The sequence below is a fragment of the Pararhizobium sp. genome, assembly GCF_035497515.1.
Lineage (GTDB): Bacteria > Pseudomonadota > Alphaproteobacteria > Rhizobiales > Rhizobiaceae > Pararhizobium.
The window spans coordinates 1-57,671 of record NZ_DATJDJ010000218.1 but is presented as its reverse complement, the minus strand read 5'-3'; the positions used below and the strand labels follow the sequence as shown (position 1 = coordinate 57,671).

The 57,671-nt window shown below is 61.0% G+C and carries 46 protein-coding genes, 1 tRNA gene and 1 pseudogene (1 of these 48 running past the window's edge); 36 read left to right on the top strand and 12 right to left on the bottom strand.

The genetic code is table 11. The features are described 5' to 3' along the window. Nucleotides 1-1,091: the 5' portion of a 4-hydroxyphenylpyruvate dioxygenase gene (gene hppD / locus VL202_RS23095; protein WP_325466397.1), read on the bottom strand. It extends 25 nt beyond the left edge of the window; 1,091 of the gene's 1,116 nt are visible here — the first part of the coding sequence; the start codon lies at nt 1,089-1,091; its stop codon lies off the left edge, out of view. A gap of 131 nt (nt 1,092-1,222) precedes the next feature. Between hppD and VL202_RS23090 the strand changes: the two genes are divergently transcribed. Continuing rightward, nucleotides 1,223-1,702: an Lrp/AsnC family transcriptional regulator gene (locus VL202_RS23090; protein ID WP_325466396.1), complete on the top strand. Its 480-nt coding sequence runs from the start codon at nt 1,223-1,225 to the stop codon at nt 1,700-1,702. Nucleotides 1,703-1,710: 8 nt separating this feature from the next. Here the strand turns inward: VL202_RS23090 and VL202_RS23085 are convergent, their stop codons facing one another. Further along, nucleotides 1,711-2,160: a MarR family winged helix-turn-helix transcriptional regulator gene (locus tag VL202_RS23085; RefSeq protein ID WP_325466395.1), complete on the bottom strand. Its 450-nt coding sequence runs from the start codon at nt 2,158-2,160 to the stop codon at nt 1,711-1,713. Between the two features lie 76 nt (nt 2,161-2,236). On the opposite strand from VL202_RS23085, the gene hmgA reads away from it, so the two are divergent. The 11 genes and pseudogenes from hmgA to VL202_RS23030 all read left to right on the top strand — a co-directional run bounded on the left by hmgA (nt 2,237) and on the right by VL202_RS23030 (nt 14,859). After that, complete coding sequence (hmgA, locus tag VL202_RS23080; protein WP_325466394.1) at nt 2,237-3,586, top strand: homogentisate 1,2-dioxygenase; 1,350 nt, start codon at nt 2,237-2,239, stop codon at nt 3,584-3,586. 90 nt (nt 3,587-3,676) lie between these two features. Further along, nucleotides 3,677-4,693 carry a fumarylacetoacetate hydrolase family protein gene (locus VL202_RS23075; protein ID WP_325466393.1) on the top strand — a complete coding sequence of 339 codons (1,017 nt, stop codon included), beginning with the start codon at nt 3,677-3,679 and terminating at the stop codon, nt 4,691-4,693. Nucleotides 4,694-4,703: 10 nt separating this feature from the next. Beyond that, a pseudogene (gene maiA, locus VL202_RS23070) lies at nt 4,704-5,324 on the top strand (maleylacetoacetate isomerase); the annotation flags it as partial. A 106-nt stretch (nt 5,325-5,430) separates the two neighbouring features. Then, nucleotides 5,431-6,078 carry an alpha/beta family hydrolase gene (locus VL202_RS23065; RefSeq protein ID WP_325466392.1) on the top strand — a complete coding sequence of 216 codons (648 nt, stop codon included), beginning with the start codon at nt 5,431-5,433 and terminating at the stop codon, nt 6,076-6,078. Between the two features lie 174 nt (nt 6,079-6,252). Beyond that, entirely contained in the window at nt 6,253-7,704 is a 1,452-nt protein-coding gene (locus VL202_RS23060; RefSeq protein ID WP_325466391.1) for a homospermidine synthase, read from the top strand. A 275-nt stretch (nt 7,705-7,979) separates the two neighbouring features. Further along, entirely contained in the window at nt 7,980-8,351 is a 372-nt protein-coding gene (omp10, locus tag VL202_RS23055; protein WP_325466390.1) for an outer membrane lipoprotein Omp10, read from the top strand. A gap of 220 nt (nt 8,352-8,571) precedes the next feature. Then, nucleotides 8,572-10,521: a 5'-nucleotidase C-terminal domain-containing protein gene (locus VL202_RS23050; protein ID WP_325466389.1), complete on the top strand. Its 1,950-nt coding sequence runs from the start codon at nt 8,572-8,574 to the stop codon at nt 10,519-10,521. 127 nt (nt 10,522-10,648) lie between these two features. Beyond that, entirely contained in the window at nt 10,649-11,680 is a 1,032-nt protein-coding gene (gene hemH / locus VL202_RS23045) for a ferrochelatase (protein WP_414692934.1), read from the top strand. 142 nt (nt 11,681-11,822) lie between these two features. After that, on the top strand, nt 11,823-12,833 hold the full coding sequence (locus VL202_RS23040; RefSeq protein WP_325466388.1) for an SPFH domain-containing protein: 1,011 nt from the start codon (nt 11,823-11,825) through the stop codon (nt 12,831-12,833). Nucleotides 12,834-12,836: 3 nt separating this feature from the next. Then, a complete protein-coding gene (locus tag VL202_RS23035) occupies nt 12,837-13,295 on the top strand; it encodes an NfeD family protein (protein ID WP_325466387.1) in 459 nt (152 codons plus the stop codon). 103 nt (nt 13,296-13,398) lie between these two features. Then, entirely contained in the window at nt 13,399-14,859 is a 1,461-nt protein-coding gene (locus VL202_RS23030) for an outer membrane beta-barrel protein (RefSeq protein WP_325466386.1), read from the top strand. A 73-nt stretch (nt 14,860-14,932) separates the two neighbouring features. Here the strand turns inward: VL202_RS23030 and galU are convergent, their stop codons facing one another. Beyond that, nucleotides 14,933-15,820, bottom strand: a complete 888-nt coding sequence (galU, locus tag VL202_RS23025; RefSeq protein WP_325466385.1) for a UTP--glucose-1-phosphate uridylyltransferase GalU — start codon at nt 15,818-15,820, stop codon at nt 14,933-14,935. A 306-nt stretch (nt 15,821-16,126) separates the two neighbouring features. Here galU and VL202_RS23020 point away from each other — a divergent pair, with 306 nt between their 5' ends. Together VL202_RS23020 and VL202_RS23015 are read left to right on the top strand one after the other, a co-directional pair. After that, nucleotides 16,127-17,347, top strand: a complete 1,221-nt coding sequence (locus VL202_RS23020; RefSeq protein WP_325466384.1) for a lytic murein transglycosylase — start codon at nt 16,127-16,129, stop codon at nt 17,345-17,347. A gap of 132 nt (nt 17,348-17,479) precedes the next feature. After that, nucleotides 17,480-18,703 (top strand): DUF459 domain-containing protein, encoded by a 1,224-nt coding sequence (locus VL202_RS23015; RefSeq protein ID WP_325466383.1) that lies wholly within the window; start codon nt 17,480-17,482, stop codon nt 18,701-18,703. A 35-nt stretch (nt 18,704-18,738) separates the two neighbouring features. On the opposite strand, the gene VL202_RS23010 is transcribed toward VL202_RS23015, so the two are convergent. After that, nucleotides 18,739-19,329 (bottom strand): TetR/AcrR family transcriptional regulator, encoded by a 591-nt coding sequence (locus VL202_RS23010; RefSeq protein ID WP_325466382.1) that lies wholly within the window; start codon nt 19,327-19,329, stop codon nt 18,739-18,741. Nucleotides 19,330-19,472: 143 nt separating this feature from the next. Here VL202_RS23010 and VL202_RS23005 point away from each other — a divergent pair, with 143 nt between their 5' ends. Continuing rightward, complete coding sequence (locus VL202_RS23005; protein WP_325466381.1) at nt 19,473-19,871, top strand: RidA family protein; 399 nt, start codon at nt 19,473-19,475, stop codon at nt 19,869-19,871. 145 nt (nt 19,872-20,016) lie between these two features. Here VL202_RS23005 and VL202_RS23000 read toward each other — a convergent pair whose 3' ends face one another. Together VL202_RS23000 and gltB are read right to left on the bottom strand one after the other, a co-directional pair. Further along, entirely contained in the window at nt 20,017-21,471 is a 1,455-nt protein-coding gene (locus VL202_RS23000) for a glutamate synthase subunit beta (RefSeq protein WP_325466380.1), read from the bottom strand. Nucleotides 21,472-21,573: 102 nt separating this feature from the next. Next, a complete protein-coding gene (gene gltB / locus VL202_RS22995) occupies nt 21,574-26,295 on the bottom strand; it encodes a glutamate synthase large subunit (RefSeq protein ID WP_325466379.1) in 4,722 nt (1,573 codons plus the stop codon). 561 nt (nt 26,296-26,856) lie between these two features. On the opposite strand from gltB, the gene VL202_RS22990 reads away from it, so the two are divergent. Together VL202_RS22990 and VL202_RS22985 are read left to right on the top strand one after the other, a co-directional pair. Beyond that, nucleotides 26,857-27,900 carry a low specificity L-threonine aldolase gene (locus VL202_RS22990; RefSeq protein WP_325466378.1) on the top strand — a complete coding sequence of 348 codons (1,044 nt, stop codon included), beginning with the start codon at nt 26,857-26,859 and terminating at the stop codon, nt 27,898-27,900. A 53-nt stretch (nt 27,901-27,953) separates the two neighbouring features. Beyond that, nucleotides 27,954-28,946, top strand: coding sequence for a bile acid:sodium symporter family protein (locus VL202_RS22985; protein ID WP_325466377.1), 993 nt, complete (start codon nt 27,954-27,956; stop codon nt 28,944-28,946). Nucleotides 28,947-28,999: 53 nt separating this feature from the next. Here VL202_RS22985 and VL202_RS22980 read toward each other — a convergent pair whose 3' ends face one another. Then, the gene (locus VL202_RS22980) at nt 29,000-29,476 is read right to left on the bottom strand and encodes an Hsp20 family protein (RefSeq protein ID WP_325466376.1); all 477 of its coding nucleotides are present in this window, start codon (nt 29,474-29,476) and stop codon (nt 29,000-29,002) included. A 518-nt stretch (nt 29,477-29,994) separates the two neighbouring features. Here VL202_RS22980 and VL202_RS22975 point away from each other — a divergent pair. Then, entirely contained in the window at nt 29,995-30,975 is a 981-nt protein-coding gene (locus tag VL202_RS22975) for an alpha/beta hydrolase (RefSeq protein WP_325466375.1), read from the top strand. A gap of 9 nt (nt 30,976-30,984) precedes the next feature. On the opposite strand, the gene hisN is transcribed toward VL202_RS22975, so the two are convergent. Together hisN and VL202_RS22965 are read right to left on the bottom strand one after the other, a co-directional pair. Further along, a complete protein-coding gene (gene hisN, locus VL202_RS22970; protein ID WP_325466374.1) occupies nt 30,985-31,758 on the bottom strand; it encodes a histidinol-phosphatase in 774 nt (257 codons plus the stop codon). A gap of 392 nt (nt 31,759-32,150) precedes the next feature. Next, on the bottom strand, nt 32,151-33,038 hold the full coding sequence (locus VL202_RS22965) for an N-formylglutamate amidohydrolase (RefSeq protein WP_325466373.1): 888 nt from the start codon (nt 33,036-33,038) through the stop codon (nt 32,151-32,153). 213 nt (nt 33,039-33,251) lie between these two features. Here VL202_RS22965 and cpdR1 point away from each other — a divergent pair, with 213 nt between their 5' ends. The 5 genes from cpdR1 to VL202_RS22940 all read left to right on the top strand — a co-directional run bounded on the left by cpdR1 (nt 33,252) and on the right by VL202_RS22940 (nt 36,784). After that, nucleotides 33,252-33,614 carry a response regulator CpdR1 gene (gene cpdR1 / locus VL202_RS22960; RefSeq protein WP_018327941.1) on the top strand — a complete coding sequence of 121 codons (363 nt, stop codon included), beginning with the start codon at nt 33,252-33,254 and terminating at the stop codon, nt 33,612-33,614. A gap of 95 nt (nt 33,615-33,709) precedes the next feature. Next, nucleotides 33,710-33,784 (top strand) — tRNA-Val (locus VL202_RS22955). Between the two features lie 256 nt (nt 33,785-34,040). Then, nucleotides 34,041-34,229 carry a hypothetical protein gene (locus VL202_RS22950; RefSeq protein ID WP_325466372.1) on the top strand — a complete coding sequence of 63 codons (189 nt, stop codon included), beginning with the start codon at nt 34,041-34,043 and terminating at the stop codon, nt 34,227-34,229. 362 nt (nt 34,230-34,591) lie between these two features. Further along, a complete protein-coding gene (gene ilvD / locus VL202_RS22945; RefSeq protein ID WP_325466371.1) occupies nt 34,592-36,430 on the top strand; it encodes a dihydroxy-acid dehydratase in 1,839 nt (612 codons plus the stop codon). Nucleotides 36,431-36,520: 90 nt separating this feature from the next. After that, a complete protein-coding gene (locus VL202_RS22940) occupies nt 36,521-36,784 on the top strand; it encodes a hypothetical protein (RefSeq protein WP_325466370.1) in 264 nt (87 codons plus the stop codon). Between the two features lie 15 nt (nt 36,785-36,799). Here VL202_RS22940 and VL202_RS22935 read toward each other — a convergent pair whose 3' ends face one another. The 3 genes from VL202_RS22935 to VL202_RS22925 all read right to left on the bottom strand — a co-directional run bounded on the left by VL202_RS22935 (nt 36,800) and on the right by VL202_RS22925 (nt 38,177). After that, nucleotides 36,800-37,204 (bottom strand): GFA family protein, encoded by a 405-nt coding sequence (locus VL202_RS22935; protein ID WP_325466369.1) that lies wholly within the window; start codon nt 37,202-37,204, stop codon nt 36,800-36,802. 66 nt (nt 37,205-37,270) lie between these two features. Next, nucleotides 37,271-37,669, bottom strand: coding sequence for a VOC family protein (locus VL202_RS22930; protein ID WP_325466368.1), 399 nt, complete (start codon nt 37,667-37,669; stop codon nt 37,271-37,273). Between the two features lie 61 nt (nt 37,670-37,730). Then, the gene (locus VL202_RS22925; protein ID WP_325466367.1) at nt 37,731-38,177 is read right to left on the bottom strand and encodes a MarR family winged helix-turn-helix transcriptional regulator; all 447 of its coding nucleotides are present in this window, start codon (nt 38,175-38,177) and stop codon (nt 37,731-37,733) included. A gap of 75 nt (nt 38,178-38,252) precedes the next feature. Between VL202_RS22925 and VL202_RS22920 the strand changes: the two genes are divergently transcribed. The 13 genes from VL202_RS22920 to glgC all read left to right on the top strand — a co-directional run. Beyond that, nucleotides 38,253-38,981: a thioredoxin family protein gene (locus VL202_RS22920; RefSeq protein ID WP_325466413.1), complete on the top strand. Its 729-nt coding sequence runs from the start codon at nt 38,253-38,255 to the stop codon at nt 38,979-38,981. Nucleotides 38,982-39,022: 41 nt separating this feature from the next. Then, a complete protein-coding gene (locus VL202_RS22915; protein WP_325466366.1) occupies nt 39,023-39,511 on the top strand; it encodes a DUF1579 domain-containing protein in 489 nt (162 codons plus the stop codon). A gap of 67 nt (nt 39,512-39,578) precedes the next feature. Beyond that, complete coding sequence (locus VL202_RS22910; RefSeq protein ID WP_325466365.1) at nt 39,579-40,355, top strand: VOC family protein; 777 nt, start codon at nt 39,579-39,581, stop codon at nt 40,353-40,355. Between the two features lie 202 nt (nt 40,356-40,557). Next, on the top strand, nt 40,558-42,564 hold the full coding sequence (locus tag VL202_RS22905; RefSeq protein WP_325466364.1) for a GAF domain-containing protein: 2,007 nt from the start codon (nt 40,558-40,560) through the stop codon (nt 42,562-42,564). Between the two features lie 3 nt (nt 42,565-42,567). Further along, on the top strand, nt 42,568-42,948 hold the full coding sequence (locus tag VL202_RS22900) for a response regulator (protein WP_325466363.1): 381 nt from the start codon (nt 42,568-42,570) through the stop codon (nt 42,946-42,948). Between the two features lie 22 nt (nt 42,949-42,970). Beyond that, nucleotides 42,971-43,360: a VOC family protein gene (locus VL202_RS22895; protein WP_325466362.1), complete on the top strand. Its 390-nt coding sequence runs from the start codon at nt 42,971-42,973 to the stop codon at nt 43,358-43,360. Nucleotides 43,361-43,513: 153 nt separating this feature from the next. After that, nucleotides 43,514-46,843, top strand: coding sequence for a transglutaminase family protein (locus VL202_RS22890; protein WP_325466361.1), 3,330 nt, complete (start codon nt 43,514-43,516; stop codon nt 46,841-46,843). 8 nt (nt 46,844-46,851) lie between these two features. Beyond that, complete coding sequence (locus VL202_RS22885; protein ID WP_325466360.1) at nt 46,852-49,266, top strand: circularly permuted type 2 ATP-grasp protein; 2,415 nt, start codon at nt 46,852-46,854, stop codon at nt 49,264-49,266. 36 nt (nt 49,267-49,302) lie between these two features. After that, nucleotides 49,303-50,181 carry a transglutaminase family protein gene (locus VL202_RS22880; protein WP_325466359.1) on the top strand — a complete coding sequence of 293 codons (879 nt, stop codon included), beginning with the start codon at nt 49,303-49,305 and terminating at the stop codon, nt 50,179-50,181. 174 nt (nt 50,182-50,355) lie between these two features. Next, nucleotides 50,356-51,633 (top strand): TadE/TadG family type IV pilus assembly protein, encoded by a 1,278-nt coding sequence (locus tag VL202_RS22875; protein WP_325466358.1) that lies wholly within the window; start codon nt 50,356-50,358, stop codon nt 51,631-51,633. Nucleotides 51,634-51,863: 230 nt separating this feature from the next. Then, nucleotides 51,864-54,329, top strand: a complete 2,466-nt coding sequence (locus VL202_RS22870) for a glycogen/starch/alpha-glucan phosphorylase (RefSeq protein ID WP_325466357.1) — start codon at nt 51,864-51,866, stop codon at nt 54,327-54,329. Next, a complete protein-coding gene (gene glgB, locus VL202_RS22865; RefSeq protein ID WP_325466356.1) occupies nt 54,326-56,536 on the top strand; it encodes a 1,4-alpha-glucan branching protein GlgB in 2,211 nt (736 codons plus the stop codon). The genes VL202_RS22870 and glgB overlap by 4 nt, the downstream gene beginning before the upstream one ends. 123 nt (nt 56,537-56,659) lie before the next feature. Next, nucleotides 56,660-57,671 (top strand): glucose-1-phosphate adenylyltransferase (glgC, locus tag VL202_RS22860; RefSeq protein ID WP_325466355.1); only part of this gene is annotated, 1,012 nt, incomplete at its 3' end.

Genomic DNA, 57,671 nt, shown 5'->3' with positions numbered 1-57,671 from the left:
AATACACCGCGCCGGATCTGGTCGGCCTCGATCGATTCGAACAGGGCGCGGAAGTTGCCTTCGCCAAAACCCTCGTCGCCCTTGCGCTGGATAAATTCGAAGAAGATCGGCCCGATCACCGTTTTCGAGAATATCTGCAACAGGATGCGGGTCATGCCGCCATCCACCACGCCTTCGCCGTCGATCAGGATGCCGTGCTGCTTCATCCGTTCGATCGGCTCGTCATGGCCGTTCACCCGGTCGTGCGACAGGTCGTAATAGGTCTCCGGCGGACCCGGCATGAACTTCAGGCCATTGTCAGCCAGTTTGTCGGTCGCCTCGTAAATACCATCCGTGCCGACGGCGATGTGCTGGATGCCCTCGCCCTTGTACTTGCGCAGATATTCCTCGATCTGGCTGGTGTCGTCCTTGGATTCGTTCAGCGGAATGCGGATCTTGCCGCAGGGCGAGGTGATCGCCCGGCTCGTCAGGCCGGTGATGCGGCCGTCGATATTGAAGAAATGGATCTGCTTGAAGCCGAACAACTCGCGATAGAAGTCCCACCACGTGTCCATATTGCCGCGATAAACATTGTGGGTGAGGTGGTCGAGATAATAGAAACCGACGCCTTCCGGCTTCGGGTCGCGCTCCCCCAGCCATTCGAATTCCGCTTCATAGGCGGATCCCTTGGCGCCATAGGTCTCGATGAAATAGAGCAGCGAACCACCGATGCCGACGATGGCCGGGACATCGAGCGCCTTGTCCTTGCCCTCATAGGGCGTCGCACCCTTCGATACTGCGTGCTTGAATGCATGCTGCGCATCGACCACCCGCCAGGCCATGGAAGGCGCGCAGGGGCCGTGATCAGCGACGAAACGCATGGCATGGCTTTCCGGCTCGGCATTGAGGAGATAGTTGATATCGCCTTGGCGCCAGACGGTGATGTCCTTGCTGCGATGGCGCGCGACCGGCTGGTATCCCATGCGCGTAAAAAGCTCGGCCAGCTTTTCCGGCTCCGTATGCGCGAACTCGACAAACTCGAAACCGTCCGTACCGGCCGGATTGTCGGCGGTGATACCGGTTGGCGCTGCATCATGCGGGAACGGGCCCATCGTCTTCTCCTCGGAAAATCCTAACTCCGAGACCGATGATGCCGCAAAACCCATGCATTGGGCTTGCATTCTCGCGGGATTTCCCGAAATTAATGCACACTTCATGCACAATTGGACGAGATCATGCACACATGGAACAGATGGACGGATATGACATCAAGATTCTTGCGGAATTGCAGAATGACGGGCGGCTGACAAACAACGAATTGTCGGAACGGATCGCCCTTTCCCCGTCGCAATGCTCACGGCGCCGTGCGCGGCTGGAAGCGGAGGGATTCATCCAGACCTACCGCGCCATTCTCGATCGTGGCCGGCTGGGGCTTGATCTGCTGATTGTCATCGCCGTGACGCTGGCGACCCACAATCGCGACAACGCCAAGCGCTTCGCCGCGTTGATCGCCGACCTGCCGGAAGTGCTGGAATGCTACGCGCTGACGGGAGAGATGGATTATCACCTCAAGGTCGTCACCCCCGACCTTGCCGGCCTTGCCCATTTCGTCAACGAGGTTCTCCTGCCGCATGACAGCGTCCAGCACGTCAAGACATCGATCGTCCTGTCGACGCTGAAGGACTTTCAGGGCTTGCCGGTGCGCCAGCGCGGCCGGGCGTAGTCCGACTCTTACCGCCGCCGTCGAGCCATTGCCGCCTCGACGGCATTCAGCCCGACCGACAGCGCTTGCAGCCCATCCTCGCCGATCAGGCGTGCCAGTTCGGCAGAATAGTCGGCTGCCAGCCGGGTGAGTTCGCGATAGGCGTTGTGACCCGCGGCGGTCAGTTCCAGATGTTCGACGCGGCGGTCGTCCTCGTCCTGCGTCCGTTTCAGCCAGCGACGCTCCTCCAGCGTAAAGACCGCCCGGCTGACCTTGGTCTTGTGCATGGTCGAATGTGCCCCGACCGCCGTCGCGGTCATGCGGCCGGAACTCCCCAGCGCAGCCAGCGTTCGCCATTCCGGCCGCGTCAGGCCATATTCCGCCTTGTAGGCGGCGGCGAACCGCAGGGCGATGAACTCGGCGGCGCGATTGAGGCGAAACGGCAGGAAGGTTTCGAGATCGAATTCAACGGCGTCCATGCTCTCCTGATGCTTCCTTGATAGTTACAAAATCGACGGTTACTTTTGAAACCATAGTCAAGCAGGAGGTCAAGCCATGCCCGACGCAGGCGGGAATGCCGATACCGTCGCCAACAGCCCGCGATACATGCCGGGCTTCGGCAACGACTTCGAGACGGAATCCCTGCCAGGCGCCCTGCCGCAGGGGCAGAACAGCCCGCAGAAATGCAATTACGGCCTCTATGCGGAACAGCTTTCCGGCTCGCCCTTCACCGCGCCACGCGGCACAAACGAGCGCTCCTGGCTCTACCGCATCCGGCCGAGTGTCCGGCACACGCGCCGCTTCTCGCATGGCAGCTATCCGCTGTGGAAATCCGCGCCCTGCATCGATGATCATTCGCTGCCACTCGGCCAGCTTCGCTGGAACCCCATGCCCTCGCCGAAGGAAAAACTGAATTTACTCGCCGGCATTCGCACCATGACCGCCGCTGGCGACGTCATGACCCAGGTCGGCATGGCGGCGCATGCCTATGTCTTCAACGAAGATATGGTCGATGATTATTTCTTCAATGCGGACGGTGAACTGCTGGTCGTGCCGCAGCTCGGCGCGATCCGGGTCTTTACCGAAATGGGTATCATGGATGTGGAGCCGTCCGAAATCTGCCTGATCCCGCGCGGTATGATGTTCAAGGTTTCAAGGCTTGGCGACGGGTCGGACTGGCGCGGCTATATCTGCGAGAATTACGGCGCCAAGTTCACGCTGCCGGATCGCGGCCCGATCGGCGCCAACTGCCTTGCCAATCCGCGTGACTTCAAGACACCGGTCGCGGCCTACGAAGACAAGGAGACGCCGTGTCGCGTCCATGTGAAATGGTGCGGCAAGTTCTATGTCACCGAAATCGGCCACTCGCCGCTCGACGTTGTCGCCTGGCATGGAAATTACGCGCCGTTCAAATATGATCTGCGCACCTTCGCGCCGGTCGGCGCCATCCTGTTCGACCATCCGGACCCGTCGATCTTCACCGTGCTGACGGCACCGACCGAGGAATCGGGAACCGCGAACGTCGATTTCGTCATCTTCCCGCCCCGCTGGCTGGTGGCCGAACACACATTCCGCCCACCCTGGTACCACCGCAACATCATGAGCGAGTTCATGGGCCTGATCCACGGCCAGTACGACGCCAAGGAGGAAGGCTTCGTACCGGGCGGCATGAGCCTGCACAACATGATGCTGCCGCACGGACCGGATGCCACCGGCTTCGAGAAGGCCTCGAATGCCGAACTGCAGCCCGTGAAACTCGACCACACCATGGCCTTCATGTTCGAGACCCGCTACCCGCAGCAATTGACCCGCTACGCGGCGGAACTGGAAACGCTGCAGGACAATTATCTCGAATGCTGGGATGGGCTGGAGCGCCGGTTCGATGGGACGCCGGGGGTGAAGTGAGGCAAGCGATGAGCCAGAGCCCCGCCACCCTGACGGACAAAAGCCCAACAAAGATTCGACTTCTTGTTTTGAACAGCGAAAGCCAAACCCATGAAACTTGCCACCCTCAAGGACTCCACGCGCGACGGTCGCCTCGTCGTCGTCTCGAAAGATCTCACCCGCTGCTCCGAGGTCGGCCATATCGCCCACACGCTACAGGCGGCGCTGGACGACTGGGAACATGTCGCGCCGCGCCTTGCCGCCGTCGCCGAAGGGCTGGAGACGGGGTCGCAACCGTCGATCCGCTTCCACGAGCATGATGCGGCCTCGCCGCTGCCGCGCGCCTTCCAGTGGGCGGATGGTTCCGCCTATGTCAATCATGTCGAACTGGTGCGCAAGGCGCGAAACGCCGAGATGCCGGCCACCTTCTGGACCGAGCCGCTGATGTATCAGGGCGGCTCGGATTCCTTCCTTGCGCCCCGCGATCCCATCGTCATGGCCGACGAGACCTATGGCATCGACATGGAAGCCGAAATCGCCGTTATCGTCGATGACGTACCGATGGCCGCGACGGCTGACGAGGCACGTAACGCCATCCGGCTCATCATGCTTGTCAACGACGTCTCGCTCCGCGGCCTGATCCCCGGCGAACTGGCCAAGGGCTTCGGCTTCTTCCAGTCGAAACCGTCCTCCGCCTTTTCGCCGGTAACGGTGACGTCGGACGAACTCGGAGAGGCCTGGATTGGCGGCCGCCTGCATCTTCCGCTGCTCGTCGATCTCAACGGCAAGCCGTTCGGGCGCGCCGAGGCCGGTATCGACATGACCTTCGATTTCGGCCAACTCGTCGCGCATGCTGCAAGGACCCGGCCGCTCTGCGCGGGCACGGTCATCGGCTCAGGCACCGTGTCGAACAAGAAGGACGGCGGGCCGGGCAAGCCGGTTTCCAAGGGCGGCGTCGGCTATTCCTGCATTGCCGAAATCCGCATGATCGAGACTATCGAAACCGGCGCCGCTACCACGCCCTTCATGCGGTTCGGCGATACCGTCCGCATCGAGATGAAGGACCGGGCCGGTCACTCAATCTTCGGCGCCATCGAACAGACCGTCACGCAATATGAAAACCGCTGAGGCTATTCCGATGAGCGATACGGTTCTGTTCGACTACTGGCGTTCCTCGGCCAGCTATCGGGTGCGGATTGCCCTCAATCTCCTGGGGCTCCCCTATCAGTCTGTTCCCGTCGACCTCCTTTCCGGCCAGCACAGGCAGCCGGAACATCTGGCCCGCAATCCGCAAGGCCTGCTACCGGTGCTCGACCTTGACGGTCATATGCTGACGCAATCGTTGGCAATCATCGAGTATCTCTCCGAAATGCATCCGCAATCCAGCCTGCTGCCGACCGATCCGCTGGGCCGTCACCGGGTCCGTGCGCTCTCCCATGCCATCGCCATGGATATCCATCCGGTCTGCAATCTCGGGGTCGTCTTCTACGTCATGCAGCAATCCCGCGACCCCGAGGCGGCGCGGTTTGCCTGGATGCGCAAGTTCATCGGCGAAGGGCTGGCCGCGCTCGAAAAGATGCTGGACAACCCGCAGACCGGCGCGTTTTGCCATCGCAACCAGCCGACCATGGCGGATATCTGCCTCGTACCGCAGGTCTACAACGCCGAGCGGTGGGGCGCCGATCTCTCAGCCTGTCCTCGTCTCGTCGCGGTCGCCGACACCTGCCGCAAGCTCCCGGCCTTCGCCGCCGCGCAGCCGGTCGCGCCCACAGGATCGCCGGCTGGTCGCGCGTCCGCCATGGCTTTTCCAGCCGATCGCTGTAAAACAGCGGACACAGTCCCGACCCCAGCCGCGTGGCCAGATGATGAATCCAGACTTTCTGATCGATGGCGCAGATAACGCCGAGATGACCATCCTGCTCGCGCATGGCGCCGGCGCGCCGATGGATTCCACCTCGATGACATCAGCCGCGAAAGCGCTTGCCGCGGTCGGATTTCGCGTCGCACGCTTCGAATTTGGCTATATGGCCGCCCGGCGAACCTCCGACACGCGAAAGCCGCCGCCGCGCGCCGAAACGCTGATCCCGGAATATCAGGCCGCCGTGCAAGCGCTCGGCGCAACCGGTCCCCTGATCATTGGCGGCAAGTCGATGGGCGGCCGTGTCGCCAGCATGGCCGCCGACGAACTCTCTTCCAAAGGCTTGATCCGCGGCCTCCTCTGCCTCGGCTACCCCTTCCACCCGCCGGGTAAGCCGGAAAACCTGCGTACACGGCATCTGACCGACCTGAAAACGCCAACCCTGATCTGCCAGGGCACGCGCGACGAATTCGGCGGGATCGACGAGGTCGGCGCCTACGGCCTGTCGGATCGGATCAATATCCTGTGGCTGGAAGACGGCGATCACGACCTGAGGCCTCGCAAGAAAGTTTCCGGACTTTCGGCGGCCGATCATCTTGCGACCATGGCGGATTCAGCCAGAACCTGGGCCAGCCGGATTCCATCCAGGACTTGAAAAAGCGTCGGGACAGAAGGTCGCAAGAGCGGAATGACTTGTCGCAGCGCCCTTTATTGTGACAGGAATCTATGATCTAGGGCCTTCCAAGCCAGAAATTGGCAGGCTATGGCTCAATAATAGCCAAAAGAATTCCAAATAGCCAAAGACCCCGTCCGCAGGAGAAAAAGCAAAATGGCAGAAACAACCCATCCGGTTCACGGCGAAATCACCGGTCCGATCGTGATGATCGGCTTTGGCTCCATCGGTCGCGGCGCCCTGCCGCTGATCGAGCGCCATTTCAAATTCGACAAGAGCCGCCTGGTTGTCATCGAACCCCGCGAAGATGCGGGCGATATGGAAATCATGGCCCGCCATGGCGCCCGCCATATCAAGGCGCATATCACCAAGGATAACTACAAGGAAATCCTGAAGCCGCTTCTCACCGAGGGCGACGGCCAGGGCTTCTGCGTCAACCTGTCGGTCGATACCGGCTCGGTCGACCTGATGCGCTTCTGCCGCAAGATCGATACGCTCTATATCGACACGGTCATCGAGCCCTGGCTCGGCTTCTATTTCGACAAGAGCATGAAGAATGCCGACCGCACCAATTATGCGCTGCGCGAAACGCTCCGCAAGGAAAAGGCAAAGAACCCCGGCGGCACCACCGCCGTTTCCACCTGCGGCGCCAATCCGGGCATGGTCTCCTGGTTCGTCAAGCAGGCGCTGGTCAACCTTTCCAGGGATCTCGGGTTGAAATTCGACGAGCCGGCGCAGGACGACCGCGAAGGCTGGGCCAAGCTGATGAAGAAGGCCGGCGTCAAGGGCATCCATATTGCCGAGCGCGACACGCAGCTGACCAAGAACCCGAAGCCGCTCAACGTCTTCTGGAACACCTGGTCGGTCGAAGGTTTCATCTCGGAAGGCCTGCAGCCCGCCGAACTCGGCTGGGGTACGCATGAGAACTGGATGCCGAAGAACGGCAAGAAACACAAGAAGGGCTGCCAGGCAGGCATCTATCTGGAGCAGCCGGGCGCCAATACCCGCGTGCGCACCTGGTGCCCGACGCCGGGACCGCAATATGGTTTCCTCGTCACCCACAACGAGGCGATTTCGATCGCCGATTTCTTCACCGTCCGCGACAAGGACGGCGAAGTGACCTTCCGCCCGACCTGCCATTACGCCTATCATCCGGCCAATGATGCCGTTCTGTCGATGCACGAAATGTTCGGCAATGGCGGCAATGCGCAGCCGGTCCTGCATGTGCTCGACGAGAACGAGCTTGTGGACGGGATCGACGAGCTTGGCGTCCTGCTCTACGGCCACGACAAGAACGCCTATTGGTATGGCTCGCGCCTGTCGCTGGAAGAGACCCGCCGCATCGCGCCCTACCAGAACGCGACCGGCCTGCAGGTAACCTCCGCCGTGCTCGCCGGCATGGTCTGGCCACTGGAAAACCCGAAGGCCGGCATCGTCGAGGCCGACGAGGTCGATTACAAGCGCTGCCTGGAAGTCCAGCTTCCCTATCTCGGCCCGGTCGAAGGCCATTACACCGACTGGACACCGCTCGAGGGTCGCCCCGGCCTGTTCCCGGAAGACATCGACACGAAGGACCCCTGGCAGTTCAAGAACGTCCTCGTTCGCTGAATCGACTGATTACAGCGCCGCGCGTCAAATATGACGCGCAAAGGCCCTGTAACAGTTTAAATCTGCTGCATAATTTTAGCCTTAAATCGATTCCGATTTGAGGATTATGCAGTGGGCTTGAATTTTTAACGCCCGGGGAACGATCCCCGGGCGTTTTTCGTTGACGATCGAATAATACCCGCCGTGCTCTCGCCCCACTCTTGCATTCAACTCCTGATCACGGCATGGTTTTTCCAACGAAAGACACCTTTCCGCGCAGCATCCGGGAGACATTTATGAAGCCGATCGCCATCCTGACCGTCCTGTCCGCCGCTGCGGCTTTGGCCTCCTGCCAATCCTCGCCGCGCGACGTGCGCCAGCTTCCGCCCCAGCAGATGGCACCGGCCGGCGTCGAAGGTTCCTGGGTCGATCCGAACGGCATCGTCTCGACGTTCTCGGGCGGCACGTTCACGACGCGCACCACCGACACCAACCAGGTTTTGGCATCCGGCAACTATATCAACCTGTCGCCGAAGCTGGTCGAGATCAACATGACCTCGCTGGTGCGCAACACCCAGTCCAAGGTCAATTGCGCGCTGGTTTCGACCTCGCAGCTCAACTGCACCACGGATTCCGCATCGCAGTTCTCGCTGATCCGCAAGAGCTGAGCAGTCCAGGATCGCGGTTCCAAAAGCCTCCGTTCATCATCGCGGAGGCTTTTTTGTTTGAACTGCCGCGCTCGTCGCCGACCACAGTTCGAATTACAGCTTGAAGTCGGCGCCTCCAGATGAAACGATCGGACCGGACACGCTCGTCGTCATAGTTTGAGCGTAACAGAGGTCCACGCCCTTGCAGGCTGACTACACCCGTCAAAAACAGGAGACATCCATGATCAGACATCTGCGAACCGGGCTGATGACAGCCTCGATCCTTGCACTTTCGTCGGGTGCGGCCTTCGCCGATTATGAACTGAACATCCTGCATATCAACGATTTGCATTCCCGCATCGAATCGATCAACAAGTCCGATTCCACCTGCTCGGCCGAGGAAGAAGGCAAGGACGAATGCTTCGGCGGCGTGGCGCGCCTGAAAACCGAAATCGAGCGGAAGCGCGGCGAATGGACCGGCAGGAATGTCGTGCTGCTGAATGCCGGCGACAATTTTCAGGGCTCGCTGTTCTTCACCACCTACAAGGGCGCGGCGGAAGCCGAATTTCTCAACCTGATGAAATTCGACGCCATGACCGTCGGCAATCATGAATTCGACGAGGGCGAGGATGGACTGACGGCCTTTCTCGACAAGGTCACTTTCCCCGTCATCAGTTCCAATGTGCTGCCCGGCTTCAAGTCGAAGCTGAAGGACCGCATCAAGCCCTCGATCGTGCTCGATATCGGCGGCCAGAAGATCGGCGTCGTCGGCGCCGTTGCCAACGACACGCCGGAAATCTCCGCGCCGGGCGACGAGGTCCTGATCGGCCTCGATGTCGATACCATCACCACCGCTGTCCAGGAATTGAAGGCGCAGGGCGTCAACAAGATCATCGCGCTCACCCATGTCGGCTATCCGCGCGATCTCGCCGTCATCGCCAAAATCCCGGATGTCGATATCGTCGTTGGCGGCCATTCGCACAGCCTGTTGTCGAATACGGACGACAAGGCCGAAGGTCCCTATCCGACGATGGTCGACAATCCCGGCGGCTACAAGGTGCCGGTGGTCCAGGCCGGATCCTACAGCAAGTATCTCGGCGATCTCGTCGTCGACTTCGATGACAACGGCGTCGTCAAGTCGGCCAAGGGCGACCCGATCCTGCTCGATTCCAAGGTCAAGCCGGATGAGACGGTGCTTGCCCGCATCAAGGAACTCGGCAAACCGATCGAGGAGGTAAAGACCAAGATCATCGGCAAGACCGAGGCGGCGATCGACGGAACGCGGGAATCCTGCCGCGCCAAGGAATGCGAAATGGGCGATCTCGTCGCCGACGCCATGCTCGACCGTGTCAAGGACCAGGGCGTGACCATCGCCATCACCAATGGCGGCGGTCTGCGCGCCTCGATCGATGCCGGCGATGTCTCGATGGGCGAAGCGATTACCGTCCTGCCGTTCCAGAACACGGTGGCCACGTTCCAACTGAAGGGCGCCGATATCCTCACGGCACTCGAAAACGGCCTGAGCCAGATCGAGGAAGGCGGCGGCCGCTTCCCGCAGGTCGCCGGCATGAAGTTCTCGTTCGACAAGTCGAAGCCGGTCGGCAGCCGTGTGTCTGTCGTCGAGGTCAAGGAAGGCGAAGCCTATGCGCCGCTCGACGCCAACAAGACCTATACGCTGGTCTCCAACAACTACATGCGCAATGGCGGCGACGGCTACAGCATCTTCAAGACCAAGGCCGTGAACGCCTATGATTACGGTCCGGGCCTCGAGACGGTGCTTGCCGATTACCTGACAGCCCATAACCCCTATACGCCGAAGACGGACGGTCGCATCACGGAAATCGCCGCCGCGACACCCGCCGAACCATCGACGCAGACGAGCACGGATCCCGCGGCCAACACTGATACGGCCGCAAAAACCGTGACACCGGATGCCAAGCCCGCCGAGCCGGCAACCACGACCACGGAAACGGCCACCCCGGAAACCAAGCCGGCCACCGAAACACCTGCGACGACAACGTCGGCAGCCAACGAGACCAAACATGTCATCGTCCGCGGCGATACGCTCTGGGATCTCGCCAAGGCGCTTTATGGCGATGCCGAGCTCTGGAAAAAGATTGCCGAAGCCAATGGCAATCCGGTTCCCGAAAGGCTGGAGATCGGCGCCGAACTGACGATTCCCGCCAGATAAGACAATATGTCCCTTTCGAAGCGACCGGTCCGGGGTTCCCCGGACCGGTTTTTCTTTTTATGAACGGCATGAACCATGAGACCGCTTCGCCGTATAACAGGCATGCTCTCAGCCGCAGGATTTTCGAATGATGACCACCGACCTGACCGCCCCGAACCATCCGCCCGTAAAATTCGGCAGGGTGGGCGTGCTGCTGGTCAATCTCGGCACGCCGGATGGGACCGACAAGGTCTCGATGCGCCGATATCTGAAGGAATTCCTGATGGACAGGCGGGTGATCGAATGGTCGCCCTGGTTCTGGTATCCGATCCTGTTCGGCATCGTGCTGAACCGCCGTCCCGCCAAGGTGGGCGAGACCTACAAGACGATCTGGAACAACGAACTCGACGAAAGCTACCTGCGCACCTACACCCGCAACCAGGCCGGGACGATGGCGAAATCCTTCGCCGACCTGCCGAATGTCCGGGTCGACTGGGCGATGCGCTATGGCCAGCCGTCGATCCGCTCGAAGATCGCGGAACTGCAGAAGGACGGCTGCGAGAAGATCCTGCTGTTCCCGCTCTATCCGCAATATGCGGCAGCGACCACGGCGACCGTCAACGACGAGGCCTTCAAGGCGCTTTTGAAGATGCGGTGGCAGCCGGCTTTGCGCACCGTGCCGCCCTACCACGGCGACCCCGTCTATATCGACGCGCTGGCCCATTCGATCACCAGCCATCTGGCGACGCTCGACTGGGAGCCGGAGGTGGTGCTCACCTCGTTCCACGGCATTCCGAAATCCTATTTCGACAAGGGCGATCCCTATTACTGCCAGTGTCAGAAGACCGCCCGCCTGCTGCGTGAAAAACTCGGCTGGTCGAAGGACAGGCTGCAGGTGACCTTCCAGTCCCGCTTCGGACCGGAAGAATGGCTGCAGCCCTATACCGACAAGACCGTGGAAAAACTCGGCAAGGACGGGATCAAGCGCATCGCCGTCATCAATCCCGGTTTCGTCTCGGACTGCCTGGAAACGCTGGAAGAGATCGCCGTCGAAGCAGCCGAAACCTTCCACCATGCCGGCGGCGAGAAATTTGCGCATATTCCCTGCCTGAACGACAGCCCGGACGGGATGCGCGTTCTGGAGCATGTGGTGCGGCGGGAGTTGATGGGGTGGGTTTGATGGGGTGGGCTTGATGCCCTTCCCTCAAGAGCTGGCAAAGAAGCCCAAGGATTTTTCACCGGTCCTTGCAAATAAGGCGCGCAACTGCCACGTCTTCTCCTAGAGTGTCGTTCAACGCAACGCACCAAGTGGGAGGAACCCTATGCCCCTGGCCGGACTGGACATCGTCGTCATTGCCTTCGTAGTGCTCGTCATTCTTGTGCTCTTTGCCGGCATCAAGACCGTGCCGCAGGGCTATCGCTACACCGTCGAGCGGTTCGGGCGCTATACCCGCACGATGGAGCCCGGTCTCAACGTCATCATCCCCTTCATCGACAAGATCGGCGCGAAGATGAACGTGATGGAGCAGGTGCTCGACGTGCCGACGCAGGAGGTCATCACCCGTGACAATGCGAGCTGCGCGGCCGATGCCGTCGCCTTCTATCAGGTGCTGAATGCGGCCGAGGCCGCCTATCAGGTGTCCGACCTGCAGAGCGCCATTCTCAACCTCACCATGACCAACATCCGCTCCGTCATGGGCTCGATGGACCTCGACGAACTCCTGTCAAACCGCGAGATCATCAATGACAAGCTGCTGCGTGTCGTCGATGAAGCCGTCGGTCCCTGGGGCATCAAGGTCACCCGCGTCGAGATCAAGGACATCCAGCCGCCGAAAGACCTCGTCGATGCCATGGCCCGGCAGATGAAGGCCGAACGCGAGAAGCGTGCGCAGGTGCTGGAGGCCGAGGGTTCGCGTAACGCACAGATCCTGCGCGCGGAAGGCGCCAAGCAGTCGGCGATCCTGCAGGCGGAAGGCCAGCGCGAAGCGGCCTTCCGGGATGCCGAAGCGCGGGAGCGCCTGGCGGAAGCCGAAGCCAAGGCGACGAAAATGGTCTCCGAAGCGATCGCCGCCGGCGACGTCCAGGCCATCAACTATTTCGTCGCGCAGAAATATACCGAGGCGATGGCCTCGATCGGCACGGCGCCCAATTCCAAGATCGTCCTGATGCCGATGGAAGCCTCCTCGCTGATCGGCTCGCTCGGCGGCATCGGCGCAATCGCACGGGAAGTGTTCGGCGATGGTGGCGGCAATTCCCCCTCGCCCATCCGGCAGACGACGCCACGCACTGGCGCCACACGGAACCCCTTCGATACCGGCAGGCAGGAAGGCTGATCGATGATCGAGCGCATCGTTCTCGAACTCGGCCCCTGGAGCTGGTGGGTGCTGGGGCTCGTTCTGCTCGCGGCGGAAGTCGTCGCACCGGGCGTCTTTCTTGTCTGGATCGGTATTGCCGCCATTCTGACCGGTGTCGCGTCGCTTCTCCTCTGGGAGACGGGGTTTTGGGTCTGGCAGTTGCAGCTGGTATTTTTCGCCGCTCTCGCCATCGCCGCGGTCTTCGTCGGCCGCCGGCTGCTGGCGCGCTCCGGCAATGTCTCGGACGAACCGCTGCTGAACCAGCGCGGCGCCAGCCTGATCGGCCGCACGGCGATGCTGGAAAAGCCGATCGCCGAGGGCCGGGGACGCATCCGGCTCGACGACACGACCTGGACGGTGGATGGACCGGACCTGCCTGAGGGTACCCGCGTGAAGGTCATCGGCGCCAATGGCGGCCGTCTGACGGTCGAAAGCGCCTGAAACTGCTGAAATCGAAGCCGAAAACCATTTCGGAAAGGAATGGTTAACCACATCCGTTTACGGTTGCTCAACACTCGTAAACGGATTTCCGGGCATTCGGCATATGACGCGATTCCAACCACGCACGAAGAGCACCCGCGTCCTACGTCCGGCGGCATGGCTTCTTGCCGGCTGCGCTCTGATTTCGCCCTCCGCTGCGCTTGCCCAGGCGCTTCTCGCCCCGACCGACGACACAGCCGCCACGGCATCGGCGGCCACGCAGACCGGAACAGCCGCCATTCAGGCCGGCAACGCATCCCCGGAAACCACTGGCTCGATCAGCACAGAGGCGGGCGAACCGCTGCTGACCGATCCCACGGTGGACGAGGATTTCGCCCGGACCAACCTGCGCGAAAACAGTGTCGATGGCCTGAGGCAGCAGCTCGATATCGCGCAGGATGCCGCCTCCGGCATTCGCCTCGGCAGCTTCATCCTCAAGCCGACGCTGGGACAAACGTTCAATTTCGAAAAGACCAAGACCGGCAGCGACACGGAAAGCCGCAGCTTTGTGGAAACCGGCCTGAAAGGCACGTTGACCTCCGACTGGTCGCGCCACGAACTGTCGATCAGCGGCGGGGGGACCTGGCAGCGCAACGTGTCCGGCTCCGGCGAGACCGAGCCGACCGCGGATTTCGAGGCAGCACTTCGTCTCGACATCAGCAATGACACGACCGGCACATTGAAGGCCGGTTACCGTTTCGAACGCGAAGACGCCAGCGACCCGAACGCGATCGCCAATGCAACCTCTCAATCGAACGTGAACCAGTACACGCTCGGGGCTGGCATAGAGCATGACTTCGGCATCCTGCGCGGATCTGCCAAGGTCGATTTCGATCGCTATACCTATGGCGACGTGGATCTCGACAATGGCACGAGCCTGTCCCGGGAAGATCGTGACCGCAACGAGGGTGCGTTGACGCTGCGCGTCGGCTACGAGCTTTCACCGGCGCTGATGCCATTCCTCGAAGCATCCGCCGGACGGTCGATCTACGACCTGCGTCAGGACACGCTGGGCTTCGAACGCTCCTATGACAATTACGGCCTGCGCGCCGGCATCGAGGCGGATCTCGGCGAAAAGCTGACCGGGGAAATCGCGCTCGGTTACGAGACATACCGGTTCGACGACAACCGCCTCGACGAACTGGGCGGCGTTACTATTGATGGCTTGATCAACTGGTCGCCGCAGCGCGGCACCAATATAACCTACGGCATCTCGACGGGGTTGGAACCATCGACCACACCCGGCGAGAGCGGCGCCATGACCTATACGCTGTCCAGCAACGGCACGCATGAACTGCGGTCCAATCTGACGGCACGCTGGTCGAACAGCTTGACCTTCCGCAACTATCCGTCCGGCGGGCCTTCGGAAGACGAGAAGGTCTGGATGACGGGCGCGGGCCTTACCTGGGATGTCAACCGCACGCTGGCGCTGACCGGCGATGTCAGCTACGAGCGCACCACACGGGAAACCGCCCCTTCGACGGACACCGCCCGCGTCGGCGTCGGCCTGACGCTGCGGCGATAGGATCAAACATCCTTCAAAACGAAAACGCCCGCTCGCATTGGTGCAAGCGGGCGTTTTCGGTTCAATCGATTGCTTACTTCAGGTTCTGGAGCAGGCTCTTGAGCGCATCCTCGACACCCGGGCGAATATCGGCGCGCTCCAGAGCGAAGGCGACGTTCGCCAGGATGAAGCCTTCCTTCATGCCGCAGTCATAGGTCGCACCGCGGAAATGGTAACCGGCGAAGTCCTGGGTCTGTGCAAGCTTCAGCATGCCATCGGTCAGCTGGATTTCGTTTCCGGCGCCGCGCCCCTGCGTTTCCAGGATCGAGAAGATTTCCGGCTGCAGGATGTAGCGGCCGTTGATGAAGAAATTCGACGGCGCGGTGCCCTTGGCCGGCTTTTCGACCATCTGGGTGATCTTGAAGCCGCCGCCGACGGGATCACCCTTGCCGACGATGCCGTATTTATGCGCCTGTTCGGGATCGCATTCCTCCACGGCCAGCACGTTTCCGCCGGTCTGTTCGAAGAGTTCGACCATGCCCTTGAGGCAGCCTTTTTCCGAGGACATGATCATGTCGGGAAGCAGGACTGCGAAGGGCTCGTTGCCAACCAGTTCGCGCGCGCACCAGACCGCGTGGCCAAGCCCGAGCGGCGACTGCTGGCGGGTAAAGCTGGTGCTGCCGGCAACCGGCAGGATGCTGTCGAGCAGCGTCAGCTCGGCGTTCTTGTTGCGCTCGCGCAGCGTCTGTTCCAACTCGACCTGGATGTCGAAATAATCCTCGATGACCGCCTTGCTGCGGCCGGTGACGAAGATCAAGTGCTCGATCCCGGCGTCCAGGGCCTCATCGACCACATATTGAATGACTGGCTTGTCGACGACCGTCAACATCTCCTTGGGAACAGCCTTGGTGGCGGGCAGGAATCGCGTTCCAAGGCCGGCGACGGGGAATACGGCCTTACGAACTTTACGCTTGTCAGTCATTGACATCTCCAGGATCACAACACTGTGATTTAAAACGGAACAGTTGGCTATCAATAGGCCTTAGATGGCAAATTGCTATTTTTTTGCAAAGGAGGCCGGCACAAAGCATTCATGGTAAAGATTTTGTTGACTTCATTCTCGTAGGATTTTGATTCTGGCGGTTGCCTTCCCGGCAAACCGGCTCGAAGATGGGACCACGTGCATGTAGTTGATGCATGAAGCTGGCTCTTAGACTGTAAATTTGCGCCTCTCCTATTTAGCCCCGGTTGGCTGCGGAAGGGTGCCGAGCAACGGAAACGACAGCTGATGACAAAGACCTCGAAAAAACTCCTTTGCCGTGCCGCAGCCGCGTTCATGACGGCTGCCGCCCTGTTTGCCGCTTCGCCTGCCTCCGCCGACGAAGGCTTCACCACCTGGATCAACAGCTTCTACGCGACAGCAGCCAAGAGCGGCATCACCAAGGCGACTTATCGACAAGCCTTTGCCGGCGTCAAGACACCCGATCCGGACGTGTTGCAGAAAGCGGCCTATCAGCCCGAGTTCAAGCACAAGATCTGGGAATATATCGACAGCCGCGTGAACCCCTATACGCGCAAGATCGGCCAGGAAATGGCAGCCAAGCATGCGCGCACGCTCGCAGCGCTGGAAAAGCATTTCGGTGTCGACAGGACCATTCTTCTCGCAATCTGGTCGATGGAATCCAACTATGGCGCGGTGCTGGAGAAAGATGATCGTCTTCACTACGTCCCCCGTGCGCTGGCGACGCTTGCCTATGCTGATCCGAAGCGGGCCAAGTTTGCCAAGACCCAGCTGATCGCGGCATTGAAGATCCTGCAGAACGGCGATGTCGGGCCGCGTGACCTCAACGGCTCCTGGGCCGGTGCCATGGGCCATACCCAGTTCATTCCGACCAGCTACCTGCTCTATGCTGTTGATGCCGACGGCAACGGCCACAAGGATATCTGGAACTCCGTGCCGGACGCATTGGCAACGGCCGCCAACCTGCTCAAGAAGAACGGCTGGCAGCCTGGACAAACCTGGGGTTACGAAGTCGCACCGCCGCAGGGTGGAGGCCAGTACGCCGGCCAGACCAAGACGCTTGCCCAATGGGAATCGCTCGGCTTCACCCGGCCGAACGGCAAGGGTTTCCGCAACGGCAGCACGCGTGCCGAGTTGAAGATGCCCGGCGGGGCCGGCAGCCCGGGCTTCCTGATGACCAAGAACTTCTTCGTCATCAAGCGCTACAATGCGTCGGACTCCTACGCGCTCGGCGTTGGTCTTCTGGCCGACGAAATCGCCGGCTACGGCGGCATGCAACAGGCCTGGAGCCGTCCGGACGGGTCGCTCGACATCAAGCAGAAGTTCGAGCTGCAGAACCGCCTGAAGGAACTCGGCTATTACGACGGCGAGGTCGACGGCAATTTCGGCTCAGGTTCCAAGGCCGCGATCCAGGCCTTCCAGAACCGCAACGGCATGGCAGCAGACGGCGAACCGACCCAGCACCTGCTCAAAGTCCTGCGGAAGTAACCGCGGGCAACGCCTTCTCAATTGCGGCGTAATCCGCATGCATCCTGACGACAGCGCCTTTCGCAAGAGAGGCGTTGCTTAGCTGCGGAGAAACGAAATAGACTTCCAGCCAGATCACCGCGGAACGAGTGCATGAGCGGCAGACACAGCAACAAGACCGGCCTTCGATGGCTGCTCAACGCCCTCATCGTCCTTTCGATCGGGCTGACCGCGCTGTTGATCGAACCGCCACGCCAGGCAGGTGCGCAGGAGCGCCGGACCATTCTAGACATGCTGTTCGGCTTTGGTCGCAGGCGTCCGCCACCGGTTTACGATGACGTCCCGATCTACGAACCCCGCCAACGGGAGCCCCAGCAACGCCCGAAGACCAGGAAGGCCAGGCAGAAGGCAAAGCCGACCCCGGCCGAACCGGCGCCTGTTGTCGTCGAGAAACTGCCGGACGCGAAAAAGGTCCTGGTTGTCGGCGATTTCGTGGCGGCAAGCCTCGGCGATGGCTTGCAGACCGCATTCGAGACCACGCCCGGCATCGTCATCGAGACCCGTGCCAACGGCTCATCCGGCTTGGTGCGCGACGATTATTTCAATTGGCCTGAGAGCCTGCCCGCCTATATCGCCGAGGTAAAACCCTCCGTCATCATCGTCAGCCTCGGCGCCAACGAGCGGCAGCAGATGTCGATCGATGGAATCAAGGAAAAATTCCGGACGGATGCCTGGCTTGCCGAATATACCAGGCGTGTCGGTACCTTCGCGGCGTTGGCCCGCAAGGACAAGATTCCGCTTCTCTGGGTCGGCGTGCCGCCGTTCCAGTCCAGCTCGATGTCAGCCGACATGGTGACCTTCAATGGAATCTTCCGCACGGAAGCAGAAAAGGTCGGCGGCAATTTCATCGACATCTGGGATGGATTCGTCGATGAGAGCGGCAAGTTCGTCATGACCGGCTCCGATATCAACGGCCAGCAGGTCCGCCTGCGCGGCTCCGACGGCATCAACCTGACCAAGGCCGGCAAACGCAAACTCGCCTTCTATGTCGAGAAGGATATTCGCAAGCTGCTCGGCGATGCGGCGGCGTCAGGACAGGACGTTCCCGGCGCTGACGGACTGAAAGATCTGGTCGTGACAGCGCCGACTGCCAACGAGGATATCATCCAGACCCAGCCGATCAGCCTCGACGATCCCGATCTCGACGGCGGGACCGCTTTGCTCGGCGGCGCCGTCGCGCTGACAGGCAATGGCAAGAGCCCGCGTGACAAGCTGGTCGAAAAAGGCGAAGTCGCAGCAGCCCCTACCGGCCGGGTCGACGATTTCCGGCTGGCAAAACCGGAAACTGTCATCAGCAATCCGGTGATCCGAAATTAGCGAAAGCTGGGATACCACGACGTCAAGGCGGCGCTTTACCGAACTTTGGCGAGAAACCCTGAAGCCAAAATATGGAAGGCTTCAATGGCCTTCGGCAACACCTCCTGCGGTTTGTCGCTCGCTGCGATCCACAGGGCGGCATTAAGGGCCGCACCACTGAGCAGCCGCGCCGCCGCCTCGGCATCGACAGGTTTGACGATACCGTCCGCGATCAGCTTTTCAACGGTTCGCCTGGTCACCTGCAGGCAACTGTTCTGGCTAGGCCATTGCGAGGGATCGCCCAACACGGCGGGACCGTCCAGCAGGACGATACGCTCCACTTCCGGAACAAGTGCCATTTCTATATAGGCAACACCTTCCGCGAGCAGGCCTTGCCAGGCATCTCCCGCATCGGCGCCGATTTCCTGGGCGCGCAATGCCATTTCCGTATCGATCTGGTCGACGACGGCGGCCAGAAGCCCACGCTTGTCTCCGAAATTGTGATAGAGCGCGCCCCGGGTCAGTCCCACCTCGGCCGTAAGGTCGTCCATCGAGGCGGCGGAGTACCCCTTCTCTGCAAAGGCCTTGCGTCCCGCGGCAACCAGCTTGGCCCGGTTCTGCTCCATCGTCTCGGCACGCTTCGACATCTTCAATTCCACATACGCAACGTATAAAAGTTTGACATACGCCGCGTATGTCAACATAATGCATACGTACCGTATATGAGATTGAACCATTCGTGAAGCTCGCCACTCGCCTTGTGGTCCGCTCGCAACAGGAAAGAGTAGACATGACTGAACGACAGGTAATCTTCCCAGCCGACCGGCACGCTCTTTATGAAGAACACGGCTATTCGGCCGCTATCCGCTCCGGCGACCTTTTGTTCGTTTCCGGACAGGTTGGCAGTCGCGCCGACGGAACGCCCGAACCCGACTTCGAAAACCAGGTGCGACTTGCCTTCAACAATCTCAAGGCAACGCTGAACGCGGCGGGCTGCACTTTCGACGATCTGGTTGATGTAACGACATTCCACACCGATCCTGAAAAACAGTTCGGAACGATTATGGCCGTCAAGCAATCGATCTTCGAACAGCCACCCTATCCGAACTGGACGGCGATCGGCGTGAACTGGCTTGCGGGCTTCGATTTCGAGATCAAGGTCATCGCCCGGGTACCCTCGAAACATTGATCCGGCTCAAGGGGTTCGCACTCCTGCAAAGCGGCGATTTTCGGAGCTGATCAAAGCAAATGCCGCAAATCGATGGTGTGACCACGGTTTGCGGCATTTCATTTTTCAACGTTGAGCAACGCCCGATCAGATCGGGCATCCTCTATCAGCGCGGCAGCATCGTCGAGCCCATCAGCGATGCGTCGATGGCGTGGGCCGCCTGGCGACCTTCGCGGATGGCCCAGACCACCAGCGACTGGCCGCGGCGAACGTCGCCGGCAGCCCAGACCTTGTCGACCGACGTCCGATAGTCCTTGTCATTGGCGAGAACGAACGAACCGCCGCGCTTGTCTTTTCCGATCGTCAGCTTGTCGCCCATGTCCTTCAGCACGCTGTCGGTGCCGGGGCCACTGAAGCCGATGGCGATGAAGGCGAGGTCTGCCTTGATCACGAATTCCGTGCCGGCGATCGGCTTGCGGCGCTCGTCGACCTGGCAGCATTTGACGCCGGTCAGCACCCCGTCTTCGCCGACGAATTCGAGCGTCGCCACCTGGAATTCGCGCACGGCGCCTTCGGCCTGACTGGACGAGGTGCGCATCTTGGTAGCCCAGAACGGCCAGACGGCAAGCTTGTCTTCCTTTTCCGGTGGCTGCGGACGGATGTCGAGCTGGGTCACCTTGACGGCACCCTGGCGAAACGCCGTACCGACGCAGTCGGAGGCGGTATCGCCACCGCCGACGACGACGATGTGCTTGCCGCCGGCCAGGATCGGATCCGAAGGCCAGCCGACGCTGTCGATGTTTTCGCGGCCGACGCGGCGGTTCTGCTGAACGAGGTAGGGCATCGCGTCATGCACACCGGCAAACTCGACGCCGGGAATGCCGGCATCGCGTGGCGTTTCCGAGCCGCCGCAATAGAGCACCGCGTCATGATCAGCGATCAGGTTATCGACGGTCTGGTCGACGCCGACATTGACGCCGCAGTGGAAGGTGACGCCTTCGCCGCGCATCTGGTCGACGCGACGGTCGATGAAGTTCTTCTCCATCTTGAAATCGGGAATGCCGTATCGCAGCAGGCCGCCCGGCTTGCTCTCGCGCTCGTAGACATGAACTTCGTGGCCGGCCCGGGCCAATTGCTGGGCAGCCGCCATGCCGGCCGGTCCCGAACCGATGATCGCAACCTTCTTGCCGGTCTTGGTAAAGGCCGGCTGCGGCACGATATAGCCCATTTCATAGGCCTTGTCGGCGATCGCCTGCTCGACGGTCTTGATCGCGACCGGCGCGTCTTCCAGGTTCAGCGTGCACGCTTCCTCGCACGGCGCCGGGCAGATGCGGCCGGTGAACTCCGGAAAATTGTTGGTCGAGTGCAGATTGCGGATCGCCTCGTCCCAGTTGCCGTTGTAAACGAGATCGTTCCAGTCGGGGATCTGGTTGTGCACCGGGCAGCCCGTTGGGCCGTGGCAATAGGGGATGCCACAGTCCATGCAGCGCGCCGCCTGTTTCTGCACTTCCGGGTCCGACATCGGGATTGTGAATTCGCGGAAATGCCGAATACGATCCGAGGCCGGCTGATACTTTGCCAGCTGCCGGTCGATTTCCATGAAGCCCGTAACCTTGCCCATCGTAAGTTCCTGATATCTCTAATCCGAGGAAGCGCTCGGCCGAGCGCGCCAGATACACCCCTGCGCCTTTAGCCACAGGGGTGCGTTGTCACAGATCGACGGTTACTCCGCCGCGATGCCCATCCGCATCCGCTCCATCTCCTCCAGCGCACGCCGGTATTCGACCGGCATGACCTTGCGGAATTTCGGCCGGAACTCGACCCAATGGTCGAGGATTTCCTTGGCACGCGGCGAACCCGTGTAGTGCAGGTGGTTCGAGATCAGCTGGTAAAGCCGCTCGTCGTCATGGCGGGTCATATCGCCCGAGACGTCCACCATGCCCTTGTGCATCAGGTCGCCGCCGTGATGGTGCAGCTTCTCCAGCATGTCGTCCTCTTCCGGAACCGGCTCGAGTTCGACCATCGCCATGTTGCACCGCTTGGCGAAATCCTCGCTTTCGTCCAGCACATAGGCGACGCCGCCCGACATGCCAGCCGCGAAATTACGGCCGGTTTCGCCGAGCACCACGACCACGCCGCCGGTCATGTATTCGCAGCCGTGGTCGCCAACGCCCTCGACCACCGCGACGGCGCCGGAATTGCGCACCGCGAAGCGCTCGCCGGCAACGCCGTTGAAGTAGCATTCGCCGCTGATCGCGCCGTAGAGAACCGTGTTGCCGACGATGATCGACTTGGCCGCGACGATCTTCGAGTTTTCCGGCGGGCGAACCACGATACGGCCGCCCGACAGGCCCTTGCCGACATAGTCGTTGCCGTCGCCGATCAACTCGAAGCTGATGCCGCGTGCGAGGAAGGCGCCGAACGATTGGCCGGCCGTGCCGCGCAGCTTGACGGAGATCGTGTCGTCCTTCAGGCCCTTGTGCTTGTAGCGCTTGGCGACTTCACCCGACAGCATGGCGCCGGCCGAACGATCGACATTCCTGATATCGACTTCGATGGCAACTGGCGTCTTCGATTCAAGCGCCGGCTTGGCCGCCTCGATCAGCTTGCGGTCGAGGATATCGTGGATCGGATGGTTCTGCCTCTCGGTCCAGTAGGTCTTTTCCTTCGGCGCATCGACCTTGTGGAAGATACGGCCGAAGTCGAGGCCATTGGCCTTCCAGTGCGAGATCATCGCATCCTTTTCGAGCAATTCGGACAGCCCGATAATGTCATCGAACTTCGCGAAGCCCAGTGACGCCAGGATTTCACGCACTTCCTCGGCAACGAAGAAGAAGTAGTTGACGACGTGCTCGGGCGCACCCTTGAAACGCTTCCGCAGGACCGGATCCTGCGTCGCCACACCCACGGGACAGGTATTGAGGTGGCACTTGCGCATCATGATGCAGCCGGCGGCGATCAGCGGCGCGGTGGCGAAACCGAATTCGTCGGCGCCGAGAAGCGCGCCGATGACGACGTCGCGGCCGGTCTTCAGGCCGCCATCGACCTGCAGCGCGATGCGCGAGCGCAGTCCATTCAGCACCAGCGTCTGGTGGGTCTCGGCAAGGCCGATTTCCCAGGGGCTGCCCGCATGTTTCAGCGAGGTCAGCGGCGAGGCGCCGGTGCCGCCGTCATAGCCGGAAACGGTGATATGGTCGGCGCGCGCCTTGGCAACGCCGGCGGCAACCGTGCCAACGCCGACTTCCGAAACGAGCTTGACAGAGACATCGGCCTCCGGGTTGACGTTCTTCAGATCATAGATCAGCTGTGCCAGATCCTCGATCGAGTAGATGTCGTGGTGCGGCGGCGGCGAGATCAGGCCGACGCCCGGGGTCGAATGGCGGGTCTTGGCGACGGTCGCGTCGACCTTGTGGCCGGGCAGCTGGCCGCCTTCGCCGGGCTTGGCACCCTGCGCCACCTTGATCTGCAGCATGTCGGCATTGACCAGATATTCGGTCGTCACGCCGAAACGGCCGGAGGCGACCTGTTTGATCGCTGATCGTTCGGGGTTCGGCGAACCGTCATACAGCGGGAAGTAGCGGTCGGACTCTTCGCCGCCCTCGCCGGTATTGGATTTTCCGCCGATGCTGTTCATGGCGATGGCCAGCGTCGTATGCGCCTCCCGGCTGATCGAGCCGAAGGACATGGCGCCGGTGGAGAACCGCTTGACGATATCGACGGCCGGCTCGACCTCGTCCAGCGGGATCGGCTTGCGGCCCAGCGCTTCGGCGCCCTTGATCGAGAACAGGCCGCGGATGGTGTTCATGCGCAGCGCGGCACCGTTCACCATCTCGGCAAATTCGCGGTAGCGATCCACGGCATTGCCGCGAACTGCGTGCTGCAGCGAGGCGATCGCGTCGGGCGACCAGGCGTGATCCTCACCGCGCATGCGGTAGGCATATTCCCCGCCGATATCCAGTGTCGTCTTGAGCAGCGGGTCCGCGCCGAAAGCCGACTGATGGCGCTTGAACGTTTCCTCGGCGATTTCCGTCAGGCCGATACCTTCGATCTGCGTCGCGGTGCCGAAGAAATACCGGTCGATCAGTTCCGAGTTCAGGCCGATGGCATCGAAGATCTGGCCGCCGCAATAGGACTGGTAGGTCGAGATACCCATCTTGGACATGACCTTGAGGATGCCCTTGCCGACGGCCTTGATGTAGCGAGAGACGACTTCGCCGCCATCGACTTCCTTCGGGAACTCGCCACGCTTGTGCATGTCGGTGAGTGTGTCGAAGGCGAGATAGGGATTGATCGCCTCGGCGCCATAGCCGGCAAGAAGGCAGAACTGGTGCACTTCGCGGGGCTCGCCGGATTCGACGACGAGGCCGACGGAGGTACGAAGCCCCTTGCGGATCAGGTGGTGGTGGACGGCGGCCGTTGCCAGAAGCGCCGGAATCGCCATGCGGTCCGGACCGATCTGCCGGTCGGACAGAACGATGATATTGTAGCCGCCCTTGACGGCCGCTTCCGCCCGCTCGCAAAGCCGGTCCAGAATTTCCGGCATACCTTCGGCGCCGCGCGCGACGTCGTAGGTGAAGTCGAGCGTCTTGGTGTCGAAACGATCTTCGGTATGGCCGATGGAGCGAATCTTCTCGAGATCCCCGTTCGTCAGGATCGGCTGACGCACCTCGAGTCGCTTGGCGTGCGACGCGCCGATGTGGTCGAGAATGTTGGGGCGCGGACCGATGAACGAGACGAGGCTCATCACCAGTTCCTCGCGGATCGGGTCGATCGGCGGATTGGTGACCTGCGCGAAATTCTGCTTGAAATAGGTATAGAGCAGCTTGGTCTTGTCCGACATGGCTGAAATCGGCGTATCAGTGCCCATTGAGCCGATGGCTTCCTGGCCGGTGGTCGCCATCGGCGACATCAGGATCTTGGTGTCTTCAAGGGTATAGCCGAAGGCCTGCTGGCGATCGAGAAGCGAGACGTCACGACGCAGCGCGCGCGGCTCGACCGGCTTCAGATCCTCCAGGATGAGCTGGGTATTGTCCAGCCACTGGCGATAGGGATGCTGGGTCGCCAGCGAGGACTTCACGTCCTCGTCGGAAATGATGCAGCCCTTTTCCATATCGATCAGCAACATCTTGCCAGGCTGCAGGCGCCATTTCTTGACGATGTTTTCTTCCCTGACCGGCAGCGTGCCGGCTTCGGAAGCAAGAATGATGCGGTCATCATCGGTGACGAGATAGCGGGCAGGACGCAGGCCATTGCGGTCGAGCGTCGCGCCGATCTGCTTGCCGTCGGTGAAGGCAACCGCGGCCGGACCATCCCACGGCTCCATCAGTGCGGCATGGTATTCATAGAATGCCTTGCGCTCTGGGTTCATCAGCTGGTTGCCGGCCCAGGCTTCCGGGATCAGCATCATCACCGCATGAGCGAGCGAGTACCCGCCCTGCACCAGGAATTCGAGCGCATTGTCGAAACAGGCGGTGTCCGACTGCCCTTCATAGGAAATCGGCCAGAGCTTGGAGATATCGCCGCCGAACAGCGGCGAGGAAACCGATGCCTGGCGCGCCGCCATCCAGTTGACGTTGGCGCGCAGCGTGTTGATTTCGCCGTTATGCGCGACCATGCGGTAGGGATGCGCGAGCTTCCACGAGGGGAAGGTGTTGGTCGAGAAACGCTGGTGAACGAGGGCAACGGCGGTTTCGAAACGCGGATCGGCCAGATCCTTGAAATAGGCGGCCACCTGATAAGCCAGGAACATGCCCTTGTAGACGATGGTCTTCGACGACAACGACACCGGGTAGAAGCCGGTCTCGGCACCCTCGAAAGCGTCGTAGATGCGGTTCGAAATCACCTTGCGCAGCGTGAACAGCCGGCGTTCGAATTCCGCGTTCGTCGCGGCGTCGCGACCGGCGCCGATGAAGACCTGGATGTGACGCGGCTCGGTCGCCGCAATATGCGGCGCTTTCGACAGCGACGAATTGTCGACGGGAACATCCCGGAAGCCTAGCAGGCTCTGGCCTTCCTCGGCCACGACGTCGCTGATCACCTGTTTGAAATGGGCGATCTGATCCTCGTCCTGCGGCATGAACATGTAACCGACGGCGTAGTCGCCAGCCTTGGGCAGGGTGACGCCTTGGAGTCCCATTTCCTCGCGGAAGAAGCGGTCGGGAATCTGCACCAGAATGCCCGCACCATCTCCCATCAGGGGATCGGCGCCGACGGCACCGCGATGCGTCAGGTTTTCGAGGATAAAGAGACCGTCCTTGACGATCTGGTGCGACTTCTGGCCCTTCATATGCGCGACGAAGCCGACGCCGCAGGCGTCATGTTCGTTGGCCGGGTCGTAAAGACCCTGTTTTTTCGGCAAGCCCGGAAATGCGGTATTTTTCTCAACCGTCGCCAATTGGCGCGCATCGTTGAGCCCAGTCATGGTGGATGGCGTAAAGTCCGTCATCGTCGTCCCTCCTGTTAACCCGGTTTGGCCGGGTATGTCCGCAGTCCAGACAGGCTTTCGCGGGCAAGAGTCCCGTTGAAGCCGGCACCGGCATTATCGTCGCATGATCCTGATCCGGCCGCAAATGAAGCATTGATTGCATCAGGCAAAGAAGGTCCGCGACCATCGCGACGGCTCCGGCGGCATGGACACGACGTGTCCGGCGCGGCTTGCAGTCGTCCGCCGGGGGCCGCGTTTCGCAGGCTTTCCGGCTCTTTCCGGTCTTGGGACCGAAATAGGACAGCAAGACTGTCCTATTTCAGGGGTTCTATGCCAGAAAGCTCATGGGACCGCAAGACCACTGACAAAAATAATCGAGGAGAATTTGCCGAACATTGCCGTTAATTGCGTGTTTTTGTAATTTTCTTTCAAGAACCGCTCGTTTTCTTTGATTTGGTTTCAAACTGGTCTGACATTGTCCTTATATGCAGCTTGAAGCATTGATTGCCGCGACAGCATCCGTATGGTCGGCTTCAAAGGCTAAAAGGGACGCTCCGCCCGCCAAGCCACAGGACCGCATCGATGATTTTCTCTTCCGACAATTGGGCGGGTGCCCATCCCGTGATTGCCGAAAGCCTGGTGAAGGCTGCCGGCGGCTTTGCTTCCGCATACGGCACCAGCGATCTCGACAAGAAGGCTGGAAACGCCCTGTCGGAGGTGTTTGAGCGCGAGGTTGCCGTGTTCTTCGTCGCAACAGGGACGGCCGCCAATTCGCTGGCCCTTGCCAGCGCCAATCGCCCCGGCGGCCAGGTATTCTGCCACCGGGAAGCGCATGTCTATGTCGACGAATGCGGCGCGCCGGAGTTCTTTTCGCACGGCGCCAAGCTTTCCGCCATCGACGGAACGGTCGGCAAGATGCGGCCGGATCTCCTGGAAAAGCAAATCCGGCATTCCCGCGCCGGCGGTGTGCATGGCGGCCAGCCGATGGCAATCACCATGACGCAGGCAACCGAGGCCGGCACGGTTTACAGCCTCGCCGAGATCGAGGCGATCGCCGCCATCGCCAAGGCTGAGAAGCTTCCGCTCCACATGGACGGCGCCCGCTTCGCCAACGCGCTTGTCTCGCTTGGCACGACGCCGGCGGAAATGACCTGGAAGCGCGGCATCGACCTGCTCTCCTTCGGCGGCACCAAGAACGGCTGCTGGTGTGCCGAAGCGCTGATCCTGTTCGACACGTCGAAGGCGGAAGAAATGGGCTATCTGCGCAAACGCTCCGCCCAGCTCTTCTCCAAGTCGCGCTTCATCGCCGCCCAGTTTGATGCCTATCTCGAAGACGGCCTGTGGCTCGATCTTGCGCGCCACGCCAACGGCATGGCCAACGAACTGGCCAAGGGCATCGAGGCATCCGAGAGCGCACGCCTGGCCTGGCCGACCGGCTCCAACGAACTGTTCGTCATCCTGAAAAAGGAAACGGCCGCCAAGCTGAAGGCGCAGGGCGCCGTCTTTTACGACTGGCCGGTGCCGCAGACGCTGACGGATGTCGCCGAAGACGAGGGACTTTATCGCCTCGTCACCAGCTTTGCGACGAAGGCGGAAGATGTACGGCAATTTATCGCGGCTTGCTAAGCGCGGATGACAGGTAAAGGATTGCGGCGCCTGATACGACTAACAGAGACACCATGCGCCGCTTTCTGCCTGATACGTTCACAATTCTTCTCGTCCTTACCGTTGCACTTGCCTCCGTGCTGCCGATTTCCGGTGAACCGGCCGAATGGTTCGGGCTGGCAACGAAGATCGCCATCGGGCTTCTGTTCTTCCTCCACGGCGCCCGGCTGTCGCGCGATGTGGTGGTGGCGGGTCTGCTGCACTGGCGGCTGCATCTCGTTATTCTCGGCTCGACCTTCCTTCTCTTCCCTCTGCTCGGCCTCGCCGCCGGCCTTCTGCCGTCGTCTCTTCTGCCGCCGGCGCTCTATACCGGCATTCTGTTTCTCTGCGTCCTGCCGTCCACGGTTCAATCCTCGATCGCTTTCACTTCAATGGCGGGCGGCAACGTACCCGCCGCCATCTGCGCGGCCTCCGCGTCCAACATTTTCGGCATGTTCCTGACGCCGCTCCTGGTCGGCCTGCTGTTTGCGGCCGGCGGTCATGGCGGCTTTTCCTTCGACGCGCTGGAGCAGATATTGCTGCAGCTTCTGGCGCCCTTCCTTCTCGGGCAGATCCTGCAGCCCTGGATCGGCGACTTCATCCGCGCCCGCAGGAGGCTGTTGATGCCGGTCGATCGCGGCTCGATCCTGATGGTGGTCTATCTCGCCTTCAGCGAGGCGGTAACCGAGGGGCTCTGGCACACATTCTCCATCCGCGACCTCTCCGTCGTCATCATTCTCGATATCGTGCTGCTGGCGATCGTGCTGCTGGCCACCATGTTCGGCAGCCGGCTGCTCGGTTTCTCGAAGGAAGACGAGATCGCCATCACCTTCTGCGGCTCGAAGAAGAGCCTCGCCAGCGGCGTGCCCATGGCCAATGTCATCTTCGCCGGCCAGAGTATCGGCAGCATTGTCCTGCCGCTGATGCTGTTCCATCAGATTCAGTTGATGGTCTGCGCCGTGATTGCCCAGAAATATGCCGAACGCGGTCGGCGCCGGCAGGCCGAGGCGACAGCGTCCTCGACATAAAAACGGCGCCCGTCCGGACGCCGTTTCTTCAGCCAGTGATCGATGTCGAACGCTTAGTTGGCGGCAGCTTCGATCTGCGTCGCCTCGATCTGCTTCGGTGTCGACTGGGCTGCGGCGATCTCGATCCGGCGGGGCTTTGCGGCCTCCGGGATTTCGCGCAGGAGGTCGATGTGAAGCAGGCCGTTCTTCAGCGAAGCGGACTGGATTTCCACGTGATCGGCGAGCTGGAAGCGACGCTCGAAGGCGCGCTTGGCAATACCGCGATACAGGAACTGGCTGTCCGACCCCTTGTCCTCGCCCTTTTCACCCTTGACGGTCAGCGTGTGTTCACGCGCTTCGATCGAAAGTTCGCTTTCGTCGAAGCCGGCAACGGCCATGGTGATCCGGTAGGTGCTCTCGCCTGTCCGCTCGATATTGTAGGGCGGATAGGTCTGCGACTGGTCCGGCTGGCCGAGACTGTCGAGCATGGTGAAAAGACGGTCGAAACCGACGGTGGAACGGTAAAGCGGGGAAAAATCAACGTGACGCATGATGTCCTCTTGTGAGCAACTGGTGTGCGATCCTGATCCTGTCATCCCTTCAAGCGGCGATGGCAGAACCGGTGAACGAGCCCGGTTTCGGCGCCCGTGAGGATGAGATGGGAATTGCCTTTCGCGCCTTCAAGACCTCCGGCACACAAGTTGCGTGACTCCGATTTTCTAAACGCAGGATGAACGGCCGGTTCCGGATGCGTTCAGCTTGGCGGGCGTAAAACACCATCATCGGAACAAGGCAAAAGTCCCGGCGGTGAACGTCCCTTCTCCCGTCCGTTTTGCCTTTCAGCCGACCGACTGTCTCTGGCCGGAAGCGAACCATTCAGTCCCCCGCCGCTTCCGGCCTTTTTTCTTTGACGCGGCCATATGGTCGGCCTATCCCTGAATGGTGACATGGTTTGCACCGTTCCTTAAGGGAATCGGTCAAGGATGGAGTTTCGCCCATCCGGCGTGTCGAGAGCGCAAATTCCTGCCGCCCGCGCCATGCAAATCCTGCCCGGACACGGACCTTGCCCATGACGCCGATCCTTCACGCAACCCCCGACAATCCGATCCCCGGCAATCACGTCGTCGGCCTCTTCGAGGGCGCCGGCGGCACCAAGCTGCGCTACGCGATCTTCAAATCGAAGGCGGCCGTCTCCAAGGGCACGGTCGTCCTGCTCCAGGGGCGGAACGAGTCGATCGAGAAATATGCAGAGACGATCGGCGAATTGACGGCCCGTGGGCTTTGGGTGGCGACATTCGACTGGCGCGGACAGGCCGGTTCGGAACGGCTGTTGAAACATCGCCGTCGCGGCCATGTCCGGCGATTTGCCGATTACGAGCGCGACCTCGCCATTTTCCTCGAGCAGATCGTCCTGCCCGACACCCGCCTGCCCTTCTTCATGCTGGCGCATTCGATGGGAGCATTGATCGCCCTGTCGCAGGCGCCGCTTCTTGCAAGCCGCATCGACCGGCTGGCCGTGACCGCGCCCTTTGTCGCGCTCGGTGCGCAGAAGCTCGGCCACCGGATGATCGGCGTTCTCGCCACCACCTTCACCCTGCTCGGGCTCGGCTCCCTGCCCCTGATGCGCGACAGGGGGCCGCTGCCCTTCTCGGAAAATCTTCTGACCTCGGATGCCAGGCGCTTCGCCCGCAACAAGGCACTGACCGATGCGCATCCGGAATTGGCGCTTGGCCCGCCCACGGCCCGCTGGCTTCACGAAACCTTCAGGGCAATCAAGCGCATTGCCAGCCACGATCATCTGACCCAGGTCCGGGTTCCGACGATCCTGCTGGCGCCGACGCAGGACAGATTGGTGCCGCATCTCGCCGTCGAGACGCTCGCCCGCAATTTTCGCGCCGGCCACATGATCCCGATCGATGGCGCCCGGCACGAACTGTTCCAGGAAGCCGATCACTACCGCGCCCAGGCCATTGCGGCCATCGAAGCCTTTGTCCCCGGCAGCGGCAACGAAACCTTGGAACCGGTTAGGGACAGCGCACTCGTCGATTGACGTCGCGGCTCAGCCCTTGAGCAACGCCAAGGCCTGTGCGTGCAGTTCGGGGCTGCCGGCCGCAACCACATTGCCGCCCATTTCCGCCGGACCGCCGTTCCAGTCGGTGACGACACCGCCGGCCTGCTCGACTAGCGGAATGAGACCGCCGACGTCATAGGCCTTGACGCCGGATTCCAGCACCAGGTCGATATGGCCCGATGCCAGAAGCGCAAAGGCGTAGCAATCGACGCCGTAACGCGAGAGGCGAACCTTGCCCTCAATGGTTTCAAAGCGGGTCTTGGCCTCGCCGAAATACATGTGCGGCGTGGTCGTGAACATGATCGCATCCGCCAGATCGACGCCGGTGCGCGTTGTGATTGGTTTATCCCCGCCCGGGCCGCGATAGGACGCCGTCTTCCCGTCGGCGAAATAGCGTTCGCCGGTAAACGGCTGGTCCATGATGCCCATCACCGCCTCGCCCTTGTGATAAAGGCCGATCAGCGTGCCCCAGACCGGCAGGCCGGAGATGAAGGCACGCGTGCCATCGATCGGGTCGATGACCCAGACATAATCGCGGTCGAGTCCGACATTGCCGAATTCCTCGCCGAGGATGCCATGCTCGGGGAAATCCAGCTCGATCAGCGCGCGGATCGCCGCCTCCGCCGCCCGATCGCCTTCGGTGACCGGATCGAAACCGCCGGCCTCCTTGTTGACGACGCTGATGCCGGTGCGAAAACGCGGCAGGGTCTCGGCCTTGGCCGCATCGGCGAGGCGGTCAAAGAATTCACGGTCCGGCAGCATGAAACCTCACGAAGATCGGGAAAAAGGACGGTTGAAACTGCTTATGGCACATTTTTTTGAAAATGAAGTCTTGGCCGCGGAATTTGACAAAAATCGACGGAATTCGCGCTTGCGAAAGGAACAGGGGCCGGAAATTCAGAAGAACCTGCCATAGACTGTGGAGAACCGCGAAAAACCACGTATTTCAGCGATTTTGGATGAAATAGCTGTCTGGCGCGATGCAGCGATATGGCCAAATTCGCCTTGACATTTGTGCGCTGCAATATTAGCTTTTCCCTACAGTCACTTGTGACTGTAAATACCCTCCTTGGGTGTTTCCTCCCTAAACTTGGCCGCGCCGCAAGCGCGGTTTTTTTTGAGTGGGGGGAAGCGGGAAGTTCGGCGAGGACCGGTTATTCGGCCGCAAGCGGCGTGGGCATCACCACATATTTCTGCACATGCGCGGCAAGTCCGGTCAGGAACAGCCGGATCGCATCAGCGACCCTTGAAAATTCCGGCTTCTTGAGCAACGTCGCTTCATCCACATAGAGGCCGCGATTGATCTCGATCTGCAGCGCGTGCAGGCCGCGCGCCGGCCGGCCGTAATGCTCGGTGATGAAGCCGCCGGCATAGGGTTTGTTTCGGGCAACGGAAAAGCCGAGATCTTCCAGGAGCGAGACCGCCGCGCGCGACAGGTCGGCGGAAGCGCTGGTGCCGTAACGATCGCCGACGATGAAATCGGGCCGCTGGCCGCTGCCGGCGATGCGGATATTGCCCGGCATGGAATGGCAATCGATCAGCACCGCCAGCCCGAAGCGGACATGGGTGCGGGCAATCAACTTGCGCAGGCAGGCATGATAGGGCTTGTAGATGGTCTCGACCCGCTCCAGCGCCTCGGCGACGGACAAGCGGCCGCGGTAGATTTCCATGTTTTCCGCCACCAGCCGCGGCACGGTTCCAAGCCCGCCGGCAACGCGCATGGAGCTGATATTGGCATGCGGCGGCAGCGGCCCGTCGAACATGCGCGGGTCGAGCTCGTAGGGCTCGCGATTGACATCGAGAAAGGCGCGCGGGAAATGCGCCATCAGCAGCGGCGCGCCAAGACCTGTCACGCTATGAAACAACTCGTCGACGAAATAATCCTCGGAACGGCGGATCGCCATACCGTCCAGTTTCGTCTGGTTCAGGAAGGCTTGGCTGTAGTCCCGCCCGCTATGCGGGGAATTGAAGACAAAGGGAATGCGCTGCATTTCCGGCTCGCGAACCTCGTACGGTTCGGTTTCGCTGACGTTCTGCGTCATCGCAGCCCTTTTTTACCATGTCATAATCTTGATACCTGGTGTATGTTGCCAGCTGGCAGCATCTGTGTCCATAGTCGGCTCCTGCCAGTGACCGGGCCTGTGCCCATCTCTTCGTCAGATATCCGGTCTTCACCGGATATTTACCCGCGTGCGGTTTCATGATGGCACCGCAATTCCCGACATCGACACGTAAGGTGCAAACGGCTTAAATCCATGAGTCCAAAAATTCTCCTCGCCGAAGACGATAACGACATGCGCCGCTTCCTGGTGAAAGCCCTGGAAAAGGCTGGTTACAAGGTGTTGTCCTTCGACAATGGCGCCAGCGCCTATGACCGGCTGCGCGAAGAACCGTTCTCGCTCCTCTTGACCGATATCGTCATGCCGGAAATGGACGGCATCGAGCTCGCCCGCCGGGCGACGGAACTCGATCCCGATCTCAAGGTCATGTTCATCACCGGCTTCGCCGCCGTCGCGCTCAACCCTGATTCGAAGGCACCGAAGGACGCAAAGGTCCTGTCCAAGCCCTTCCACCTGCGCGATCTTGTGGATGAAGTGAACAAGATGCTGGCCGCATAGGCCGCGCCGCAAGGGCTGCAAAACTTCCTGTCAAAAAGCCGATAAAAGCCTATTGACGCTTCAGAAGGTTTGTGGTCTATGCGCCGACATCGGATGGGCGTATAGCTCAGCGGGAGAGCACTACGTTGACATCGTAGGGGTCACAGGTTCAATCCCTGTTACGCCCACCATCCAGTTTCAAAAGGCTTTTCGGGCAACCGGAAAGCCTTTTTTGATTCCCCACCCTGGTCTGAATGGCAAGCCCCCGCGGGGCAGCGCGGCCGCAGGGCGAACCGTCCCACAAGTTCGGCAATTGCCCCTCGACCATTTTTGATCGCAACGGCCGATGTGGCCGGCATTGTCAAATGCGGGCAGATTCCTATGTTTGATTTGTCCCGGCGTTGCGAAGCGCATCATTGCAAGAGAACGGATGGAGGATGGCCTGCCGTGAACGAACCGCGCTATGGACTCAGACAGGAAAAGAACGGAAGCTGGACGATCCTGGACGTGATCACCAGGGTGCCGGCGGCGACAGACGGCCGTGACCTGACAGGGCTCGACCAGGACGATGCCGAGGATATCATGGATGTTCTCAACAAGGCTTATCTCGCACGCCGCAAGAGCCTGCTGATTTGAATGAAAAGTCCCCCGCCGTTGCCGGAGAGGGGACTTGAAGAAGGTTTACGTGATGAAATTGCCAGCCTGCAAAGTGTCCAGCACGGCCACTAGAAAGCGAAACGCCGGCTCGCGCATCCCCCAAATGAGGTAGACTTGCGCCCGCCACCTTCGAAATGCGAAACTTCGTGAATATTTCCTGTGCTGCCGTTCGCGCCAACATCGCCCTCGAACGCGCTTTGGCTGCGCCTGCCTACCCAAAAAACACGAAATATTGTTACGAAAATCGTGACGCGGGCGCAGTTTTGGAGTAGGAACCGCTGCAATCGCGATACCTGTTGCCCAAATCCACCGTTCACCGACACAGTTCAAGGAACACATCCATGCCTGCCTATCGCTCCCGCACCACTACCCACGGCCGCAACATGGCCGGCGCTCGCGGCCTCTGGCGCGCGACGGGCATGAAGGACAGCGACTTCGGCAAGCCCATTATCGCGGTGGTGAATTCATTCACGCAGTTCGTGCCCGGCCACGTCCACCTCAAGGATCTCGGCCAGCTGGTCGCCCGCGAAATCGAGGCCAACGGCGGCGTCGCCAAGGAATTCAACACCATCGCGGTGGATGACGGCATCGCGATGGGCCATGACGGCATGCTCTATTCGCTGCCCTCGCGCGAACTGATCGCCGACTCGGTCGAATACATGGTCAACGCGCATTGCGCCGATGCCATGGTCTGCATCTCCAACTGCGACAAGATCACCCCAGGCATGCTGATGGCGTCGCTGCGCCTCAATATCCCGACGATCTTCGTTTCCGGCGGGCCGATGGAGGCCGGCAAGGTCGTGCTGTCCGACGGCAAGATCCATGCGCTCGATCTGGTGGATGCCATGGTCGCCGCCGCCGACGAGAGCATGTCGGACCAGGATGTCCAGACCATCGAACGCTCCGCCTGCCCCACCTGCGGCTCCTGCTCGGGCATGTTCACCGCCAATTCGATGAACTGTCTGACGGAGGCGCTCGGCCTGTCGCTGCCCGGCAACGGCTCGACGCTCGCTACCCATTCCGACCGCGAAAAGCTGTTCCTGCAGGCCGGTCGCACCATCGTCGGTCTCGCCAAACGCTACTATGAGCAGGACGACGAAACCGCATTGCCGCGCACGATTGCCTCCAAGGGTGCGTTCGAAAATGCCATGGCGCTTGATATCGCCATGGGTGGATCGACCAATACCGTGCTGCATATCCTCGCCGCCGCCCATGAGGCCGAACTGGATTTCACCATGGACGACATCGACCGGCTTTCCCGGAAAGTGCCATGCCTGTCCAAGGTTGCGCCAGCCAAGGCCGACGTGCACATGGAAGATGTGCATCGCGCCGGCGGCATCATGGCGATCCTCGGCGAACTCAACCGTGCCGGCCTTTTGAACGCCGACCTGCCGACGGTGCATGCCAAGACGCTTGGCGACGCGCTGTCGCAATGGGACATCTCCGTCACCGACAATCCGGCAGCACTCGAACTGTTCAGCGCGGCCCCAGGCGGCATACCGACCCAGGTGGCCTTCAGCCAGAGTGCCCGCTGGAAGGAGCTTGATCTCGACCGCGAAAACGGCGTCATCCGCGATGCCCAGCATCCGTTCTCCAAGGATGGCGGCCTGGCCGTCCTTAAAGGCAATATCGCGCTGAACGGCTGCATCGTGAAGACGGCCGGCGTCGATGAATCGATCCTGAAATTCTCCGGCCCCGCCCGCGTCTTCGAAAGCCAGGATTCCTCGGTCAAGGCGATCCTTGCCAACGAGATCAAGGCCGGCGACGTCGTCGTCATCCGCTACGAAGGGCCCAAGGGCGGCCCGGGCATGCAGGAAATGCTCTATCCGACCAGCTATCTGAAGTCGAAGGGCCTCGGAAAGGCTTGCGCCCTGATCACCGATGGCCGCTTCTCCGGCGGCACCTCGGGCCTGTCGATCGGCCATGTCTCCCCGGAAGCGGCCAATGGCGGCCTGATCGGCATCGTGCGCGAAGGCGACATGATCGACATCGACATCCCCAACCGGACGATCTCGCTGCGTGTCGACGAAACCGAAATCGCCGCCCGCCGGGCCGAACAGGACGCCAAGGGCTGGAAGCCGGTCGAGCAGCGCAAGCGCAAGGTGACCACGGCTCTCAAGGCCTATGCCGCCTTCGCCACCTCCGCCGATCGTGGTGCCGTGCGTGATCTCGGCGAATAGGAAAAGCCTACCGGTATTTCCCAATTGGGTGGCGCGCGGTTAAAATCGGCGCGTGTTCTGGCACCGCGCGGTTGGTTCACCTTTGCCGACATGAGGTCGAAGAATCAGTTCACCGGGCTGAGCGGACAGCTCGATGCACCCGACCTTGATCTGGTCCAGGACCGCAACATCTCGAAAGGCGTGGTCGCCGCCCTCAACGCCGCCGAGGCCCGCAAGCGCGAGCGCATCGGCAAGTCTCGGTTGCTGCGGCATTTCATGACGGAATTCTCCGGCTCGAAAGGCTCTGCCCTCTACAAGGGGCTTTCGCGCGGAGACGTGGTCTATGTCGCCCGCCGCTATCGCAAGACGGGATGAAGCAATCGCGAGCCGCTACAGATGCCGCGTTTCCGCCGGCGTGTTCCACCAGGCATTGTTGCGGCCGTCCGCGTAGCTGACCGGCGCCTCCGCCAGAACCGACGGATCGAGATCGTCGAGGCAGGCGAGGCTGACCGAGACGAAGGCGCCGCCGATCTGCTCGATATAACCATCGCTGAACGGCATGATGCCGCAAGTGCGGCAGAAGTGATAGTGACCGCTCATCGTGCCGAACTGGTATTCACCCATCTCGTCGCCGCTGGACAGAAGACGGAAATCCTCCGGCTTGATCAAGGCGTTCCAGGCGCGGCGCTTGGTGCAGATGGAGCAGTTGCATTTGCCCGTTCCCGCATCGAGATCGATATCCGCCTCGAAGCGCACCTTGCCGCAATGGCAGCTTCCCTTGTAGGTCATTTTCATCCCGGCTCTCCCTTGCTGTCGCGCGCCTCCGCCAGTCCGGAAAATCGAACGCTTCCGCCGTCCACCTCAACCCGCCTGTTGCGGCTCCATATAGGCCAGTTCCCAGACGTGCCCGTCCGGATCCTGAAAGCTGCAGCCATACATGAAACCATAATCCATGACCGGCCGCCATTCCTTGCCGCCGAGCGAAAGCGCCTTGGCAAGCGTCTCGTCCACTTCGGCGCGGCTTCCGGCCGAAAGCGCGGTCAGCACTTCCGTCACCTTGCTGGTATCGGCGATGTCGCGGATGATGAATTCCTTGAAGCGTGTCTCATGCATCAGCATGCAGAAGATGTTTTCCTCGATGATCATGCACAGCGTGTCGTCGCTGGAAAAATCCGGGTTGAAGCTGAAGCCCAGCCCGCTGAAAAAGGCCCTCGAACGCGATACGTCCTTGACCGGCAGGTTCACAAAAATCATCCTCATCGACAGTCTCCTCCTCTGATGTTTGGGTATCTGCCTTGTCCGAGCGGACAGGCGCTGGCGTCTAAGCTAGGGCGAGAAGGTCGGACCGCAAGCGGTCCGGACGGCCCTCGCCGAGGGCCGCATCAACATCGGCATGGGTGCTCGCCCAGACCGGCACCGCCCGCGACAGGAGCGCGTGGCCCGCCGGCGTCAGCTTCATCCGCCGCAGCCGACGATCCCTTCCATCCGTCACCGTCTCGAGCAGGCCGCGCTTTTCCAACGGTTTCAGCGCGGCGGTCAGCGTCGTCCGGTCCATGGCAAGCAGATGCGCAACCGGCCCCATGCCCGGAGGCTCCGGCCGATTGAGCGACATCAGCAGCGAAAACTGCCCATTGGTGAGGTCGAAGGGCCGCAACGCTTCGTCGAATTTGCGCGCCAAGGCCCGCGCGGCGCGCTGCACGTGAAGGCACAAACAGCAGTCGCGCACATGCAGGGTGGTTTCGAAGGGAATCACGATGAGCTTTGACATATCGCAATAATGTTGATATCAACCTATTTAGTCAACGGGAACGAAACGCGATTTCTTGAGGAGGAATGAACGATGTTGAACAATCCGGTTGTATCGCGCGAGGAATGGCTCGATGCCCGCAGGGCACTGCTCGCCACCGAAAAGGAAGAGACGAAGCTGCGCGACAGGATCCGCGCCGAACGCCAGGCCATGCCGTGGGTCAAAGTCGACAAGAATTATACATTCGACACGCCGACGGGAAAGAAGACGCTGGCCGACCTGTTCGACGGCCGCAGCCAGTTGATAATCTATCACTTCATGTTCGGCCCTGACTGGGACGCCGGCTGCCCCGGCTGCTCCTTCCTGGCCGATCATATCGACGGCACGCTTGCCCATCTCAACAATCACGACGTCACCTATGTCAACGTCTCCCGCGCACCGCTCGACAAGATCGAGGCCTACAAGAAGCGCATGGGCTGGAAAGCCCCCTGGGTTTCTTCCTTCGGCAGCGATTTCAATTTCGACTACCATGTCTCCTTCACCAAGGAGGAACTCGACAGCGGCGCGGTGTTCTACAATTTCCGCGAAACCCCGCGCGATCAGGCCCATGACGAACTACCGGGGATGAGTGTCTTCTTCCGCGACGAGGACGGCACGATCTACCATACCTATTCCGATTATGCCCGGGGCGGCGAGGAAATCCTCACCACGCTGATGATCCTCGACAGGGCGCCGAAAGGCCGCAACGAGACGGGGACGCTCAGCTTCGTCAAGCGGCACGACGAATACGAAGAAGCGCCCAAAGCGCATTCCTGCTGCGCCTGACGCAACTGATCGGCAATCGCACCTGAGAGGAGAATGCGGCGATGAAGACAGAGCTTGTGAACGAACATCGCTGGCTTGAACAGTTGGTCGGCAGATGGCGCCTCGTCTTCGATATGCCCGACGCAAGCGATCACGGCGATCCCGGCGGAAAATGGGAAGAAACCGTGCGCTCCCTCGGTGGAGCCTGGGTCGTCTGCGAGACGACCGGCTCCATGCCGGATGGCAGTTCGGCAACCAATATTCTGTCTTTGGGCTTCGACCCGCTGAAGAAGCGTTACGTCGGATCCTTTGTCAGCTCCGCCATGACCAACCTCTGGGTTTACGAAGGCACGCTCGATGAGACCGGCACGATCCTGACACTCGACTGCGACGGCCCGGATTTCGAGACTGTCGGGCGCACGGCCCGTTATCAGGACATCCTGACCATTCAAGGCGCGGACAGGCGAAACTTCTCGTCCCGCGTCCAGACGGCCGACGGAACATGGAAGCCGATCATGTCATGCGATTATCATCGCCTGTCGACACTCTGACAGCCTGTTTCCACAAGCCGGGCTTTTCAGCCGGGCGACCATGCGAAAACACAAGAGGAGGATGAGAATGAGCAAGGGACACGGCGCGTTCGTCTGGTACGAACTGATGACCACCGACACCATGGCAGCCGCAGCATTCTACGACGACGTGGTCGGCTGGAACTCGGTCGATTCCGGCATGCCTGGCGTGGATTATACGCTGTTCAAGGCGGGTGACGCCCGCATCGCCGGTCTGATGACAATGCCGGAAAATGCGTTGAAGATGAACGTTCCGCCGGCCTGGCTCGGTTATATCGGTGTCGATGATGTCGATGCCGCCGCCAAGAAGCTTGCAGAACTGGGCGGCACCGTGCATCGCGAACCGGAGGACATTCCGGGCATCGGCCGCTTCGCGATCGTCACCGATCCGCACGGCGCGGTGTTTGCCCTGTTCAAGGGCGATGGCGACGGCAAAATGCCCGAGATTTCGCAGATGGCGGACGGAAATGTCGGCTGGCACGAACTGATGTCCGGCGATCTCTCAACCGCCCTGACCTTCTACCAGAAAATGTTCGGCTGGACGAAGGACCAGGCCATACCGATGGGCGAGATGGGCGACTACCAGATCTTCGCCCATGACGGCACCCGGATCGGCGGCATGATGACCAAGCCCGCGGAGATGCCGGCACCGCCGCATTGGGGCTTCTACTTCAACGTCCAGGCCCTCGATGCCTCGATCGAACGGTCGAACACCAGAGGCGGCAAGGTCGTCAACGGCCCGATGGAAGTGCCCGGCGGCGCATGGGTGGTTAATTGCGTCGATCCGCAAGGGGCGCATTTCAATCTCGTCTCGATGAAGCGTTGACCTCAAATCCTGCGTTTCGAAGGCATCGCCGGTCCACCGGCGGTGCCTTTCCTGTCGGCGGCAAGCCGTTATCGTAAACACATCGGCGTGACTGCCTTGACGGGAGACCAAGGCACGTTAGATTTCGAAGGCGCGCGGACGCATGACCAGTCCATGCCGGCAGCGGGCATGTCCATGCATCTGTTATATTGAAGAGATTTCGTTGCCCTCGTTGCTCGACGCCACCGACATAGACCATCAGAAACGCCTCGAAGCCCTCGAAGCTTACGACATCCTGGATACGCCGCCAGAGCCGGAATTCGATGATATCGTGCTGGTCGCCTCGATCGCCTGCAAGACACCTTCGGCGCTCGTCAGTCTCGTCGAGATCGGGCGGCAATGGTTCAAGGCGCGCGTCGGTTTCGAGGCAGGCGAAACACAGATCGGCCAATCGATCTGTGCCAATGCCATGGGCAGTCCGGATGTCCTCGTCATCCCCGATTTGACGCAGGATCCACGCACCAGCACGAACCCGCTTGTCGTCGGCAAGCCGCATATCCGCTTTTACGCCGGCGCCCCGTTGATCACGCCGGACGGCACCATCATCGGCACGCTCTGCGTTATCGATACGATGGCGCGACCTCAAGGGCTGGACGAGCCCCAGAGGAAAGCGCTGGAAGCGTTGGCGCGGCAGGTGATCCTGCTTTTGGAAGCGCGCCGCGTCTCGCGCCGCAAGGACGAATTGTTCAAGCGCCAGAAATCGATCGCCTCCAGCATCCGCACCAGCGCCAGCAAGACCTTGGCCGCTCAGGAAGCCGGGCGCATCGGCACCTTCGAGGTCGATATTGCCACCAGCAGCGTGAAAGGCTCAGCCGAATTCTGCCGCATCTTCAGCATGGCGCCGGCGGATTCCTATCCCGCCAGCGTATTCGAGGACATGGTGCTCCCCGAGGATCGCGGGCTGCAATCGCATGACGCAAGCCGCAATGATGGCAATGCCGAGCCAGATGTCGAATACCGGATTTCAACGGCCGATCGCGGTGTCCGCTGGATCGCTCGCCATGCCACTTTCGAGCATGATGCCATCGGCAGGCCCGTGCGCATGCTCGGCACCGTCCAGGACATTACCGCGCAGAAGCGCTCGATCGCCCGCACGGAAGCGCTGCTTGCGCTGGGCGACCGGCTGCGCGATCTCGACGACATCGAATCCATGGCGCTTGTTGCCTCCGACCTCATGGCCAAGGCGCTGGATGCGAGCCGCGCCGGGTTCGGCATTGTCGACAGCGCTTCGGAAACCATGCTGATGCAGCCTGAATGGCGGGCACCCGGCATCGCCAGCCTCGCGGGCGTCCACCCTCTCCGCTCCTACGGCACCTTCATCGACGACCTGAAACAAGGCTTGCCGGTTGTCATCACGGACGTCACCACCGACCCGCGCACCGCCGACGACGCCGAGGCATTGCTCGCGATCGGCATCCGGGTCCTCGTCAACCTGCCGATTTTCGATCACGGCAAGTTCAGCCTCATTGTCTTCGTCCACCACGATCGCCCCTATGAATGGAGCGAGGAAGAGCTATCCTTCATCCGCAGCTTCGGAAATCGTATCCAGAGTGCGCTTGCCCGGCTGCAGGCCGAGGCTGATCAGAACCTGCTCAACAACGAAATCGGCCACCGCCTGAAGAACACGTTCGCGATGGTGCAGGCAATCGCCTCGCAAACTTTGCGTCCTGTGACGGAGCGCGATCATGTCCTGAATTTCGAAAAACGTCTGCAGGCGCTCAGCACCGCGCATGATGCGCTGCTGGTGCAGAACTGGACCGGCGCCGATGTCGCCACGCTCGTTGCAAGCAGCCTTGAAACACTGGGAATGTCCGACCGCTTCGATGTCAGCGGACCGGCCTTCACCTTCGGCCCGAGGAGCAGCCTTTCCCTCTCCCTCCTGCTGCATGAACTGGCGACCAACGCCGTGAAATACGGATCGCTTTCAAGCCCGGCCGGTCGCGTGTCGATCAACTGGTCGATCAATGGCACCGGAGATCAGGCCACGTTCCATTTCGAATGGAAAGAAGATGGTGGTCCACCGGCATCACCGCCCAAAAGCAAGGGTTTCGGCTCGCGATTGATAAATATGGGACTCACGGGAACCGGGGACGTTACCGCGAGTTACGACCCTTCAGGGTTCATGGTGGAAATGACTGCCGTTCTTTCCCAGCTCCAGCAGGCGAAGTAAATCATGGCGCAGTCGAAACCCATCAGCAAACGCATCGTTCTCGTCGTCGAAGATGAGCCGCTGCTGCGGATGATGGCGGTGGATCTGGTGGAAGACGCGGGCTTCGAGGCAATCGAGGCCACCAATGCCGACGAGGCCGTCGCCATCCTCGAATCCCGCACCGATATCCGCATCGTCTTCACCGACATCGACATGCCCGGCAGCATCGATGGCATGATGCTGGCCGCCGCGGTGCGCGACCGCTGGCCACCGATCGAGATCATCATCACGTCGGGTCATCGGCGAATCGCGGACCTCGACCTGCCGGAAAGAAGCGTCTTCTTTCCGAAACCCTATGACAGTACCAAGCTCACCGCCACGTTGCACCGCATGGCCCGGCATTGACCGGCAAGGGAGGGATCGGGTCATGACAAAGCTCAACGCCATCGAAGTCGTCACCCTGTTTATAGACGATATCGACGAGGCCAAGGCGTTCTACCAGAGGGTCTTCGCGCCGGAGATCGTCTATCAGGACGCGGTTTCCGCCGTGCTGACATTCGGTGGCCTGATGGTCAACCTGCTTCAGGCGACCGAAGCGCCGGCACTCGTCACACCGCTGCCCGTCGCGCCATCCAGCGCCGGCTCGCGCATCCTGCTGACGATCCGGGTCGATGACGTGAACACCACATGTGCCGGTCTGCGCGCCCTGGGCGTCACGTTCCTGAACGGCCCGACAGACCGTCCATGGGGCCGCCGCACCGCAGCCTTCGCCGACCCCTCCGGCCACGTCTGGGAAATTGCCCAAGAACTGGGCTAACCGCTTGAACTTTCATCAGCGTGAGAACTCTGCGGCGTAACCCATGGGAAATGAATCTTCCTGTTCGGAATTGCGCCTTGCAATCTCTCTTTGCATTGCACAAAATCTTCCCAAGGATGGCAAAGACCCATCATCGAGGGGACAAAGATCCGCATGGCGATCAAGGCAAGCATCTATCACCTCACACACTATAAATATGACAAGCCCGTGCGGCTCGGACCCCAGATCATCCGGCTGAAACCCGCCGCCCATTCCAAGACCAAGGTGATCAGCCACTCGCTCAAGGTCACGCCGGCAAACCATTTCGTGACGCTGCAGCAGGACCCCTACGGCAACTACCTCTCGCGCTACGTATTTCCCGACCCGGTTACCGAGCTGAAGATCGAGGTCGATCTCGTCGCCGACATGACGGTCTACAATCCGTTCGACTTCTTCATCGAGGAAGAAGCCGAGATGTTTCCGTTCACCTATCCGGAAGACATCCGCGACGACCTGAAAATCTACATGCTGCCGGAGCCGATGAGCCCGGCGCTGGAAGACTACGTCAAGGGCAGCGACCTGACGCCGATGCGCACCATCGACTTCATCGTCCGTCTCAATGCGCGCCTGCAGCAGAAGGTCAACTATGTCATCCGCATGGAGCCCGGCGTCCAGACGCCGGAAGAGACGTTGCAGCTGGCGCTCGGATCTTGCCGCGATTCCAGCTGGCTTCTCGTGCAGATCCTGCGCAATCTCGGCCTCGCTGCCCGCTTCGTCTCCGGCTACCTGATCCAGCTTGCACCGGATCTCAAGGCGCTCGACGGACCGTCCGGCACCGAGGTCGATTTCACCGACCTGCACGCCTGGTGCGAAGTCTATATTCCCGGCGCCGGCTGGGTCGGCCTTGACCCGACCTCCGGCCTTCTGACCGGCGAAAGCCATATTCCGCTGGCCGCCACCCCACATTACCGCAACGCCGCCCCCATTTCCGGCGGCCTTTACGGCGATGCCAACACCAGCTTTGATTTCGCGATGACCGTCTCGCGCGTCGCCGAACACCCGCGTATCACAAAACCATTTTCCGAAGAAAGCTGGGAGGCGCTAAATGCGCTGGGTGAGCACGTCGACAAAGTGCTGAACGCCAGCGATGTCCGCCTCACCATGGGCGGCGAGCCAACTTTCGTGTCCATCGACGATTTCGAATCGGAAGAATGGAACACCGGTGCTGTCGGCCCGACCAAGCGCGACAAGGCCGACGAACTGATCCGGCGGCTGCGCGAACGCTTCGCCCCCGGCGGTTTCCTGCATTACGGCCAGGGCAAGTGGTATCCGGGCGAAAGCCTGCCGCGCTGGACCTTCTCGCTCTACTGGCGCAAGGACGGCAAGCCGATCTGGCACGATCCGGATCTGATCGCCGCCGAAGGCCAGGATACCAAGGTCACAGCCAAGGAGGCGGAAGCCCTGCTGAACGGCATCGCGGCCGAGCTTGAGATCGAGCCGGAAATGATCATTCCCGCCTTCGAGGATCCGGCTGAATGGATCATCAAGGAAGGCAGCCTGCCGGAAAACGTCGATCCGTCCAACTCCAAGCTCGAAAGCCCGGAGGAACGCGCCCGCATCGCCAAGGTGTTCGAACGCGGCCTGACGACCGCAACCGGCTACATCCTGCCAGTGCAAGCCTGGAATGCCAAAGCCGATGGACGCCGCTGGGTCAGCGAAAAATGGAAAACCCGTCGCGGCAAGATCTTCCTGATCCCCGGCGACAGCCCGATTGGCTTCCGCATGCCGCTCGGCACGCTGCCCTACGTCCCGCCGTCGGAATATCCGTATATCCACGAGGCGGATCCATCGATCCCGCGTCACCCGCTGCCGGACTACAGCGCCCCGGCCCGGACAATGGTGCAGGCATCCCGCAAGGCAAGCGAACCGCAACAGGATCGCAACGAGCAGAATATCGCCGGTTCCAAGGGCGACATCCGGGGCGCTGTCCGAACTGCCATGAGCGTCGAGCCGCGCGATGGCCGTCTGTGCGTCTTCATGCCGCCGGTCGAGCGCATCGAGGATTATCTCGACCTGATCGCGGCGGCCGAAAAATCTGCGGCCGATCTTGGTCTGCCGATCCATATCGAGGGCTATTCGCCGCCGCAGGACGAGCGGCTCAATGTCATGCGCGTCGCCCCCGATCCCGGCGTCATCGAGGTCAACATCCATCCGGCCTCGAACTGGAAGGACTGCGTCTCGATCACCACGGCGATCTACGAGGAGGCCCGCCTCACACGGCTTGGCGCCGACAAGTTCATGATCGACGGCCGCCACACCGGCACCGGCGGCGGCAACCATGTCGTGGTCGGCGGCCGGAACCCGAACGACAGCCCGTTCCTGCGCCGCCCGGACATGCTGAAAAGCCTGATTCTCCATTGGCAGCGCCATCCGTCGATGTCCTACCTGTTTTCCGGCATGTTCATCGGCCCGACCAGCCAGGCGCCACGCATCGACGAAGCCCGGCACGACACGCTGTACGAACTCGAAATCGCCATGGCGCAGGTGCCGTTGCCCGGCATGGCGCAAGCGCCCCTGCCCTGGATGGTTGACCGCCTGTTCCGCAATCTCCTGACCGACGTCACCGGCAATACCCACCGCTCGGAAATCTGCATCGACAAGCTGTTTTCGCCCGATGGTCCGACCGGGCGCCTCGGGTTGATCGAGTTCCGCGGCTTCGAAATGCCGCCGAATGCCCGCATGAGCCTTGCCCAGCAGGTTCTGGTGCGCGCCATCATCGCCCGCTACTGGCAGAACCCGGCCGAAGGCAAGCTCGTGCGCTGGGGCACGACACTGCATGACCGTTTCATGTTGCCGCACTATGTCTGGCAGGATTTCCTCGATCTCCTCAACGACCTGCGTGCCAACGGCTTCGATCTGCGCCCCGAATGGTTCGAGGCCCAGCTTGAATTCCGCTTCCCGTTCTGCGGCGAGGTCGAATACGAAGGTGCCAAGCTCGAACTGCGCCAGGCGCTCGAACCCTGGCATGTCACGGGAGAGGAAGGCGCCCCCGGCGGCACCGCGCGCTATGTCGACAGCTCGGTCGAGCGGCTGCAGGTCAAGCTGGAAACTGCCAATCCGGAGCGCTACACGGTCGCTTGCAACGGCCGTGCGCTGCCGCTTACCAAGACCGGCTTCAATGGCGTTTCCGTTGCCGGCATCCGTTACAAGGCATGGCAACCGGTGTCGGGTTTGCATCCCACTTTGCCGGTTAACACACCGCTTACATTCGACATTTATGATACATGGTCGAAGCGTTCGATCGGCGGATGCATCTATCATGTTGCCCACCCGGGCGGGCGCAGCTACGACACGTTCCCGGTGAACGGCAATGAGGCGGAAGCCCGCAGACTGGCACGCTTCGAGCCGTGGGGCCACACTGCCGGCGCCTACGCCCTTGTGCCGGAAGCGCCATCAGCAGAATTTCCGCTGACGCTCGACCTTCGGCGTCCGCCAGGAGTGTAAAGACGTCAATGTCCAGGAAGCAGACGGCAGAAGCGATACGAAACGAAAACAGGACCGGAAACGATCCGGCTTTTGGCTATCGCGCGCTTCCCGGCATTGCCGACGAAATGCTCGATACGCATGGCAATGTCCGCCCCGTCTGGCAGTATCTTCTCTCCACCATCGGCCGCATGGACGAAACGGAACTGGCCAACCGCTTTGCCCGCGCCGACCGATACCTGCGCGATGCCGGCGTGTTCTACCGTGCCTATGGAACCAAGGAAAATTCGGAACGCAGTTGGCCACTCTCTCATGTTCCGGTGCTGATCGACGGCAACGAATGGCAGGCCGTCTCCAAGGGCCTCATTCAGCGCGCCGAACTGCTGGAACGCATCGCCGCCGATATCTACGGCTCCAACCGGCTGGTCGCCGAAGGCTTCCTGCCGCCGTCGCTGGTGGCATCCAACCCCGAATTCCTGCGCCCGATGGTCGGCGTCCTGCCGGCCGACGGCCATTTCCTGCATTTCGTCTCCTTCGAGATCGGCCGTGGCCCGGACGGCAACTGGTGGGTCCTGTCGGACCGCACCGAAGCCCCCTCGGGTGCCGGCTTTGCACTCGAAAACCGCGTCGCCACCACCCGCGCCTTCTCGGACCTCTATGCCGAAACCCATGTGCATCGCCTCGCCGGCTTCTTCGGTGCCTTCCGCGATACGCTGCAGGCGCGCAAGAAACATCCCGACGACCGCATCGCCGTCCTCACGCCCGGCGTCGCCAACGAAACCTATTTCGAGCACGCCTATATCGCCCGTTATCTCGGCTTCATGCTGCTGGAGGGCGAGGACCTGACCGTCGTCGATGGCCGGGTGATGGTGCGCACCGTCGCGGGCCTGAAACCCGTCGGCGTGCTCTGGCGACGCCTCGACGCCGCCTTCGCCGATCCGCTGGAGCTGAACCAGAGCTCGCATATCGGCACGCCCGGCATCGTCGAGGCATTGCGATCGGGATCCGTGTCGATCGTCAATTCGCTCGGTTCCGGCATTCTCGAAACCCGCGCCTTCCTCGCCTTCCTGCCGAACATCTGTCGGCATCTTCTCGGCGAGGATCAGCTGCTGCCGAGCATCGCGACCTGGTGGTGCGGCCAGCAACCCGAGCGCGATCAGGTCGCCGGCAATATCGAGAAGATGGTTATCGGTCCCGCCTATTCCACCCGGCCGTTCTTCGACGACAACGGCCAGTCTGTTCTCGGTTCATCGCTGCGCGAAACCGCCAAGACCTCCGTCGCCGACTGGCTGCTCACCGACGGGCCGAAACTCGTCGGCCAGGAAGTCGTGACGCTCTCGACGACGCCCGCCTGGGTCAACGGCAAGCTGACGCCGCGCCCGATGAGCCTGCGGGTCTATGCGGCCCGCACCCGCGACGGCTGGCAGGTCATGCCGGGCGGCTTTGCCCGCATCGGCTCCGGCGCCGACGCCGCCGCGATCGCCATGCAGGCCGGCGGTTCGGCCGCCGACGTCTGGATCGTCAGTGAAAAGCCCGTCGAGCGCTCGACACTGCTACCGGCCGAGGAAAGCTTCATCCGCATTATGCCCGGCAGCCTGCCGAGCCGTGCGGCCGACAATCTCTTCTGGCTCGGCCGCTATATCGAGCGGGCGGAAGGCGCGCTTCGTATTCTGCGCGCCTGGCATGGCCGCTATGCCGAGTCCGCCAACAGCGAGATGCCATTGCTCAAGGATATCACCGAGTATCTGGCAAACCTCGACATCGACACGAAACAAGCCGTTCCCGACAGCCTCTTGGCCAATATCGACAGCGCCCTGTTTTCCGCCAGCAATATCCGCGACCGCTTTTCGGCCGATGGCTGGCTGGCGCTCAACGACCTCGCCAAGACGGCGCGAAAATTCCAGTCGACGGTACAGGCCGGCGACGACGCCACCCATGCCATGACCATTCTCCTGCGCAAGCTGGCGGGCTTTGCCGGCCTGGTGCATGAAAACATGTATCGCTTCACCGGCTGGCGCTTCCTGTCGATCGGCCGCTATCTGGAACGCGGCCTGCACATGACCCGCCTGCTCGGCCATCTCTCCGGCGAGGATGCGCCTGACGGCGCCTATGACATGCTGCTCGAAATCGGCGACAGCGTCATGACCCATCGCCGCCGCTACAACGTCAACACGGCCTCGCTCACGGTCACAGACCTTCTGGCGCTTGACCCGCTCAACCCGCGCTCGATCCTCTACCAGTTGAACGAGATCAAGGCCGAAGTCGAGCAACTGCCGAAGGCTTTCACCAACGGCCAGATGTCGCCCTTCTATCGCGAAGCCATGCGGCTACATGCCGGTCTGGCGGTCATGACGCCCGAAGCCATGGACGCGACGGTCTACGGCAAACTGGAGCAGGAGCTCGGGCGCTTCTCGGACATCCTCGCGCAAACCTATCTCGGATAGAATATGCCAAATCGCCTGCGCCGGATTTGAGAGACCATGCTCTACGACATCAATCTGCGGATAACCTATACGTACGAAGTCCCGGTTTCCGGTGGCCGCCATATCGTCCGCGTGCTTCCGGTCTCGCTTCCCGACCGCCAGCGGCTGGTCGCCGGCACCGTCACCTGCACGCCGACGCCGGAGGAGCGCACCGATGCCGTCGACTTCTTCGCTAACCCGTCGACCTCAATCCTGTTTCGCAAGCCGCATGAGAAACTGGTCATCCGCATGCAGGCGCGCATCCAGCTTGAGGCGCAGGGGCTGACGGCGGACTTTTCGCCGGATCTCGCCGGCTTTCCCGCCGACATCGCCAATGTCTGGTCGCTTGACGCCAATTCGCCGCATCATTTCCTAGGCGCCAGCCCGCGCCTGCCGGAAGACCCGGCAATCGCAGCCTATGCGCGCAAGATCGCCAAACCGGACATGACGGTCCGCCAGATCGCCACGGCCATATGCGCCCAGATCCACCGGGATTTCACTTATGACCCGAAGGCAACGACCGTCGATACGACACCGCGCGAGGCCTTCAAGCTCAAGCGCGGCGTTTGCCAGGATTTCACCCATGTGATGATAACAGCGCTGCGCAGCCTCGGCATCCCCGCCGGTTATGTCAGCGGCTTTCTCAGAACCATCCCGCCGCCAGGCAAGGAACGCCTCGAAGGGGCCGACGCCATGCATGCCTGGGTGCGTTTCTGGTGCGGATCGACCTCCGGCTGGCTGGAGCTCGACCCGACCAACAATATTTTTGCCGGACTGGATCACATTGTCGTCGGCCACGGCCGCGATTACGGCGACGTCGCACCGGTCATCGGTGTGCTGAAAAGCTACGGATCACACAAGACGGAACAGGCCGTGGATGTCATCCCGTTGCAGTGACCCAAAACGGGATCCTCCGCGTCTCGATTTCGGACAGTGCCCCAAGCCTCAAGAGGCCGAATCACAGGGATCGCTAAAATTATAGTAAAAACCGACGGTTGAGGGGAACCGAACCGTAAGAATTCTCGGATATCGTGACCTAATCGATCATTAGTCCCGTTCCGAGTGAGTAACATGGCAAAGCGCTCAACTTTCCTGCAGTCCTGCTCAAACTTGATTGGCGACAAGTCCGGCAACTTCGCAATGATGGCCGCGCTGCTGGTTCCGGTTGTGTTCGCTACCGGTGGTGTCGCGATCGACATGACCAATATGATGATGGCCAAGGACCAGTTGCAGGACGCAACGGACGCGGCCGCCCTTGCCGCATCCTCCGCTCTCGTGAATGAGGGGCTGACCATCGAGAAGGCAAAGGCACTCGCCAAGGACTTTGTGAAAACGCAATCGCGAAACTACTTGTCTGCCGACATGACGGATGAGGCGAAGGCCGCCTTCGATCTTGCGCTCAGCAGCAACACAACAGCTGACATCACCGAAAAAACGGCCGCGGTTGGCAATAGCAAGACCTACACTGTCGAGGTCTCCTCCAAACTCGATCTTCCGCTCAATGCCTTGACACGACTGCTAGGCAAAGAAACTGTCGAAATCAGCACGGTCAGCCGGTCGCTGAGTTCAACGGAAGCCAAGAATGCCCTGTCCATGTTCCTCGTCCTCGACCGCTCCGGCTCCATGGGAGAAGATACGGCGACCATCAACTCCGTCAGCCCGACCAAACCTGAAAGCTACAACTGTGGCACGAACAACAGGCCCAAGACGTGCACACGATATGTCACCAATTACATCACGAAAATCGAGGCGCTGAAAACGGCCGGCGCAAGCCTCCTTTTGGAGTTGAAGACGGCTGACTCCACCTCGACCTTGGTGCGTACCGGCGGCGTATCCTACAACAACACGATGCAGGCGGAATCCCCTCTGGCCTGGGGCGTCACTGGCGTTTCTTCTTATGTCGGGAACCTGACGGCTACCGGATCAACCGACTCCAGCGCGGCGTTCAAGAACAGCTATAACAGCCTGCTGGCCAAGAACAGCGCTGGCGCGCTGAAGGAAGAGGCCGAGCATAAGTTGAAAAACGGCCAGGTGCCGAAGAAATACATCGTTTTCATGACTGACGGGGAAAACAATTACTACGATGGCAAACAATCTGCCGCCAACGGCGACAAGTCCGATACTGAAACGTTGGACTATTGCACCAAGGCAAAAACAGCCGGCTTTACAGTCTTCACGATCGCCTTCATGGCACCGGATCGCGGCCAGAAACTGCTGGATGCCTGCGCGACCGACGATACCACAACAGAAAAGTATTACTTTGCTGCTGAAGACGCCGACCAGTTGAACCTCGCCTTCAAATATATCGGCGAGAAGGCTTCCGAGGTAACCGTCCGCCTGACGCAGTAATAACTTTCTCGTTTCCATTGAAAGCCCGCCCGAGAAATCGAGGCGGGCTTTTGCGTCTTCCGCACCGCATCCGGCAATTCGCAAGCCGTTTCGAACGCCACCCCTCTACAAATTTCATCTTATTGAAAACACTATTGCAAGCGCTTCGTATCGGTGCATAAATCGCTTATATGCCCCGTTGGTGTTCGGCCTGCGGTCTCCCAAACTGCAAGAAGGGTAAGCCTGTTTCCATGATCGATCGTTTGTCCAACGAAAGCATCCCGAGCGCTGCTCCCCGCGCCTCGAGTTCACAAGTTCTCGCCCAGGAAATCATCGAGCGCCTCACCTATCGTATCGGCAAGGATCCAAAGGTCGCCAAGCCGCATGACTGGTTGACGGCCGCCATCCTGGTCGTTCGCGACCGCATTACCGACAACTGGATGGAATCGACGCGCAAGACCTACGCAACCGATGCCAAGCGCGTCTATTATCTATCGCTGGAGTTTCTGATCGGTCGCCTGATGCGCGATGCGGTCACCAATATTGGCCTGATGAACGAGTTGCGCGAGGCCCTGGACTCCTTCGGGGTCGATCTCGATATCATCGCTGCGCTGGAGCCCGATGCGGCGCTCGGCAATGGCGGCCTTGGTCGCCTCGCTGCCTGTTTCATGGAAAGCATGGCCACGGTCGATATCCCGGCCTATGGCTATGGCATCCGCTATGTCCACGGTCTTTTCCGACAGCAGATGGCCGATGGTTGGCAGGTGGAACTGCCGGAAACCTGGCTTGCCCACGGCAATCCGTGGGAATTCGAACGCCGCGAAAGCTCCTACGAAATCGGCTTCGGCGGCTCGGTCGAAACCGTCAATGTCGACGAGGAACTGACCCGCTACGTCTGGAAGCCGGCCGAGCGTGTCATCGCCACCGCCTGCGACACGCCGGTGGTCGGCTGGCGCGCCAAGCGCGTCAACACGCTGCGTCTTTGGACCGCGCACCCGATCGATCCGATCCTGCTCGATGCCTTCAACGCCGGCGACCATATCGGCGCGCTGAGGGAGAGCAACAAGGCCGAAAGCCTTGCCCGCGTGCTCTATCCGGCCGATGCCACGCCGGCTGGCCAGGAACTGCGCCTGCGCCAGGAGTTCTTCTTCTCCTCCGCTTCGCTGCAAGACATCCTGCGCCGCCATCTGCAACAATATCCGGATTTCACCTCGCTCGCCGACAAAGTGGCAATCCAGCTCAACGACACCCATCCGGCGGTTTCCGTCGCAGAACTGGTACGACTGCTGACCGACGTGCACGGCATCGATTTCGAAGCCGCATGGGACCTCGCACGTCGCACCTTCTCCTACACCAACCACACGCTCCTGCCCGAGGCGCTGGAAACCTGGCCGGTGCCGCTGTTCGAGCGGCTTTTGCCACGCCACATGCAGATCGTTTACGCGATCAACGCCAAGATCCTGCTCGAGGCTCGCAAGCAGAAGGCCCATACGGACCAGGAGGTCCGCAACATCTCGCTGATCGACGAGAGCGGCGATCGCCGCGTCCGCATGGGCAATCTGGCTTTCGTCGGGTCGCACTCGATCAACGGCGTGTCCGCCCTACATACCGAACTCATGAAGGAAACCGTCTTTGCCGACCTGCATCGGCTCTATCCGAACCGCATCAACAACAAGACCAACGGCATCACGCCGCGCCGCTGGCTGATGCAGTGCAACCCGGATTTGGTCACCCTGATCCGCGGTGCGATCGGTGACGAGTTCATGGACAATACCGAAGCTCTGCAGAGCCTTGATGCCTTCGCCGACAAGAAGGATTTCCAGGAGCAGTTCGCCGCCATCAAGCGCTCCAACAAAGTCAAGCTGGCCCAACTGGTGCAAAGCCGCATGGGCATCCGCATCGATCCGTCGGCCATGTTCGACATCCAGATCAAGCGCATCCACGAATACAAGCGCCAGCTCCTCAACATCATCGAGGCGATCTCGCTATACGATCAGATCCGCACGCATCCGGAACTCGAATGGGTGCCGCGTGTAAAACTGTTCGCCGGCAAGGCAGCGCCGAGCTATCACAACGCCAAGCTGATCATCAAGCTGGCCAACGACGTCGCCAAGGTCATCAACAACGACCCGTCGGTGCATGGCCTGCTGAAGATCGTCTTCATCCCGAACTACAACGTCTCGCTGGCCGAAATCATGGTGCCTGCGGCCGATCTGTCGGAGCAGATTTCGACGGCCGGCATGGAAGCATCGGGAACCGGCAACATGAAGTTCGCGTTGAACGGCGCGCTGACGATCGGAACGCTTGATGGCGCAAATGTCGAAATGCGCGATTGGGTCGGAGAAGAAAACATCAAGATCTTCGGGATGACGGCGGACGAAGTCGCCAAGGTGCGCGCCGAAGGCCACAATCCCCGTGCCATCATCGAACAGTCGCGGGAACTGTCGCAGGCTCTGCTTGCGATTTCCTCCGGCGTCTTTTCGCCCGACGATCGCAACCGCTTCACCGGCCTGGTCGACGGCATCTACAATCATGATTGGTTCATGGTTGCGGCCGATTTCGATGCCTATACCAAGGCACAGCGGGAAGTGGACGCGATCTGGACCGACACGGCGAGCTGGTATTCCAAGACCATCCGCAACACCGCGCGCATGGGCTGGTTCTCCTCTGACCGTACAATCCGGCAATATGCCGGGGAAATCTGGAGAGCCGGATGACATCAGTGCCGAAAGACGCCACGCCTACCGTTCCGCCAGCCAGTCTGTCGGCGGAAGAGATTGCGGCGATCCTCGCTGGCACTCATAGCAATCCCTTTGCCGCCCTCGGCGTTCATGCCACGGGCAAGGACTTCGTCGCCCGCTGTTTCATTCCAGGCGCCGAAACGGTTTCCGTCGAAACATTGGCCGGCAAGGACATCGGCACGCTCATCCGGCGTGACGATGCCGGTTTCTTCGAGGGCCCGGTCGCCGTCAAGAAGATCCAGCCGGTTCGCTATCGGGCGAGCAACAGCGGCGGCGAATGGACGGTCGTCGATCCCTACAGTTTCGGCCCCGTGCTCGGGCCGATGGACGACTATTACATCCGCGAGGGCTCGCATCTGCGGCTCTTCGACAGGATGGGCGCACATCCCGTCAAGCATGATGGCGCCGACGGCTTCCATTTCGCCGTCTGGGCACCCAATGCCCGGCGTGTCTCGGTAGTCGGGGATTTCAACAACTGGGATGGCCGCCGCCACGTCATGCGACTGCGCCAGGATACCGGCATCTGGGAAATCTTCCTGCCGGATATCCCGAACGGCGCGATCTACAAATACGAGGTCGTCGGCAAGAACGGCGAGGTTCTGCCGCTGAAGGCCGACCCCTTCGCCCGCCGCTCGGAGCTACGACCGAAAAACGCCTCGATGACGACAGGCGAAATCGAGCAGGTCTGGCAGGACGAGGCGCATCGTGCCCATTGGGCCAGCGTCGATGCCCGCCGGCAACCGATCTCGATCTACGAGGTCCATGCCGCTTCCTGGCAGTTGCGCGATGACGGCAGCATGCTGTCCTGGGACGAGATGGCTGAACGGCTGATCCCCTACTGCGTCGATATGGGCTTTACCCATATCGAGTTCCTGCCGATCACCGAATACCCATTCGATCCGTCCTGGGGTTACCAGACGACCGGGCTCTACGCGCCGACCGCCCGTTTCGGCGAGCCGGAGGGTTTTGCCCGATTCGTCAACGGCGCCCACAAGGTCGGCGTCGGCGTCATCCTCGATTGGGTGCCGGCGCATTTCCCGACCGATGCCCACGGCCTGCGCTGGTTCGACGGCACCGCGCTTTATGAACATGAGGATCCGCGTCAGGGCTATCACCCCGACTGGAACACCGCGATCTACAATTTCGGCCGCGCCGAGGTGTTCTCCTATCTCGTCAACAACGCACTCTACTGGGCGGAAAAATTCCATCTGGACGGGCTGCGCGTCGATGCCGTGGCGTCGATGCTCTATCTCGACTATTCGCGCAAGCATGGCGAATGGGTGCCGAACGAATATGGTGGCAATGAGAACCTCGATACAGTCCGCTTCCTGCAGACGATGAACAAGGAAGTCTACGGCAGTCATCCCGGCATCATCACGATTGCCGAGGAATCCACCTCCTGGCCGAAAGTCTCCGCCCCGGTTCATGCCGGCGGCTTGGGCTTCGGCTTCAAGTGGAACATGGGCTTCATGCACGACACGCTGCAATATCTGCAGCGCGAACCGATCCACCGCAAGCACCACCACAACGACCTGACCTTCGGCCTGCTCTATGCCTTCAGCGAAAATTTCGTTTTGCCGCTCAGCCATGACGAAGTGGTGTATGGCAAGGGCGCGCTGATCGCCAAGATGGCCGGCGACGATTGGCAGAAATTCGCCAACCTTCGGGCCTATTACGGTTTCATGTGGGGTTATCCCGGCAAGAAGCTTCTGTTCATGGGCCAGGAATTCGCCCAGTGGCGCGAATGGTCGGAAGATCGCTCGCTCGACTGGAACCTGCTCGAATACCCGATGCACGAAGGCATGCGCCGGCTGGTCCGCGATTTGAACGGCACCTACCGCAACAAGGCGGCGCTGCATGCCCGCGACTGCGAGGGCGACGGTTTCGAGTGGCTGATCGCCGACGACCGCGAAAACTCGGTCTTTGCCTGGCTGCGCAAAGCGCCCGGCGAAAAGATGATCGCCGTGATCAGCAACTTCACGCCGGTCTACCGCGAGAACTACACGATACCGCTGCCTGCGGAGGGGCGGTGGAAGGAAATCCTCAACAGTGACGCCGAGATTTACGGCGGCAGCGGAAAGGGCAATGGAGGCGCCGTTCAGGCGACAAAGAACAGTTCGGGTGTGATGACCGCGACCATCACCTTGCCGCCCCTGGCGACATTGATGCTGGAGCAGGATTAGCGTTTCGCCGGCAGGACCGGAGGGTCCCGTCCAGGCGGTGCGTCAGAAAAATATTTGGAGAGGATACTGTTCCCAAGAACGGTCAAACCGCTCCGGGGAACCATACTACCGGGAGGAAAATCAATGGAAAAACGAATACAGCCCCTCGCCCGTGATGCAATGGCCTATGTCCTTGCCGGCGGCCGCGGAAGCCGACTGAAAGAACTCACCGACCGCCGCGCCAAGCCCGCGGTCTATTTCGGCGGCAAGGCCCGCATCATCGATTTCGCCCTGTCGAACGCGATGAACTCCGGTATCCGTCGTATCGGCGTCGCCACGCAGTACAAGGCGCATTCGCTGATCCGCCACCTGCAGAATGGCTGGAACTTCTTCCGCCCAGAACGAAACGAGAGTTTCGATATCCTGCCCGCCTCCCAGCGCGTCTCCGAGACGCAATGGTATGAAGGCACCGCCGACGCCGTCTACCAGAACATCGATATCATCGAGAGCTACGGCCCCGAATTCATGATCATCCTGGCCGGCGATCACATCTACAAGATGGATTACGAACTGATGCTGCGCCAGCATGTCGATGCCGGCGCCGATGTCACCGTAGGCTGCCTCGAGGTGCCGCGCATGGAGGCGACCGGATTCGGCGTCATGCATGTCGACAAGAAGGACAACATCTTATCCTTTGTCGAAAAGCCGGCCGATCCACCCGGCATTCCCGACAAGCCGGATTTCGCGCTGGCGTCGATGGGCATTTACGTGTTCAGGACGAAATTCCTGATGCAACTGCTGCGCGAGGACGCCGCCGATCCGAACTCCAGCCGCGATTTCGGCAAGGACATCATCCCCAAGATCGTCAAGGGCGGCAAGGCGATCGCCCACCGCTTTGCCAAGTCCTGCGTGCGCTCGACCTCCGAGGTGCAGGCCTACTGGCGCGACGTCGGCACGGTGGACGCCTATTGGGAGGCCAATATCGACCTCACCGACATCACCCCGGAACTCGATCTCTATGACAGCGACTGGCCGATCTGGACCTATGCCGAACTGAAGCCGCCGGCAAAGTTCGTGCACGACGAGGACGGCCGGCGCGGCATGGCGGTGTCGTCGCTGGTCTCCGGCGATTGCATCGTGTCGGGCGCATCGCTGA

Coding starts and splice junctions, on each gene's coding strand:
- VL202_RS22930 (WP_325466368.1), bottom strand. CDS start 37,669: ATGAGGATGATTTTTGTGAACCTGCCGGTCAAGGACGTATCGCGTTCG.
- VL202_RS22990 (WP_325466378.1), top strand. CDS start 26,857: ATGATTTTCTCTTCCGACAATTGGGCGGGTGCCCATCCCGTGATTGCC.
- VL202_RS23035 (WP_325466387.1), top strand. CDS start 12,837: ATGATCGAGCGCATCGTTCTCGAACTCGGCCCCTGGAGCTGGTGGGTG.
- VL202_RS23090 (WP_325466396.1), top strand. CDS start 1,223: ATGGAACAGATGGACGGATATGACATCAAGATTCTTGCGGAATTGCAG.
- VL202_RS22885 (WP_325466360.1), top strand. CDS start 46,852: ATGTCCAGGAAGCAGACGGCAGAAGCGATACGAAACGAAAACAGGACC.
- VL202_RS22940 (WP_325466370.1), top strand. CDS start 36,521: ATGAGGTCGAAGAATCAGTTCACCGGGCTGAGCGGACAGCTCGATGCA.
- VL202_RS22895 (WP_325466362.1), top strand. CDS start 42,971: ATGACAAAGCTCAACGCCATCGAAGTCGTCACCCTGTTTATAGACGAT.
- hisN (WP_325466374.1), bottom strand. CDS start 31,758: ATGCTGCCGGACCGTGAATTCTTTGACCGCCTCGCCGATGCGGCCAAG.
- ilvD (WP_325466371.1), top strand. CDS start 34,592: ATGCCTGCCTATCGCTCCCGCACCACTACCCACGGCCGCAACATGGCC.
- VL202_RS22890 (WP_325466361.1), top strand. CDS start 43,514: ATGGCGATCAAGGCAAGCATCTATCACCTCACACACTATAAATATGAC.
- VL202_RS22900 (WP_325466363.1), top strand. CDS start 42,568: ATGGCGCAGTCGAAACCCATCAGCAAACGCATCGTTCTCGTCGTCGAA.
- VL202_RS23060 (WP_325466391.1), top strand. CDS start 6,253: ATGGCAGAAACAACCCATCCGGTTCACGGCGAAATCACCGGTCCGATC.
- hmgA (WP_325466394.1), top strand. CDS start 2,237: ATGCCCGACGCAGGCGGGAATGCCGATACCGTCGCCAACAGCCCGCGA.
- hemH (WP_414692934.1), top strand. CDS start 10,649: ATGATGACCACCGACCTGACCGCCCCGAACCATCCGCCCGTAAAATTC.
- VL202_RS23065 (WP_325466392.1), top strand. CDS start 5,431: ATGAATCCAGACTTTCTGATCGATGGCGCAGATAACGCCGAGATGACC.
- VL202_RS23050 (WP_325466389.1), top strand. CDS start 8,572: ATGATCAGACATCTGCGAACCGGGCTGATGACAGCCTCGATCCTTGCA.
- VL202_RS22975 (WP_325466375.1), top strand. CDS start 29,995: ATGACGCCGATCCTTCACGCAACCCCCGACAATCCGATCCCCGGCAAT.
- VL202_RS23000 (WP_325466380.1), bottom strand. CDS start 21,471: ATGGGCAAGGTTACGGGCTTCATGGAAATCGACCGGCAGCTGGCAAAG.
- VL202_RS22875 (WP_325466358.1), top strand. CDS start 50,356: ATGGCAAAGCGCTCAACTTTCCTGCAGTCCTGCTCAAACTTGATTGGC.
- VL202_RS22880 (WP_325466359.1), top strand. CDS start 49,303: ATGCTCTACGACATCAATCTGCGGATAACCTATACGTACGAAGTCCCG.
- VL202_RS22935 (WP_325466369.1), bottom strand. CDS start 37,204: ATGAAAATGACCTACAAGGGAAGCTGCCATTGCGGCAAGGTGCGCTTC.
- VL202_RS23040 (WP_325466388.1), top strand. CDS start 11,823: ATGCCCCTGGCCGGACTGGACATCGTCGTCATTGCCTTCGTAGTGCTC.
- cpdR1 (WP_018327941.1), top strand. CDS start 33,252: ATGAGTCCAAAAATTCTCCTCGCCGAAGACGATAACGACATGCGCCGC.
- VL202_RS23085 (WP_325466395.1), bottom strand. CDS start 2,160: ATGGACGCCGTTGAATTCGATCTCGAAACCTTCCTGCCGTTTCGCCTC.
- VL202_RS22915 (WP_325466366.1), top strand. CDS start 39,023: ATGAAGACAGAGCTTGTGAACGAACATCGCTGGCTTGAACAGTTGGTC.
- omp10 (WP_325466390.1), top strand. CDS start 7,980: ATGAAGCCGATCGCCATCCTGACCGTCCTGTCCGCCGCTGCGGCTTTG.
- gltB (WP_325466379.1), bottom strand. CDS start 26,295: ATGACGGACTTTACGCCATCCACCATGACTGGGCTCAACGATGCGCGC.
- VL202_RS22870 (WP_325466357.1), top strand. CDS start 51,864: ATGATCGATCGTTTGTCCAACGAAAGCATCCCGAGCGCTGCTCCCCGC.
- VL202_RS22980 (WP_325466376.1), bottom strand. CDS start 29,476: ATGCGTCACGTTGATTTTTCCCCGCTTTACCGTTCCACCGTCGGTTTC.
- VL202_RS22985 (WP_325466377.1), top strand. CDS start 27,954: ATGCGCCGCTTTCTGCCTGATACGTTCACAATTCTTCTCGTCCTTACC.
- VL202_RS23010 (WP_325466382.1), bottom strand. CDS start 19,329: ATGTCGAAGCGTGCCGAGACGATGGAGCAGAACCGGGCCAAGCTGGTT.
- glgB (WP_325466356.1), top strand. CDS start 54,326: ATGACATCAGTGCCGAAAGACGCCACGCCTACCGTTCCGCCAGCCAGT.
- VL202_RS22965 (WP_325466373.1), bottom strand. CDS start 33,038: ATGACGCAGAACGTCAGCGAAACCGAACCGTACGAGGTTCGCGAGCCG.
- VL202_RS23015 (WP_325466383.1), top strand. CDS start 17,480: ATGAGCGGCAGACACAGCAACAAGACCGGCCTTCGATGGCTGCTCAAC.
- VL202_RS23005 (WP_325466381.1), top strand. CDS start 19,473: ATGACTGAACGACAGGTAATCTTCCCAGCCGACCGGCACGCTCTTTAT.
- VL202_RS22925 (WP_325466367.1), bottom strand. CDS start 38,177: ATGTCAAAGCTCATCGTGATTCCCTTCGAAACCACCCTGCATGTGCGC.
- galU (WP_325466385.1), bottom strand. CDS start 15,820: ATGACTGACAAGCGTAAAGTTCGTAAGGCCGTATTCCCCGTCGCCGGC.
- VL202_RS22910 (WP_325466365.1), top strand. CDS start 39,579: ATGAGCAAGGGACACGGCGCGTTCGTCTGGTACGAACTGATGACCACC.
- VL202_RS23030 (WP_325466386.1), top strand. CDS start 13,399: ATGACGCGATTCCAACCACGCACGAAGAGCACCCGCGTCCTACGTCCG.
- VL202_RS23075 (WP_325466393.1), top strand. CDS start 3,677: ATGAAACTTGCCACCCTCAAGGACTCCACGCGCGACGGTCGCCTCGTC.
- VL202_RS23020 (WP_325466384.1), top strand. CDS start 16,127: ATGACAAAGACCTCGAAAAAACTCCTTTGCCGTGCCGCAGCCGCGTTC.